The organism is Thalassospira sp. MCCC 1A03138, assembly GCF_002115785.1.
Classification (GTDB): Bacteria; Pseudomonadota; Alphaproteobacteria; order Rhodospirillales; family Thalassospiraceae; genus Thalassospira.
Genome location: NZ_JFJY01000005.1, coordinates 115,343 through 173,013, shown reverse-complemented (window position 1 = coordinate 173,013; position 57,671 = coordinate 115,343). Strand labels below are relative to the sequence as shown.

Below are 57,671 nucleotides of genomic sequence, written 5' to 3'. Positions count from 1 at the left end.
CATTTGCCGGTGGGCCAACAAAGACACAGCCTGCTTTCCCAAGGGCATCTGCAAACCCTGCATTTTCCGACAGGAAACCGTAACCCGGGTGAACCGCATCGGCCCCCGACTGCGCAATGACTTCAAGCAAACGATCAACGCGCAGATAGCTGTCTTTCGGGGCCGAACCGCCGATGCGATAGGCTTCGTCGGCACGTTTGACATGCAGGGCATTGGCATCTGCATCGGAATAAACTGCGACGGTCTGGATACCCATGCGGCGTGCGGTTTCAATCACGCGGCAGGCAATTTCACCACGGTTGGCGATCAGTATTTTGCGCGGCATGATTAATTCTCACTCCACTTCGCGGGGCGTTTTTCAAGAAATGCACTGACACCTTCACGGCCTTCGGCACTTGCGCGCTGATCGGCAATGCGTTGTGCGGTATCGTCAATGACATCATCGTCAATCGGTTTGTTGGCAACCGCATAAATCAGCGATTTTGCTGCATCCATGGCACCCGGGCCATTCGCCAGCAAAAGCTTTGCCATGGCATCACCCCGTGCGGTCAGATCGTCACCTGAAACAATTTCATGTACCAATCCGATGGCATGGGCGGTCGCTGCATCAAAGCGTTCCGCCGTCAGAAAATAGCGACGGGCCTGCGATACACCGATGGCCTCGACCACATAGGGCGAAATAACCGCCGGAATCAGGCCGAGCTTGACCTCTGACAGGCAGAAACTGGCCCGATCAGATGCAATCACGATGTCACAGCACGCGGCCAACCCAACCCCGCCGCCAAATGCGGCCCCGTTGATAAGCCCGATGGTCGGTTTTGACGCAAAGTTCAAAACCTTCATCAGTTTTGCAAGCTTGCGGGAATCTTCAAGATTTTCGTCATGGCTGTAACCGGCCATGCGCTTCATCCAATTCAGGTCGGCCCCGGCAGAAAAGCTTTTGCCAGCGCCGGACAAAATGATTACCCGCACAAGCGGATCGGCATTCAGCGATTCCAGCTTGGCCGTCAGATCGCCGATCAGGATATCGTCAAACGCGTTGTGGATTTCCGGACGGTTTAACGTAATGCGGGCAACGCCCGATGCGCTGATCTGGCATATCACGGCATCGGTAGATGGATCGGTGTTATCGGTGTTTACATTGCTCATGCCAGCCTCACATCCGGAACACGCCAAAGCGTGTTTCCGCAACCGCTTTGTTAAGTGCTGCCGAAAGACCAAGCCCAAGAACCATGCGGGTATCGGCCGGATCAATCACCCCATCGTCCCAAAGTCGCGCAGACGCGTAATAGGGATGACCCTGTTCTTCGTACTGGTCGCGGATCGGGCCTTTGAAGGCTTCCTGTTCTTCTATGGGCCATGTTTCACCGCGCTTTTCCTGTGCATCGGCGCGGATTTGGGTCAAAACGTTTGCCGCCTGTTCCCCGCCCATGACTGAAATTCTTGCATTTGGCCACATCCAAAGGAAGCGCGGGCTATAAGCACGGCCACACATGCCATAGTTGCCCGCACCAAATGATCCACCGATCAGGACGGTAAATTTGGGAACATTGGCGGTCGCAACGGCGGTCACAAGCTTCGCACCATCCTTGGCAATACCGCCGCTTTCATATTTTCGGCCAATCATGAAGCCGGTGATGTTCTGCAGGAACACCAATGGGATACCGCGCTGACAGCAAAGTTCGATGAAATGCGTGCCTTTAAGCGCACTTTCGGAAAACAGGATGCCGTTATTGGCAATAATCCCGACCGGATAGCCGAAAATGCGGGCAAAGCCGGTAACCAGTGTCGTACCATACTGGGCCTTGAACTCGTCGAAGTCTGATCCGTCTACGATGCGTGCAATGACTTCGCGCACGTCGTAGGGTTTCTTGGAATCGCTTGGAATAACGCCATAAATTTCGCGTGAGTCATAGGCGGGGTCGCGCGGCGTGGTCAGGGTCAAACCGGGATTTTTCGTCCAGTTCAGGTTCTTGACGATATTGCGCGCAATCGACAATGCGTGAGCATCGTCCTGTGCATAGTGATCGGTCACACCCGATGTTTTACAATGAACATCCGCACCGCCAAGGTCCTCGGCCGAGACAACTTCGCCGGTTGCGGCCTTCACCAAGGGCGGGCCCCCCAAAAAGATCGTGCCCTGTTTACGAACGATAATGCTTTCATCGGACATGGCCGGTACATAGGCGCCACCCGCCGTACAGGACCCCATGACAACCGCGATTTGCGGAATGCCTTTGGAAGACATGGTTGCCTGATTGAAAAAGATGCGGCCGAAATGGTCGCGATCCGGGAAAACATCATCCTGCCGTGGCAGGTTCGCCCCGCCGCTATCGACCAGATAAATACAGGGCAGATTGTTTTCGAGCGCGATTTCCTGCGCGCGAAGGTGCTTCTTCACCGTCATCGGGTAATAGGAGCCGCCTTTGACCGTAGCATCATTGGCAACGATGACGCATTCAACGCCTGAAACCCGACCAATCCCGGTGATGATGCCCGCCGCAGGAACGTCTTCATCCTCATACATGCCATAGGCGGCAAGCTGTGAAAGTTCAAGGAACGGGGACCCGATATCCAGCAATTGACGGATACGTTCACGGGGCAGAAGTTTGCCGCGCCCTGTGTGGCGGTCGCGCGCGCGTTCACCGCCGCCAAGTTTGATCTGCGTGATCTGATCACGTAGATCGGCAACCAGTTTTTCCATCTGTTCGGCATTGTTGCGGAAATCTTCCGAGCGGGGATTTATCGCAGATTTCAGAACCGTCATCGTCAATTGACACCGTTTGTTGCCGGGGCTGTTTATGCAAGGAAACGACCCCGTGGTGAATGGCGCTTATGACTGCTGTTATGGTGGAAGTTTACGTAAACGTCAAGATTAAATAGGTAATCCAGTACCGAATTTACGTATATCAAAAATGGACAGTATATTGGGATCGCGAAATGATATCTCGAGTGAGGGAAAGTGTCGTAAAATTCTTATATATTTTAATTGGTTATGGATTTTCGATGGGCACGTTTTCTGATCGGATCAGTCGTCGATCTGCTTGCGCAGTTTGATCCAGCGTTCAAGATGTTCAAGCCGGTCATTGCCAAAAAATGCTTCGTTTTCATAGAAAAAGAACGGCGACCCGAAGGCTCCGCGTGCGATGGCTTCGTCGGTAACTTCGCGGACGTGTTGTTTCCATTTCGGATTTTCGACGGCAGCGCGGATTTCTCCGGCATTGATGGAGTGCCGGGTGGCTGTAGCAAAGACAACTTCCGGGTCCGACATATCAAGTCCGTCGGCAAAATATCCGCGATAGACATCCTTGGCGAACTTGATCGCCAATGCGGGCTTGGTTGATGCAATCCAGTAATAGGCACGGGTCGGGACCAGTGCGGCATAGGGGAATTTTTCGGGGATGCAGAACGGTGTGTTCTGCATCTTTGCGCAGCGTTCCATGTCGTGCCTGAAATAGTCGCCGCGGATTGGCTGGTCCAGTAGCGGGCTTTGTCCGGTTTGCTTGAAGGCTGCCCCGATCATGAACGGATACCAATTGACCGTAACGCCTGTTCTGGCCTCAAAGGCGTCTATGCGTTCCGCCGCAAGGTAACCATAAGGTGACGAGAAATCGAAATAGAAAGTGACTTCCGACATGTTGTGGGGCCCGTAAATAATGACGCGAAACTGTGTGCCACGTGGCGATACCGGCAAAGCCATTGGCAGGATGGCTTGGTCATAGTGTGCCACTAAGCATTTGTATTGCAACAAAATTTATCGAATTTACGGGATCGTGATGCCGGGGCGTACTTTTACTTCTTCCATCACGACATATGTATGAGTCTGGCTGACACCCTGAACAGAGGACAGGCGTTCAAGGAATTCGCGATAGGCATACATATCGGCAACCCGAAGTTTCATCAGGTAATCAAAGCCGCCTGCGACCATGTGACATTCTTCGATTTCCGGCAGTTTGCGGATCGCTGTGGCAAACACGTCAAATACGTCCGGGGTCGTCCGATCCAGCGTTATTTCGACAAAAACCACCAGCGACTGATTGAGTTTGCGGGGGTCAAGTAGCGCCATATAACCGGTGATGAAGCCGTGTTGTTCAAGGCGGCGAACACGTTCGAGGCACGGTGTCGGGCTAAGATTGACGCGACGTGACAGTTCAACGTTCGACATGCGTCCGTCGTTTTGAAGTTCGCGCAGGATCTGTTTGTCAATCTTGTCTAGGCTTTTATGATTCTTCTGCATTTTAATCTAATAACCAGTGTTTATAACTGCACTAAAAGTTTTTCAATGGATGATATATCGTATTTTTGGGGAAAATGGCAGCACATTTTTTGAGTGCATATATATTGTCTGTGGCCACATGAGGAGAAAACTCTGCGTTCCCCATAAGGAACCGGAGAATTGCATTTGCAGGGAGAAGCCATCGCCATGTTCCGCATCGATATGCCCCAAGCCAACGAAGTCCGCGCAAAAATCCGCGAAACATATCGGACTGACGAAGAAGTTGTTGTTGAACGCATGATTGAGGCTGCCCGACTGGCTCCCGAACAATCTGCGCGCGTTCAGGATCGGGCTTATCAGCTTGTAGCGCGGGTTCGCAAAGCCGATAATGGCAAAAGCGGCATCGATGCGCTGCTTCATGAGTATGAGCTTTCAAGCAAGGAAGGCGTCATCCTGATGTGCCTTGCTGAGGCACTTTTGCGCGTTCCCGATGCGGTCACCGCCGACAAGCTGATCCAGGACAAGCTGTTTGACGCCAACTGGCAAAGTCACCTTGGCCATTCCGACAGCTTCTTTGTCAATGCATCGACCTGGGGACTGATGTTAACGGGGAAGGTGATCAAGTTCGGCAAGGCGGAAAAGGCCGATCCGGGCGCGTTGCTTAAACGCATGATCGCACGCTCGGGCGAGCCGGTAATCCGTAAGGCATTCAACCATGCCATGCGTATTATGGGGCGTCAGTTCGTTATGGGCCGCACGATTGCGGAGGCCGCCGAACGGGCGAAGGCGAACGAGGAAAAAGGCTATCGCTATTCCTATGACATGCTGGGCGAGGCCGCGCGTACCATGGAAGACGCGGATCGCTATTTCAAATCCTATGTCGATGCGATCAACGATATCGGCAAGGTCGCGAATAATCGCGGCCCGATCAACAGCCCTGGCATCTCGGTAAAGCTCTCGGCGATCCATCCGCGTTATGATTTCGCCAATTATGATCGCGTCATGAATGAACTTGTGCCGCGCCTCAAACAGCTTGCGCTGCTGGCCAAGAAATATGACATCGGTTTTACTGTTGATGCCGAGGAAGCCAATCGTCTGGACCTGTCGCTTGATGTGATCGGGGCAGTGTTTGCCGATCCCGATCTTGATGGATGGGAAGGATACGGTCTTGCGGTGCAGGCCTATCAGAAACGTGCCTATCACGTGCTGGAATGGCTTGCCGACCTGTCGGTCAAGGTCGGGCGCAAAATGATGGTGCGCCTTGTCAAAGGGGCCTACTGGGATACCGAGGTCAAGAACAGTCAGGAAAACGGGTTTGAAGGGTATCCGGTCTTCACCCGCAAGGCCGCAACCGATGTTTCCTATCTGGCGTGTGCACGTTTCATGCTGTCGCGTCGCGACGCATTCTATTGCCAGTTCGCCAGCCACAATGCCCACACCGTGGCATCGGTTCTGGAAATGGCTGGCAATGACCGGACGTTTGAATTCCAGCGTCTTCATGGCATGGGCGAAGCCCTGTATGAACAGATTGTCGATAAAAATGGTGAAAACGTGCCGTGCCGTGTTTATGCACCTGTTGGCACCCACGAGGATTTGCTGGCCTATCTCGTCCGACGTCTGCTTGAAAACGGTGCCAATACCAGCTTTGTAAACCGTATTCAGGACGAACAGCTACCGATCGAGGAAATGATCGCCGATCCGGTGGAAAAGATGGCTGCCCTGCCACGCAAGGCCCATCCGAAAATTCCGGCACCGGTTGATCTTTATGGTGCTGGTCGAGTCAATTCCAAGGGCATTGATCTGACCGATACGACCAAGCTTCTGCCGTTGGCCGAAAAGCTGGCCTCGATTGAGGGTAAAATCTGGCATGCTGCACCGCTGATTGATGGCAAGCTTGTCTCGGGTGAGGCGATTGATGTTCTAAACCCGTCAAACCGGAACGAAAAAGTCGGCGAACTGGTTCAGGCCGGTGAAGCCGATGTCGAGGCCGCGATTGTTGCCGCCGCCAAAGGTTATGAAATCTGGAACAAGACCGCGGCGACTGAGCGTGCCGCGTGCCTGCGCCGTCTAGGTGATCTTCTTGAAGACAACATGGACGAATTTATCGCGCTCTGTCAACGCGAAGCAGGAAAGCTCTATTCCGACGGTGTTGCCGAAGTACGCGAAGCTGTCGATTTCTGCCGTTATTATGCCAACCGGGCAGAAGAAAACTTCCGCGAGGGCTGCATCCTTGAAGGTCGCGGCATTTTCGTCTGCATCAGCCCGTGGAACTTCCCGCTTGCGATTTTCTTGGGCCAGGTCAGTGCGGCACTGGCGGCTGGTAACGCCGTTATCGCCAAACCGGCCGAACAGACGTCGCTTGTCGCGGCTAAGGCCGCCGAGCTTATCCTTGCCGCAGGTGTGCCGGGGGCTGCATTTACGCTGCTGCCGGGGCCGGGGCGCGTGATCGGCAATATCCTGATCAATGATCCGCGTATTGCGGGGGTGGCATTTACCGGTTCGACTGAAACGGCGCAGGTCATAAATCAGGCGCTGGCAAAGCGCCCGGGTGTTCCGTTGCCTTTGATCGCCGAAACCGGTGGCCAGAATGCGATGATTGTCGATTCAACCGCATTGCCGGAACAGGTTGTTCAGGATGCGATCATTTCCGGATTCCAGTCCGCCGGGCAGCGTTGTTCAGCCCTGCGTGTCCTGTTCGTTCAGGAAGACATCGTCGATAAACTTTGCCACATGCTGGTCGGGGCGATGAAGGAACTGCGCGTTGGTGACCCAAAATTCCTTGATATCGACGTCGGACCAGTGATTGACGAAAAATCGCGCAAAACCCTTGTCGCGCATGCCGAACGCATGACCAAGGAAGCCAAGCTGCTGCATGCCTGTGACATCTTGCCCGAATGCAAGGACGGCACATTCTTTGCGCCGCATTGCTTTGAAATTCCGTCGCTTGATGTTCTTGAACGTGAGGTGTTTGGCCCGGTTGTTCACGTTGTTCGCTACAAGGCGCGCGATCTGGACAAGGTTCTCGATCAGATCAATGCGTCCGGTTATGGCCTGACGATGGGCATCCATTCGCGTATCGACAGCACCGTGCGCCAGATTTCGCAAAAGCTGCGTGTTGGCAACTGCTATGTGAACCGCAACATGATTGGGGCTGTTGTTGGCGTGCAGCCGTTCGGCGGTCAGGGTAAATCTGGTACCGGCCCGAAAGCAGGCGGTCCGCACTATGTCGAACGCTTTGCCAAGCCGGTGACTGAAGCCGGTCAAAAGGCCGCTGGTAGTGCCGCCATTGCCGATGACCGCTCGCCTATCGTGATCAAGGCATCGCTGGCAGACGAGGAATACCGCTTCCTGCAGGCAGCACAGGTCAAATGGCAGGCGACGGATGGCAATGAACGTGTTCGTCTTCTGGAAAATTTCGCGACCAAACTGGCAGCCGCCCCGGTCAGTGAATTGTCGGAAAATGCCGAACTGATCGCGAATTTTGCCGCAATTTCGGAAAACGGCTTTGTTGCGCCGACCCGGATGCCCGGGCCGACCGGTGAAACCAACGACCTTTATATGCTGGGACGTGGTGTCTATCTGGTTCAGGCCGAAAAGGATGCCGAGCCATCCCGGATTATCCGTCATATTGCCGCAGCCCTTGCTGCGGGCAATGCGGTAATTGTGGCAGGCGATCAGAAATGGCTTGGTGATCTTCCGGTATTTGCGCTCGAAGCAGGCCTCCCGATAAAGCTTGTCGGCGTTGTGTCATCTAAGGTCGGCGTTGCCGTGATGTATGATGGCGATGTCGCCGGTGTATCCTGTATTGCGCCCCTTGATCGTGTAACGGCGTTCAAGCAGCTTCTGGCAAAACGTGACGGCGCGATCCTGTCGCTGATTTCCGATAGCGGTGCTGACGATGACGGTGCGTTGCCTGACGAAACATTCCTGCATCGTTTTGCGACCGAAAAAACCATTACCATCAATACGACGGCGGCGGGCGGTAACGCGTCGCTGATGTCGATGGAAGAAAACTGATCTTACGGATCGCTATATCCGTCACCAGAGACCGGGGCGATATACCCCGGTCTTTTCTTTGGGGGGGCGATATTGTGCCTTTGTGTTGTGACGAAACATGCCCAGGCAATTGTGTGCGGGCTTTTTTTCGTCATAATCGCCTGCCACAAGATGTGCCGGAACCACGGGCAGTTCAGGGCGTTAAAGCTTTATTGCGATCTGCTGTATTAGTGGTTCGAAAGAATTTGAATATGTCGATCCATCGGCATGAGAAGGAGCACAAAGATGATCACGATTTCCCGAGGCTGGCGCAACGCGATGAAGGCTGTTTCGGTATGTGCCTTGCTGGCGACGCCGCTTGCGGCCTGTGGGCCGTTACAGATGCCGCTGGAAGACCGGACCGGGAATGACCAGTGGCTTGATACCCAGATCAAGTCAGGCATCCTTGGCGAGTTCTCTAAGGTCGACCATACCTACCTTATCGACGTGAATGTCGATATCTGGAAACAGCAGGTGATGGTCACCGGCATGGTCGATTCCAAAGGCAAATATTTTGATGTGATGTCGCTGGTCAAACAGGACAGCCGCATCAAGACTGTCTATGACCATCTTGAAGTCGCCGATGCGGCAACCATCGAGGCCTATCACAAGGCAGAAGACGAATATGGCAAAAATGCCGTGCCGGCGGATTCGGCGACCCAGACAGGTTCAGACGTTTGGATCGAAAGCCAGATCAAGGCATTGTTATTGGCCGAAAAAGGTGTCAGTTCGGTGAACTACCGTTGGCAGTCCGTGAACAATATCGTCTACATCATGGGGGATGCCCAAAGCAGCGAAGAGCTCGACAAAGTGCTGTCAATCGTTCGTCGTATCAAGGGTGTCAAGCGCGTCGTCAGCCATATCGCAACTGTCTGATCACCTTGTGATTAAAAGATTTTCTCGCGATCCCCTGCAAATCTGCCAGTTTGCGGGGGATCTTTTTTTATCTGCGTGTTGCAAAAGTGTTTGAAAACTATTCGCATGTGGATTACAGGTAGGTTGCTGTCATTAATAACTGATTGCAATTACGCCGATGTATGTTTGCATTTGTAACGCCATAAAAGAACGCGATGTTCGTCGTGCCGCCGAGGAAGGTGGTGCAACGCGCCCTGCGGACGTATTCCGTTTCCATGGCTGTGCCCCGCAATGCGGGAAATGCGCCTGCCACATGCGTGCGGAATTGCTTCAGGCGAAAACATGCGGCAATTGCGATTGCGATGATGCGGCCGCTGTCACCGCAAATGTGGCTCCGATTGCCGCCGAATAAGCTCCAATATAGATCGGGAAATTTTGATGACGCCTCCGCAAGCGGGGGCTTTGCTGTTTTCAGACCCGGAAACCTGCCTGCGTTCCGGGAATGCAGGCAGGTTTGAAAATCAGCGCTTCCCGAACCGTTCCTCGGCCAGGCGGTCCGCAACAAAACCGGTCGACAGGTTTTGGCGGTCTGCACGTTCAAAGATTTCGCGCACGGTGGCGGCGATACCTTCGATATGCTTGTTGGTTTCGCTCACCGGCCTGCCTTCGCGGCAATAATAGACTTCGACAACGCCACCCGCATTGATCACATAATCCGGCGCATAAAGAATGCCCGCCTCGCGCAGCATTTCGCCGTGCCGGTCGGCTTCAAGCTGGTTGTTAGCGGCACCTGCAATGATGCGGGCGCGGATTTTATCGATGCTGCGGTCGTTAACGACGCCCCCCAACGCGCAGGGGGCCAGAATATCGGCATCAATGAACAGGATTTCGTCGGTTGAAACCGCAGTAGCGCCGAATTCTTCGACCGCCCGGTTAACGCTGTTGGCATTTAGGTCCGACACAACCAGTCGTGCACCCGCCGAATGCAGCATGCGACACAGGTGATAGCCGACATTGCCAAGCCCCTGAACGGCAACGCGTAACCCCGCAAGATCGTCATGACCGTTTTTAAAGCGAACCGCTTCTTTCAGGCCGATAAAAACGCCGTAGGCGGTGAAGGGGGACGGATCGCCGGTCCGTGCTGGATCTTTGCCGTCATTAATACCACCGACATGCTTGGTCTGGCTGGCGATCTGTTCCATATCCTCGGGGCTGGTGCCAACATCTTCGGCCACGATGTAGCGACCGCCAACCCGTTCAACAGCCCGACCTACTGCGCGAAACAGCTCGGGCGTTTTCTGACTGCGCGGATCACCGATAATAACCGATTTGCCGCCACCAAGTGGCAGATTTGCAAGCGCTGATTTATAGGTCATGCCACGGGACAGTCGCAGCACATCGTGAATGGCTTCCTGTTCCGACGCATAAGGCCACATACGGCATCCGCCCAGCGACGGGCCAAGATTGGTATTGTGCACTGCAATAATGGCCTTGAGGCCGGTGTCGGGATCACTGGCGAAAACAACCTCTTCATGGCCGTCAAATGCGGTGTCGGAAAAAACGTTCATCCTGGTGTCGCCTCCTGGCGCAAGCTCGTTATTCTGCAAGGGTCGGTCCTTGGTTATTCCTTTATGTTTGATGCTTCGTGCTTTTGATCAATTTCAAAATCACCTTTGGGTTAAAAAAAGACCGTTTCGGTAAAACGCGCGACAAAAGATGGAATTTTGTGATCGTGAGGAGGATGCTTTGAAATAATCTTTCGCGTACTGAAATGCGTATTTTGCGATTTATGGTTATCTTGTGCATTTGTCGTTGCGCGTCGCAACCCCGTTTTTGTTGTTCAAACGGCGCTTGAAAGGCCGAAATCCAAGTATAAGGATAAACTGAAATAGATAAGTTGCGCTGCGATAGGAATTCGTGCCGCACCGCAGAATTACGCCATTTTGGACCCAGCCATGCAAAACCGTCACACTTCAATCCGGATCAATTCATTTAAATATGGAATACAGCCGGATGATTTACGGCTCGTTAAGCCACTTGTTCCACACTCGTGGTTGGGCGTTTCATTTTTATGAAATTCCCGGTTCAGGACACAGGCGGCGTCGGGCGGGCGCCGCAGGCAAAAGTAAGGAGACCGGGTGGACATGTCTGCTTTCACAGACCCACGTCAAACCGTTTATCAGGTTGAACTGCACAACCAGGCCGTTCGTGAATGCGTCAAAGAGAATCGTTCCCACGAGGTTTTTGATGATCGCTGGGCCGATGTGCAGACCCACGAAGTTGCTGCCAAGGACGAATACAAGGCACTTGCCATGATCGAAAACACCTACCCGTCTTGCGACGGTTTTGTTGTCGATCACGTCAAACGCCGTGACTAACCGGCACAACGGGATTTCCGGCCAGCGGCCAAAACAACAAGGGCGGGTTTCAACCCGCCCTTGTTGTTTTCGGTGATGATCGGAATGCCTTACTTCGCAAGTGCGCGATCAAGGAAATCAAGCCGGTCCTGTCCCCAGAACATTTCGCCATTGGCAAAATATGTCGGAACGCCAAAGATATTGTCTGCTTTTGCAGCTTCGCTGTTGGCATCATAAATTTTGGCAATCGCCGGATAATCGGCATGTTCGATGTATTCGCCCGACAATCCGTTCGTCACAAGCGCCTCGCGGACGACCTGTGGCTCGGCAATATTGCGATCTCGAAGCCAGATATCTCCCATCAGCGTATGGATCAGTCCGGTCGGGTCCTTGTCTTCGTCCTGAACCGCGATAATGGTGCGCGCGGCCAATGTTTCGTCCACCGGAAACGCGGCAGGGGTCAGATTGACCGGAATGTTCAAAAAGTCTGCCCAGCGCTTCATTTCGACCATGCGATATTCTTGGCGCGGTTTGGGGCGTTGCGCCAAGGGAACACCGCCGCCATGTTGCCAGACATCCGCTGCCCGGCATGGCTTATGTATGATCGGTGTATCATGTTTGCGTGCGATTTCGACAACGCGGTTAAACCCGAAGAACGACCAGGGGGACTGAACAAAGAAATAATGGATGATGGGCGTAGACATTCGAAACCTCCGGGGACTGCCTGTCAGCGGCATATTGTTTTGGAATGATGCAAGATTGCCCGATCTGCTCTGTCACCGTCAAATGGTCTGACGGCATATCCCGGAGTTGTGATGAATTCGCAGGTGGCCATGATCAGGATCTAGTAATCCAGCCACCAGCTATATTCATTCAGCCCGCCCAGCACCACACCATCGAACCCAAGCTTCATGATACCGCCCAGATAGCTGTTTTCGCTGCCGAACAGAATATTCTGCCATGCCTGTGACCAGTAATAGACATGGTGTTCCTGCCCCCAGCGCGCATCAAGGTTGCCTTCGCCGATGAATTCAGGGCTGCCCGCACGCCAGTTATTCTGCCAGTAGTAGCGATATGTTTCAGCCGTTCCGATATTCAGATAGGCAAGGATGGTGCGCGGCGTGCCGACTTTTTTATAGCGCAGACGCTTCATGTCGTCATAGGTCAGCGGGATCGTGCCGCGATGGAACGGATCAATGATCAGGACATCGTAATTGGTGTCGATCATTGCGTCGATAAATGCGTCCTTGGTTCCATAAGGTGAACTGTCGAGCACGATCGCGTAATTTTTGGCTTCGCGAATATTATCGATGATATGCGGGTTCGCGCCAATTGGTGTGCGCGGTACTTTCGCCAATGTCGAAAGCTGCTTATCGGGCGGCGGAGCCGCGTAATAAAGTGCGTTAAGGTCCCGCAACTTCTGGCGTGCGGCCTGCTGTGCATCGCTTTTATCGGTGTAGTCCAGCGCGAAATATTCAAGCCCGGATGATTTCAGACGATCCAGATAGCCAAGGATATATTTGGTTTCCTCGCTATCTGTGGGCTCGCCATATTTATCGAAACCGTAAAACGGGGCTTCGATCATGATACCGTCAAGCGCACGCAGATAGTTGCGTGCAGGCTCTGCCGTCCCGCGCGATGCAAACAGCGTGGTTTCAAGATATTCCGTCAGTTCCAGACCATTAAGGGCAATGATCGAAAAATCGCTGCGATAGGACTTCGCCCACCGACTGAGTTGAATGACGAAATTTCGCATTTCATCGGCAAACTGAACATCCGGCTTTTCCGTTCCGGTTGCCTCGCTTCGTTTGCGCGGTGAACTAAGACTGTTGGGGGGAGGAACGAAAGGTTCCAACTGCTGGGCGTTTGCCGGAGCTGTCAACGTGACAGGCGCGCAAAGGCTGCCAACTACCAAACCAAAGGCGACAAGGGAGCGTTTCCAGCGAAATCTGCTTCGCGGATTGATGGTCAATTTGCCCGAAACTTTTCCCCGGCTCAAATCGCGTACTTTTTGCCAGCCTGCTTCTGCCATCATGACGCTGCCTTTGCCTGCGGTCGTGAAAAGACATTTTGGACATGGTCCGCTATTGCAAGGCATGCCGTCAATCCCGGTGATTCAATGCCATAGAGTATCACCAGACCATCAATGCCATGGGTTTCGCGATCCGAAATCAGAAAGTCGCGGGCGGCTTCGCCCGGTGCCTGAATTTTTGGTCGGACACCGGCATAACCGGTTTGCAGGGCATTTTCGTCCAGTGCCGGATAGTATTTGCGAATGGCAGCTGCAAATCCCGCACGTTTTTCTTCGGGCACGTCATAGTTTGGTTCTTCAACCCAGGTCACATCCGGGCCAAAACGCGCCTGTCCCCCCAGATCAAGGGTCAGATGAATGCCAAGCCCGGCCTGTTCGGGGGCCGGATAAATCAGGGTGGAGAAGGGGGCCTTGCCCGAAAGCGTGAAATAGCATCCGCGTGCATAATGCTGTGGCGGAATGCTCTGTTCTGGCAGGCCGGTAAAATTATGCGCCAATGTCTGACTATGCAGGCCCCCGGCGATCAGAAGCTCGGTACAGGTCAGGCTCATCTCCTGACCGTCGCGGTCACGCGTTTCGATGGCAAAAATGCCGTTTTCAAATTTCGCGGACACAACATCGGTATTAAGTGCCAAAGTTGCCCCGTTTGCCTCTGCCTCGCCCAATAGGGTCACCATCAGCTGATGGGAATCAATAATGCCGGTTGACGGACTTTCAAGTGCTGCCACGCAGTTCAGGGCCGGTTCGCGCGCAATCGCGTCATGTCCGTCAAGCCAGACAAGGTCATGGACCCCATTTTCCTGCGCCCGTTTTTCAATATCGCGCAGGGCGGGTATCTGATCGTCGTGGGTTGCGACAATCAGCTTGCCGGTTCGTTTATGATCAATGCCGTTTTCTGCGCAATAGCGATACAGCATATCTCGTCCTGCCACGCAGAACCTCGCCTTCAGACTGTTTTTTGGATAGTAAATACCGGCATGGATGACTTCGCTATTGCGTGCGCTGGTCTCGGTTCCGATTGCATCGTGACGTTCGATAATCAGAACTTCCCGACCGGCGTTGGCCAGGGCGCGTGCGCAGGCAAGGCCGACAACGCCGGCGCCGATGATGACGGTTTGAATATCGGTGGTCATGTTGAAAAAATTGTCCGGGGCTTAAGGGTTGATCTGACGGAAATAAACGGCCTGGCCCTGATTGTCCTGACCTTCGCCGGTCACGCTGCCGGGGTCTTCGCTTGTGTAATGGCCACGTGCAGATGCCCCGTCGTCACAGAACACATACCAGCTGCCAAACGGCAATGTGTTGCTTTGATAAGCGCCGCCATCATGCCGCCAGATGCCTTCACAATGGCGAAGGTCACTATCGATAATCATTGTGCCTTCGCCGGAGGGCTGATCAAATTTCAGCATTCCCTGTCCGCGTGATCCTTGCCAGTTGGTGGTGATCGGTAATCCTTCGGACGGTGTGTCTGTCGTATTGCTATCTGGAAGTGCCGCTGGTGACGGTGTTTCGACAATTTCCGGGGTTGCTTGCGTTGACGGGATCACGACACCATCGGGAAGCTGCACGTCAAACCGTGCAAAGAAATTAGCCCCGAACAGCTGGGCATCAACCGCATCAAGCTGTTTAGGCGGGGCTGTGAAATCTGTCATGGTCTGGCGCGCGACCGGGTCACAATAGTAACCAAGCAGGCGACTGCCACGCACGGTTGGTTTATCCGGGTTCCATTGACCGACAAACGACACGCATTGTGAACCGGCGCGAATGAAGGGGGTCATTTCAATCGGCCCGTATCGGGTATCTTGCATGAAATTCATGCCATTGGTGGCACTTCGTCCGCGTAATCCGTCAAACATCTCCAAAAGCTGTTCGGACGACATTTCATTGTTAAAGGCAAAGCCCGGGGCGGAAGTCGAAAAAACGCTTTCAACAAACAGATCATCGCTTGCGCCTTTGATACTGCCTTCCGCCGCAGGCGACAGCCAGCGACCAACAAAAACGGTGCTGTTTTCGCGATATTGGCGCAGAAAGACCATTGTAACCGGTATATCGGATTTAAATGAAAGCGGGCTCTGATCCGCTGGAATCTGCTCGAACCCGCCAACATCCTGCGCGTTCGCAGACGACATTCCGGGCATCATCAAAGTGCCGGCAATTACGCCACCCCAAAGGGCCCCCCGATTGGTCACTTTGCGTCCTTCCTTCATGTTATTGCTGGTGAAATCATTTTTCCCTACTCCTATCTTTACCTGTACGGTGATAGATTGGCTAGGGGCCAGTAGACAACTTGCCTTCAATGAAATTCTTTGTTCTTGATTTTTACGGGCAAAGACGCTCATTGGAAGCAGGGTTTCGGCCCTGGGGACAGAAAATTGCCTGAATAACGGAGCAAACTTCAATGACGGTGCACGAGACCAGCGCAACCGGGGAAAGCGCAGGCCAACAGATCGCTACCGCCAAGCAGCCAGGCGCGAAGCGCGCCCATGTGATCGTGATTGGCAACGAAAAAGGTGGATCCGGAAAGTCGACAACGGCGATGCATTTGATCGTATCGTTGATGAAAATGGGATTTTCCGTTGGTTCGCTCGATATTGACGCCCGTCAGGGGACCCTGACCCGATATGTTGAAAACCGGATTTCATTTAACGAACAGAAAAAGCTGAAACTGCCTGTTCCGGATCATCGTCCGATTTACCGCAGCGAGCTTGATGATGGCAATGCCGCCAAGCTTGACGAGCGGGAGCGTTTCACCAATGCACTTGGCGAACTGGTGATGGGCTGCAATTTTGTGGTGATGGATTGCCCGGGCAGTGACAATTACCTGTCGCGTCTTGCGCATTCCTGTGCCGATACGCTGGTGACCCCGATTAATGACAGCTATATCGATCTTGATATGCTCGCTAGGATCGATCCGGACACCCTTGATATCAAAGGACCCAGTATCTATGCCGAAATGGTCTGGGATGCACGTAAACGCCGTGCAGCGGTAGATGGCGGCACGATTGACTGGATCGTCATGCGTAATCGTCTGTCACACCTTGATGCACGCAACAAACGTGATATCGCCGAAATCGTCGAAAAGCTGGCAGCGCGTATCCGGTTCCGTGTGGCGCCCGGCTTTGGCGAACGCGTGATCTACCGGGAATTGTTCCTGAAAGGTTTGACCCTACTTGACCTTCGCGAGAAGGGGGTGGGAATCCCGCTTAGCATGTCGCACATGGCAGCCCGGCAGGAAGTTCGTGCCCTGCTGGAAATAATCGGCTTCACACCGGCAGATGGCGAAGAGTTGCCGATCTGATATAAGCGCCCCTATATCAGGGTGATCGTGCCCTGAAAAATGGTTGGTGCCCGTGCCCGGAAACAAATCGACACCCGAAACACAAGCCAAACAGCAAAGCCGTGTTGCGTCTGATGTCTCAAACCATACAGACGTGACCGCCTTTGTGAAGCAGGCGCGCACTTTGGCTGCTGTTGCACCGGCTTCTGGTCCTGCGCGCGGGCGTTTGATCTTTGCGATGGATGCAACGGCCAGCCGTCAGCCAAGCTGGGATAGTGCTGCGGTTCTGCAGGCTGAAATGTTTGATGCCGTCGCAGGCATTGGCAGCACACTGGATATTCAGCTTGTTTTCTTCCGTGGTATTTCGGAATGCAAGGCCAGTGCCTGGTATCGGGATGCGGCAAGGTTGCGTGACTCCATGACAAAAGTCACCTGTCGTGCGGGGCATACACAGCTTGCCCGGGTGCTTGGTCATGTTGAAGGGCAGGCGCGCGATAAAAAGATCAACGCCTTGATTTATGTCGGGGATTGCCTCGAGGAAGATATCGATAATCTCGCCGGGCTGGCGGGGAAACTGGCGTTAAAGGGGATCAAGGCATTCATGTTTCAGGAAGGATATGACGTGAAAGCCGAGACTGCCTTCCGCGAAATTGCCCGGATCACCGGTGGTGCTTTTGCCCGTTTTGATGCCAGTGCAGCAGACCGTTTACGCGATTTGCTTGGCGCGGTTGCAAGTTATGCGGTTGGCGGGATCAACGCGCTCGAGGAATACGGCCATAAAACATCATCGCAGGATGTCAAACTGCTGGGCTCCCAACTGCGGAAACCCCGATAATGCAATGGTTCTTGTTGGGGATAGGGCTTTTCGTTGCTGCCGGATTTATCATCAGATGGTTATCGTCAGCCGAGCCAAAGGACGTCAGAAAGATCGGGATGTGGGTCGTCGTTCTGTCGCTGGGCGTGCTGGCAGCTTGGTTGCTTCTGACCGGAAAGCTTGCGGCCATGGTTGCCGCCCTTGTTGCTGCCATACCCTTCCTCTCTAGAATCCTCAAAATTGGCTTATTGTGGCCATTATTGCGCAGGATGTTCGGTTTTGCCCGCTCTGGCGGTGGCAGGCCTTCCGGGCGTGCGTCTGCCAGTTCAGGACGGGTATCGGAGATAAAAACGGATTATCTGCACATGTATCTTGATCACGACAGCGGTCAATTGGCTGGCACAATCGTGCGCGGCTCGATGGTTGGGCGGAATCTGGATACGCTCGGGGTTGACGAGATGCGCGTGCTTTATGTCGAATGTTGCGGCGCACAAGATCAAAGCCAGACTGTTCTGGAAACCTATCTGGAACGCCGACCGGATTGTTCAGGATGGCAGAACTGGCAGGCGTCCCGGGGTGAAAATGATAATGGAAACGGCCGTGCCGGAAACGATTACGAGCAAGCTGACAGTGGATTTCGTAGCGGAGAGATGAATGCAGGTGAGGCCCGAAGAATCCTTGGTGTTTCCGAACAGGCGACGCGCGAGGAGATTAATCGGGCCTATCAGGTCTTGATCAAGGCAGTTCACCCGGATCATGGCGGATCGGATTATCTTGCATCCAAAATCAATGCGGCCCGGAGCCTCCTGTTACAGCTTTTTAAAGATTGAACTGAATAAACAGCGCACTCGCTTGATCCGCGTTCTTGAAATGTGGCAGAAGCATAAGATTGGCCGAATGCGAATGAGGCGGGTATGACGCGGTCAAAACAAAGGAAAAAAGGCATGTCGAAGCGAATCAAAAAGGCTGTATTCCCGGTTGCGGGTATGGGAACCCGTTTTTTGCCAGCAACCAAGGCAATGCCCAAGGAAATGCTGCCAGTGGTAGACAAGCCGCTTATTCAATATGCAGTTGAAGAGGCAATCGCGGCGGGCATCGAAGAATTCATCTTCGTAACCGGTCGTGGCAAAACCGCAATCGAAGACCATTTCGACCGTTCTGCCGAACTCGAAGCGATCCTGATGGAGCGCGGCAAACATGATGCGCTTGAAACCTCGCTTGCGATGATCCCGGAAAATGGTCGTGTGACCTATACCCGTCAGGGCAATCCTCTGGGGCTTGGTCACGCCGTATTGTGCGCCAAATCTCTTGTCGGTGACGAGCCCTTCGTCGTTCTTCTGGCCGATGACCTGATCCAGTCAAAAGTGCCTTGCATGAAGCAGATGGTCGAAAGCTATGGCCGGACGGGTGGCAATATGGTTGCCGTTATGGACGTCCCGCGCGAGGAAACCCAGCGTTACGGGGTGCTTGAAGTCGAAGGCACCAATGGCCGACTGGTCAGCGCCTGCGGCATGGTTGAAAAGCCCAAGCCCGAAGACGCGCCATCGACCTTGTCGGCGATTGGCCGCTACATCCTTGATCCGGGTATCTTTGAAGTCCTTGAGAATATTCCGCGTGGTGCGGGCAATGAAATCCAGCTTACGGATGCGCTGGCGGCCATGATTGGAAAAGTTCCGTTTTACGGCTATCGCTTCGAAGGTCGTCGTTTTGACTGCGGCAACAAGATCGGATTCCTGAAGGCCACCATGTCTTTCGCTCTGGCACGCGAAGACATGCGTGATGACGTTCGCAATCTTATTCACGAATTCGCCGCCGGCGAAGCCGCGGAATAATAGAATTCACTTAATATCTTTTGGCAGGAGCCGGGACAGACTCCTGCCAATGACGACTATTGGGGTAAAGCATCCATGCGCATAGCAATGATCGGGACCGGATATGTTGGGCTTGTCTCCGGCGCCTGTTTCTCGGAATTTGGCACAGACGTTATCTGTGTTGACAAGGATGAAACAAAGATTGCCCGTCTTGAAGACGGCATCATGCCGATCTACGAACCGGGCCTTGATGTTCTTGTTGAAAATAACGTCAAGGCGGGGCGTCTGACATTCACGACCGATCTTAAGGAAGGGGTGAAAGGTGCCGAGGCGGTCTTTATTGCCGTTGGCACGCCGACGCGTCGTGGTGATGGTCATGCCGATCTCAGCTACGTTTATGCCGCAGCCGAAGAAATTGCAGACGCAATGGAAGGCTTTACCGTCATCGTGACCAAATCGACCGTACCGGTCGGCACGGGGCGCGAAGTCGAACGCATTATTCGTGAACGGCGACCGGATGCGGAGTTCGCGGTGGTTTCCAACCCCGAATTTCTGCGCGAAGGGTCCGCAATTGGTGATTTCATGCGGCCTGATCGTGTTGTGATCGGAACGACCGACGAACGCGCCCGTGACGTGATGCGTGATCTTTATCGTCCGCTTTATCTGATTGAAACACCGATTGTCTTCACCTCGCGCGAAACGTCGGAAATGATCAAATATGCGGCCAATACCTTCCTTGCAGCCAAGATCACCTTCATCAACGAAATCGCCGATCTTTGTGAAAAGGTTGGTGCCGACGTTCATGATGTTGCGCGCGGTATCGGGCTTGACGGACGTATCGGAAAGAAATTCCTGCATCCCGGGCCGGGTTATGGCGGGTCATGTTTCCCGAAAGACACTTTGGCGCTGGTACGTACCGCACAGGAACATAACAGCCCCCTGCGCATTATTGAAACTGTGGTCGATGTAAATACGCAGCGCAAAAAGGCCATGGCTGATCGCATCATTTCGGCCTGTGGTGGCTCGGTCTCGGGCAAAACCATCGGTATCCTCGGGCTGGCGTTCAAGCCTAATACCGATGATATGCGCGATGCGCCAAGCCTTGACATTGTGCCGGCCCTGATTGCGGCGGGCGCAACGGTCAAGGCCTATGACCCGGAAGCCATGACAGAAGCAAAAAAGCTTCTTGAAGACATAATTTATTGCGATACCGCCTTTGACACCCTTGAAGGTGCCGATGCGATGGTGGTTCTGACCGAATGGAACGAGTTCCGCGGGATGGATCTGGATCGCATCAAATCTGCGCTGAAACACCCGATCGTGGTGGATTTGCGAAATGTATATGACCCCGGCGAGATGGCAGAACAGGGTTTCAGCTATTCCTGCATCGGGCGTGCATCAATCGGAGGCTAAGTTAGAACTATGACCATCTCTGCCGGACACAATTTTGATCCTTCCGTGCTGCGCGAATATGATGTGCGCGGTATCGTGGGCAAAACCCTGCATGCGGCCGATGCGCTTGCTCTTGGCAAGGCATTCGGAACGAAAGTGCGCCAGTCTGGCGGAAAACGGGTTGCCGTTGGCCGGGACGGACGGCTGAGTTCGCCCGAACTGGCAAGGGCGCTTGTCGAAGGGATCGTTTCGACCGGTTGTGAAGTTGTCCGGATCGGGCGTGGGCCAACTCCGATGCTCTATTTCACGGTTTATGACCAGAAAACCGATGCTGGCATCATGGTGACCGGGTCGCATAATCCATCGAATTACAATGGTTTCAAGATGCTCAATGCTGGAAAGTCGGTGTTTGGCGAAGCCATTCAGGAGTTGGGCCGTATTGCTGCATCGGGTGATTTCGAAATCGGTACTGGTTCGGTTACCGACATTGATATCGAAGACCACTATGTCGAACGGTTACTGACGGAACTTGATTGTGATGTTGCTAAGCCGATGACGATTGTCTGGGACTGTGGCAATGGTGCCGCGGGCGATGTGGTTCGCAAACTGACTGCAAAGCTTCCGGGCAACCACCATCTGCTGTTTGACGAGATCGATGGCACTTTCCCAAACCATCACCCGGACCCGACGGTCGAGGCCAATCTGGTCGATCTGAAGGCCAAGGTGGCATCGCTGAATGCCGACTGGGGTGTCGCCTTTGACGGCGATGGTGATCGTATCGGTGTTGTTGACGGGCAGGGGCGTGTGTTGTGGGGCGATCAGCTGCTGCAGATTTATGCTGCCGACGTTCTCGGGCGTCTACCGGGTGCATCGATCATTGCCGATGTCAAAGCCAGCCAGACGTTGTTTGACGAGGTTACTCGCCTTGGTGGCAACGCCATCATGTGGAAGACCGGCCATTCCCTGATCAAAACCAAAATGGTTGAGTCAAAGGCACCGATTGCCGGTGAAATGAGCGGCCATATCTTCTTTGCCGAACGCTACTATGGCTATGACGATGCAATGTATGCAGCGGTCCGGCTGTATCGCATTCTGGTTCAGAGTGGCAAAAGCCTTGATGACTGGCGTGATGCGATGCCGGTGGCCGTCAATACCCCGGAAACCCGCATCGACTGCCTGGATGACCGCAAGTTCGCCCTGATCGAAGAAGTACGTGGTCGTTTGTCCGAAGCTGGTGCTGAAGTCAGTGGAATTGATGGTGTGCGTGTAAGCACGGATGACGGCTGGTGGTTGTTGCGTGCTTCCAATACCCAGCCTGCGATCGTGGCCCGTTGCGAGGCCGCTGATGAAAGCGGTTTGCTGCGGTTGAAAGCACAGGTAACCGAACAGCTGCAAAAAAGCGGTCTGACTTCGGATGATTTCTTTGCACCCGGTGGTGGCCACTAGATCATTTTCTGGAAGGCACAAAAAAGCCCGCTGAAGAAATTCAGCGGGCTTTTTGATTTGAGGCAGGTTGTCTACCCGGCATCACCGGCATTAACCGGGATACAGGCGACCTTTTCCTTGCGTAGGGCAGCACAGGCACTGCGTGCTTCCTGTTCGCCACCAAACCCAAGCAGGCGGGCACGATAAACAACACCCGATCCGTTGCTTTGCTGCTCGACAGCGGCACGGGTCAGCCGAAGGACTTCCGGCGCTGTGCGGGCCGCAGCAAGGACGGCTTCCTGTGCGCGACGCTGATCGCTGAACGCACCAACCTGAATGCCCCATCCGCCGGTTTCCGGCGACAGGCGGGCGACAACGGTTTCGGTATCAATGCGGCCGGGCTGTTCGACTTCATTGGCGTTGTTCTGCTTGGCCATCAGAAGCTGGGTATCAGCCGGAAGAATTTTGCCATCGGGGCTGATGCGGGGACGCGGCGCGATGATTTCGCCGTCTTTTTTCAGTTCAAGATAGGCCTGATCAAGAAGCTTTTTCATCTGGTCATCGCGTGACCGCGCTGTCCGGCCACCAAAGACAACGCCGATCAAACGGCGACCATTGCGGTTGACCGATGCGACAAGGTTAAAGCCCGACGCATTGATATAGCCGGTCTTGATGCCGTCCGTACCGTAATAGGACGCCAGAAGATTGTTATGGTTGCCATAGGTGCGCTTACCATAGCTGAACTTCTGGGTGCTGAAATAATGGTAGTAGTTGCCGTAATCCTTGCGCAGCGAAACCGCAAGCCGGATCATATCGCGGGCTGTGGTCAACTGGCCACGGTTCGGAAGGCCTGATGCATTGCGAAAGGTGGTGTTCTTCATGCCGATCTGGCGCGCTTTCGCGGTCATCATCTGCGCGAATTTCACCTCGGTTCCGCCAAGATGCTCGGCGACCACAACGGCAATGTCGTTTGCCGATTTCGTAACGAGTGCCAGAATGGCATCCTCGACCGAAATCTTCTCACCAGGCTGAAGGCCTAATTTCGAAGGGGCCTGTCCCCATGCGCGTTTGGAAACTTCCATGCGTGTCGAAAGCGATACCTTACCGGAATCCAGCGCATCAAACAGCATGTAAAGCGTCATGATCTTGGTCAGTGACGCAGGGTAAACTTTGTGGTCGGCGCGATATTCATGAAGGACATCGCCGGTTTCGGCGTCGATAACCATCGCTGTATAGGTGCGTGCCATTGCTGCCGGTGTTGTGAATACAACAGCAGCGATGATCAGCAGCATCACGGACAGGACGCAGTAAATCCTGCGACCCTGCGATTGCCACATCGGTCGACTCTGATCAGTACTAACGGTGGCCATCGCTTTTGGCCCAAGACGGGTCTTAAAACGCATTTGACGGGCTCGGCTTTAACGGTGATCCCCAAGACGAAATATGGTTAGTGTCTCATCGCGGCATTAAAAAAATGCTTAACGCTTGTTCAGATAATCTGAGTAGTCGCCTTGTTGCGGTCTTATTTTTTCGTCAGACTCAATTTATATCCGCCAGAAGGTTAAAAATCGAGGATCGAATGCGTAAAAAAATAATGTCTGTTGTCAGTAACATAAGAACAAAATCATCAATTTTAAGTGGTGGCGCGCTGTGTGCAGCAGGTTTGATGGCGCTTTCTGCGTGCAGTTTTACCGGTACAAGCGATATCGAAAATCCGCTGGTGCGCAAGGGTAGCTGGTTCTCGTTTATCAATGCGGATGACATTCGAACCGCATGTTCTGCCGGGGATGCAGAAGGACGGATTCGCATCGTCTATAATGCTGATTATTATAAAGAAACGCGCAGCTACGACCTTATTCCCAGGAACGGTGCAGAGCAGTTTGAGATGGTGTCGCGGATATTCGGTCCGCTTGACGTAAGCGAGGTCAATGTCGAGGTCACAGCCCCCCTTGGTGCTTTCGGCGGGACGGAATCGCGGGAAAACCTGTCGCGCGGACAATATCTTGCACTGACCGATGCGCTTCAGGCCGATGGTTTCGGATATCAAAGCCGCGACGGATTGCGCCTGCATTCTGACGATTATTACTGGGTTGCGATTGGCTGTTCATCGCAAAGCATCACGCTCGCCGCCTGGACGTCTACCAAGGATGATCTGCGCGCTTTGACTTTCCCGAATGTGCTCGAAAACCTGTCGGGTTTGGAAAAAACACTTCCACAGCCGCCAGCTTTCGGTGCGCCAAAGCAGCCTGATCCGTTTTTCAGCAAGAATGACAAGAAAGCCGAGTCTCGCCATTTCTATCGTACCGTGCGGGGAAATCAGCTGAAATAAGCTGATCCGTTTCAGGAATCTTCGATGAAAATGGCACGGCATAACCCGTGCCATTTTTGTTTTTTTAGCGTCCTGAATATCAGGATTAACGTAATTTCCCGCCTAAGCGGTTGAACGTATGCCGGTTTTTTACAATCGGTTTCCGAGAATCAAGATAATCCGTTCTCCCGGGCGTGCTTGACCCATTCACGACTTTTAAAATGTCACCAAAGCAACCTTGACGGCGCACTGCTATTCCATCTAGGGTTATGTTGCGATGCAACATAATTTCTGAATGCCAAGCCCAATTCAAGGAGGTCGGCACATGGTGACTCCTCGCAAAAAATCTGCGCCCGCTTCAACAAATGCTAATCCGGTGAAGGTCTCTCGCCCAAAGGCAGTGCCTCAAAAAACAGCTTCTGATGGCGGTAAAAAGTCGGCTGCTTCCCCGGCAAAGGTCGAGACAGCTGAAATTTCCGAGGCTGCAACAGAGCGGCCGAAGCGTGTCGTCACAACCGCAAGCGCGCTTGAGGCAGAGGCATTGCGCCATCCTCCGGTTGCGGAGCCTTCAAAACCGGATGCTGTAGTGCCGGAGGCGAAGAAAGAACCTGTTGCCGCTAAAGGGGCTGAGGCTCCGGCCAAGGCTGATGACCCGGTAAAAGCAGAAGCAGCGGAAAGCAAATCTGCGCCCGAGCAAGCCAGAAAGAAGACAACGGCGGGCCCCAAACCGGCAAGCCGTCCGAAGGCAACAACCACATCGAAAAAGAATACGGTTATGTCTGCCCCCAAAGCGGCCAGCGAATCCAAAGTTTCGGTTTCCAGCGATAAGGTATCTGGTGCGATTTCCGAAACGCCCCCCCCAGCAAAGAAGGCCTCCATCGTGACAGAGCAAGAGAAAGAGGCTGCTCCCGCAAAAGTGACAGCGGCGGTAAAGGCAGAGACGAAAGCTAAAGACACCCAAAAAGCTGCTGTCGAGGTAAAGGTTGCAGCCCAACCGACAGCCGCCGGTGATGTGCCCGCGTTTGGTGCGATCAGCCTTGAGCCGTTCACAGAGCTTTGGAAAGCACCGGAAGTCGATACCATGGTTGCAGCAACCCAGGATGCTCTGGAAGGAAGTCTAACGGCGGTCAATGACGTTCTTGCTCAGGTGACAGAAAAGATTACCGAGCAGGCTGACATATTCTCCGATGCAGGAACGCAAATGATGGCCAGATACGAAGAACTGATCGAAACGCAGCAAAAAAGTTTCGAAGGCGTATGGCAGGTTTCATCTGAACTGATGGAAAAAAGCGGTTCCTTTGGTGCTGAGCTGGCATCCTGGGCGCAGCGGGAAGTTGATGCATCCCAAGCTGATTTCGAAGCGCTTTCAAAGGTCGAAAGCCTTTCTGAACTGCAGGAACTGAACGAGCGTATATTGAAGCGCTATGTCGAGTCCGGCATGTCCGAAGGCGAAAAGATTCAGAAAATGATGTTCGCTGCTTTCACCGACGGATTTGCTGCAATGTCCAAGGCTGCTGGTGTTCCGCTCAAGTAAGCAACCCGACGCACTTAGGATTTTGCCGTAGTTAATGTATCGGGACGGACATGGCTGGCAGCCATGTCCGTTTTTATTTTTTGTACCGATATTTACGGCAAAGATGATGAAGTTTGATCAATGATCTTGCAGCACGGAATTCTCGGCCTACATGAATTTGGGATGAGGTTAGAAACGTTTTGTCGCTGCGGACTTTGAAACAGATGTTCAATGACCTATCATGGAGACAATGCAGAACAAAAGGGTTCCGGTAAGCAGATTATGAGTGATCAGGACAATGACGGTGGTGGTCTCCCGAATACGGGGATCGTAACGAAGACACGGCCAAAGACGAAGAAGCCGTCCATGTACAAGGTGTTGTTGCTGAATGACGACTACACCCCCATGGAATTCGTTGTCCATGTGCTTGAACGGTTCTTTGAAAAGGGCCGGGAAGAGGCGACCGCGATCATGCTTCAGGTCCACCGTAAGGGGGTCGGAATTTGTGGGGTTTTCACCTACGAGATTGCGGAAACCAAGGTCAACCAGGTCATGGATCTGGCGCGGCAAAATCAGCATCCGCTGCAGTGCACGTTAGAGAAGGAGTGAAACATGCTCTCACGTAACCTTGAAGAAAGCTTACATCGTGCGCTGGCATATGCCTCTGAGCGGCGTCATGAATATGCAACGCTGGAACATCTTCTGTTGTCATTGACCGAAGATCAGGACGCGTTATCTGTTCTGAAAGCCTGCCGGGTGGACGTTGATCGTCTGCGTTCGGATCTGCTGGAGTTTGCTGATAGCGAGCTTTCCGGCCTGATCAGTGCGCGTTTGGTGGATCCCAAACCGACGGCTGGTTTCCAGCGCGTGATACAGCGCGCAGCCATTCATGTTCAGTCTTCCGGGCGAGAAGAGGTAACAGGGGCGAATGTGCTGGTTGCACTGTTCTCTGAACGTGAATCGCATGCGGTCTATTACCTGCAATTGCAGGACATGACCCGTCTGGATGCGGTCAATTACATTTCCCATGGAATTGCCAAGGCGCCAGAACTGAACGAACGCCGCATTCCGCGTGGTGCCGAGGAAGAAGTTGCACCCGGTGCGACAACCGATGCTGAAGAAGGTGCCGCCGCTGGCGAGGGCGAGGCGCTCAAGGCCTATTGCGTGAACCTTAATGTCAAGGCGCAGAATGGCAAGATTGATCCGTTGATCGGTCGCCAGAGCGAAATTGAACGCACTATTCAGGTCCTGTGCCGTCGCACCAAGAACAACCCGCTTTATGTTGGCGATCCGGGGGTCGGTAAAACCGCCATCGCCGAAGGCTTGGCGCGTCGCATTGTTGATGGTGATGTCCCCGAGGTCCTTGCGGATGCCACCATTTTCTCTCTTGATATGGGGGCGCTTCTGGCGGGGACGCGGTATCGTGGTGACTTCGAAGAGCGCCTGAAGGCGGTCGTCAAGGAACTTGAAGAGTTTGATGGTGCGGTTCTGTTCATTGATGAAATTCACACGGTGATTGGCGCGGGCGCGACATCGGGTGGGGCGATGGATGCCTCTAACCTGTTGAAACCGGCCTTGGCCAGCGGCTCGCTTCGTTGTATCGGTTCGACGACTTACAAGGAATTCCGCGGTCATTTCGAAAAGGACCGCGCCCTTGTGCGTCGTTTCCAGAAAATTGACGTCGAAGAACCGTCACCCGAAGATACCATTAAAATCCTCAAGGGGCTCAAGCCCTATTACGAGGAACATCATCACGTCAAATACACCAACGAGGCCATTCGGTCCGCGGTCGAGCTGGCATCACGCTATATCAATGACCGCAAGCGACCTGATAGCGCGATTGATGTGATTGACGAAGTCGGGGCATCCCGGATGCTGGTGGCGCCAAGCAAGCGCAAGCGCACGATTTCCAAACGCGATGTCGAGGAAATCGTCGCCAAGATTGCCCGCATACCACCAAAATCGGTGTCGACGGATGATCGCAAGGCGTTGGCCAATCTCGAACGCGATCTCAAGACCGTTGTATTTGGTCAGGATAAGGCGATTGAGGCTGTTGCCAGCGCGATCAAGCTGGCGCGTGCCGGTCTGCGCGAACCGGAAAAGCCGATTGGCAGCTATCTGTTTTCCGGCCCGACGGGAGTTGGTAAAACCGAAGTGACTAAGCAGCTGGCGCATGTCATGGGGATCGAATTCATACGGTTCGACATGTCGGAATATATGGAACGCCACAGCGTTTCTCGCCTGATTGGGGCTCCGCCCGGCTATGTCGGGTTTGATCAGGGCGGGCTTCTGACCGATTCCGTTGATCAGCACCCACATGCGGTTGTCCTGCTTGACGAAATCGAAAAAGCCCATCCGGACCTGTTCAATATTCTTTTGCAGGTGATGGATCATGGCAAGCTGACGGACAATAACGGCAAGACGGTTGATTTCCGGAATGTCGTTCTTGTGATGACAACGAATGCCGGTGCATCGGATATGGCAAAGCCGCCAATCGGCTTCAAACGCGAAATGCGTACCGGCGAGGACGAAGAAGCGATCAAGCGGACCTTCTCCCCGGAATTCCGGAACCGGCTGGATGCGGTAATTCCGTTTGCCAATCTGATGCCCGATGTCGTCAAAATGGTTGTCGACAAGTTCATCCTGCAGCTTGAGGTCCAGCTTGCGGATCGGAATGTCTCGATTGAACTGACCGAAGCTGCGCGGACATGGCTTGCCGAACGGGGCTATGATGCGGCCTTTGGGGCGCGTCCGCTGGGGCGTGTCATTCAGGAACACGTCAAAAAGCCGCTGGCCGAGGAATTGCTGTTTGGCAAACTCGAAAAGGGCGGGGCTGTTCTGGTCGATATCGAAGACGATGCCGTTATCTTCCGTTATCCAGAAGAAAATGGTGGCGGGTCGAAAAAGGAAAAAGATCCGGAAATGGCAAACTGATTGCCCTGTGATCGATTACCTTGTCATTAAGTTTTGGCGCGTTATTGTGATTGCCCGGAACAGTTGTTTCGGGCAATTGCTTTTGGTGGCATATAAAAACAATGAACCAGGCGACACAGCGAAAATATCGGGATGAAGTCGAGAAGTTTCTGTCCAAACTTGAAGCGCAGGCGCGCAGGCTTGTGGCTTTGGCAGATGTGATCGAGAAGACGGTCGATACAACGGAAGTGACAGGTTACCGGCCTTTCCGCGAGGAAGTCGATAATTTCAAAGCGCTTTCGCTGGTGATTACGGACCGCCTTGCAAAGCTTGAAAAGCATCCGAAAAAGGACGAGCTCGAAGAGCAATTCCATAAATTGCAGATTCTGATGCTACGCATCGTGATCAAAACCAGCCTGAAATTCTTCTTTGTGATGAGTGCCAAGCCGGTTCTGCCGCTTGGTGCGCGCGAGATGTTTCAAAGCGAGCTTCGCACGCTTTATGAAGCCGAGCGCATGATTTCCAATCCGCGATATATCAGCCACCTTGATGAAGGTGCCAAGGATGACCTTGAGATTGCCAAGGAAATTCTTCAGGAAATCATTGAAAACGCTCCTGCTTTGCTGAATTTCGGAAACCGGAAAAAGCGTAAGCCGGCACGCCGCAACGCCGGTTGATCTACAGATCAATCCTGCTGCCATTTGACTTAAATTGCGTTTTGCAAAATGCAAAGAATGATTGTTGCATTTTGCAAATATTGATGTCGCAAATTGCAAATTAATTTTGAAGTAGTTGTCTTATCAGATTTTTTCAATCAATAATCGGCCAAATTCTGCGATTTCAAGATGATGCCAAAAACTGGCACACCCTATGCATATATGTGATCGGACAGTTGTTCTTTGCAGGGGCGCATCTTGCGCCTGGAACAACGTAATCTTCTGCAGTTTGCTCGTGTCCCAACCAAACTCAGCGGCGGTTTTCCCGCCGCTTTTTTCTTTATTGCCCCCCCTTTATTATCTTTCAGCCCCTCCAATGGCTTAACTGGCATCCCCATATGGGGATATCGGATGGCGTATGCGTGTCTGTATATATCCCCTTGCGCCTAAAAGTAGTTGATGAACAGGTTTTTCTCTGTATAATCTATACCAAGGGATAGCTTTATTCATACATACGGAGGGGTAGGAAGCGTTATGAAAGTGACAAAACACCTTGTTATGGTGACGGGTCTGATGATTGGCACTTCGTTTGGCATTACTGCTGCGAATGCCAAGTCGGATTTGCCTGGCGCGCCTGATCAGTTGATTACGGATGACACCATCCGTGGTGTAAGGGAATGGCTTGCGAACCCTGTGGTTGAACTTTCGATCTCGTCACAGAACCGTTTGCGCAAAGGAATGACGCAGGATCAGATCGATGCTGCCGACAAACAATGGGTGGCGGAACGCGAAGCCGAGGATCAGCCGCTGGTCGCAGCCATTTTGACCAATCCTCTTTCCAGCTATCTGACACAGATCCAGGCGCGTTCCGGTGGTCTGTTTGCCGAAATATTTGTCATGGACGCTGCCGGCCTTAATGTCGGGCAAAGCTCGATCACTTCCGATTTCTGGCAGGGGGACGAGGCCAAGTTCAAAAACACCTTCCCCAACGGAGCCAACGCCGTCTTCATTGATGAAGCCGAATATGATGAAGATTCTGATACCTGGCGTTCACAGCTCAATATGACCATGAGCGATCAGCAAGGGACGCCAATCGGTGCCGTCACGATCGAGGTCAATCTTAATGAACTCGCGCGTCGTCAGAAGTTGTAAGGGAGACGGACAATGAACTTCTTTAAAAATCTTTCCATACCGGCCAAGCTGACGACCTGCTTTGCAGTGATGATAGTGGTCATTCTGATGGTTGCGGGCGCCGGGATGTTTGCGACCTTCCAGGTCAAATCCGCCAATGATCAGCGTGATTATCTGGCCGATTTCGAACGCGACTATCGCAATCTGGACCGCTCGTATCTTATGGCGCGGCAGGAACTGGTCTATTTCCTGACAACCGGTGATCGTACCGGGCTTGAAAGCTACGAAAAATCGTTGGCCGAGATCGATATACGTACCGATGTTCTGAAATCTTACGCCACCATCAACCCGACAATTGCCGATCTGATTGAACAGATGGATGGTGCAATTGATCGTTGGGAAGAAATCGCGAGCGAACAGGCGAAACTGATGCGCCATTATCTGACGGTCAACCACGCCCGCGCGATTGAGGCATCCGGCGAACCGCGCGAATTGTCCGATAGCGTATCGATGATTGCGCAGGAGCTGGCGAAAAACATCGACGAGATGAACCTTGATGTTGAGAACCGTGTCGAACGGGCAATGATACTGTTCCAATCGACGCTGGGCATTGGCGTTGTTTTGCTGATTGCCATGGCTGCTTTGTTTGGCGGTACGCTGTCGCGTCTGATTGCAACGCCGATCCGCAAGATGACCGATGCGATGGGAAGTCTGGCTTCCGGTAATCTGGATATCGAAATCCTTGATATGAAACGTGCCGACGAAGTTGGTGCAATGGCGAAATCGCTTGAAGTCTTCCGTGAGAACGCCCGTGAACGGGCCCGAATGGCCGAGCAGGAGCGGATCGAAGCCGAACGCCAGATTGAGCGCAGCAAACGCATGGGCACGCTGACCGCCGGTTTCGATCATAAGATCCAGGAAGTTCTTTCGGCTGTTAATGTCGCATTGGACGAAGTCCGCAGTGCATCGGAAACGCTTTCGTCACATTCGGTGCGCGCCAATCAGGATGCGAAAAGTGTGGCTGAGCAGGCCGAAGAATCATCGGGAGACATTGAAACCGTTGCATCGGCAACCGCGCAGCTTTCCGCGTCGATTTCTGAAATAGCATCGCAGATCGCACGTGTTACCGAAATCACCCAGCATGCCGTTGCGGAAACCGAACGCACCAATCAGCGTGTCGAAATGCTGAACGAGGCGGCGCAAAGTGTTGGTGAAGTTGTCAGTCTGATCAGCGACATTGCTGATCAGACAAACCTCCTGGCACTTAACGCGACAATTGAATCGGCACGTGCTGGCGATGCGGGCAAGGGCTTTGCGGTGGTGGCGGGGGAGGTCAAAAACCTTGCTGCCCAGACGGTGAAGGCAACCGAACAGATCACTGCAAAAATTACCGAAATGCAGGGTGAAACAGGTGCCGCCGCCGAAGCCGTTCGCGGCTTTGCCGAAACCATTCATCAAATTGATGAACTGATGTCGGTTGTTGCCAGTGCGGTGGAAGAGCAGGGCGCTGCAACCGAAGAAATTTCACGGAGTGTCGAAGGGGCTGCCAATGGCAACGTCGCCATTTCGAACGCGGTGAAAAACGTGGCCGAGGCAACAACGGAAAGCGGTGATCTTTCACATGGTCAGCTTGATTGTGTTGGCCGTCTTGCCGCCGCCAATGACGAACTGAGATCCCATGTGAACGGCTTCCTGAACGACGTCAGGGCCGTATAAAATAACCGAGTTTCGTGGGAATCGGAAGGGGCGCGGTGGTGTTGCATCGCGCCCTTTTTGTTTGGCTTGTTACCGGTTCATTCCTGTCTGAACGGGCTGTGTTCGGCCATGATGAATTCACGGTCCTGCGCGATGTGGCTGCGTTCCTGATCCAGAAAACGGGCAACGGCATTGCGAAGACCGGTGTCTGCGATCAGATGGGCGGAATGGGTCAGAACAGGTTCATAGCCGCGCTGAATTTTGTGTTCACCCTGTGCCCCGGCCTCAACCGTTTTAAGGCCGCGCTCAATCGCGATATCGATCGCCTGATAGTAACAGGTTTCGAAATGCAAAAGCGGTGTCCGGTCGATGGTGCCCCAGTTGCGCCCGTACAATGTGTCCGATCCGATCAGGTTAAGCGCCCCGGCAACCATGTCGCTATCGCGAAAGGCGGCAACCAAAACGGTCCGGTCCCGGATCCGTTCATGCAGAAGATCAAAGAACTCCCGTGTTAAATAGGCCTGCCCCCATTTGCGATCCGATGTGTCGTGATAAAAGGCATAAAACCGATCCCAATGGGCGGCTTTAAGGTCATCACCCGATAGCACCTCGAAACTGTATCCCGCATCGCGCACCTGTTTGCGTTCCTTGCGCAGATTTTTGCGTTTGCGCGAATTCAGCGCGCCAAGGAAATCGTCAAAACTGTCGTAACCACGATTGTACCAGTGATATTGAATGCCGGTTCGCGGAAGAAATCCGGCATTTTCCATCGCCCGGCTTTCATCGCCACTGCAAAACGTTACATGCAGGCTGGCAATGCCAAGCCGTTCGGGCAGGGCACAAAGCGCACCAATCAGAAGTGTGCGAACGCGGTCGGGGGCTGGATGATCGGACCGAATCAAAAGCCGCGGGCCCGGAACCGGTGAAAAGGGTACTGCGGCCTGTAATTTCGGATAATACCGTCCACCCGCTCGCTCATAGGCTTCCGCCCAGCTCCAGTCGAAGACATATTCGCCATAGGAATGCGATTTGACATAAAGCGGCACAATACCGGCAACCGTATCGTCATCATCGGTAACCACCAGATGAAACGGCTGCCAACCGGTATCGGCATTGGCCGAGCCGCTATCTTCCATTGCGGAAAGAAAGGCAAAGCTGACAAACGGGTTCGCCGTGCCTGCGCATTTGTCCCAGTCGGTTTCGCCGATTTTATGGATATCGGTAACGGTTCTTATCTCGGCAGGCAAGATGGGGTCCCCTGTGTTCAATCCTTGGTCGCCGTTCGGGCCTGCATTCTATACGCAATAGCCGGTATATGCGTTCAGAAGATAGGCGCATTGCATGTTTGCGCAAGGGAAAGCCTTTGACGGACGTTGCCTTAGGCCCTATTTCATTGGGCCAAGGGCGCGTAACGTTACGGCCCTACGGCTCGGGAAATGCCCGTGTCGCCCTCGCAAAGAAAAGGATGGTGCGCCGTGAACAGCAAGCTTTCGTTGGAGAAGGACAAGATCAAGATCGTCCTGCTCGAAGGTATCCATGAAAACGCTGTAAAGATGTTCAAAGAGGCCGGCTACTCAAATGTCGACCACTACCCTGCTGCTCTGGATGCGGATGAACTGAAATCCGTCGTCTCCGAAGCGCATTTTCTGGGCATCCGTTCCCGCACCAAACTGACCGAAGATGTTATCGACGCGGCATCCAAGCTGACCTCGATCGGCTGTTTCTGTATCGGCACCAATCAGGTTGATCTGAAAGCTGCCGCCATGCGCGGTATTCCAGTTTTCAACGCGCCTTATTCCAATACCCGTTCGGTCGCCGAACTGGTTCTGGGTCAGATCATCATGCTGATGCGCGGTATCCCGCAGCGTGACAAGGCCGCCCATGCTGGTGGCTGGCTTAAAAATGCCAAGGGCTCGTACGAGGCGCGCGGCAAAACCCTGGGCATCATCGGCTACGGCCATATCGGGTCGCAGCTGTCGGTTCTGGCGGAATCGCTTGGCATGAACGTCATTTATTATGATGTGATCAATAAGCTTGCGATGGGCAACGCAACCTCGTGCAGCTCGATGGATGAATTGCTGGCGAAATCTGATGTCGTTTCGTTGCATGTTCCGGCCAACGAGCAGACCAAAAACATGATCACCGCGACCGAAATCGCCAAGATGAAGCCGGGGGCGCACCTGATCAACGCGGCACGTGGCAATGTCATCGTGATCGAAGACCTCGCTGCGGCCCTGGAACGCGGCCATCTGGCCGGTGCAGCCCTTGACGTCTTCCCGGTCGAGCCTGCGGGCAAGGACGAGGAATTCCAGAGCCCGCTTCGCGGTATGCCGAACGTGATCCTGACCCCGCATATCGGTGGTTCCACCCAGGAAGCACAGGAAAATATTGGTGTCGAAGTTGCCGACAAGCTGATCACCTATTCCGATAACGGGTCGACGCTGGGGGCGGTCAACTTCCCGGAAGTTTCGCTGCCGGTCAAGGATCGCAAGCACACCCGCTTCATGCATATTCACCGCAACGTTCCGGGCGTTCTGTCGAAAATCAACGACGTGTTTGCAACGCGTGGCATGAATATCAGCGGTCAGTATCTGCGTTCCGAAGGCGGTGTGGGTTACGTGGTTGTCGAAGTCGACGAGGAAATCCAGCCAGGGCTTGGTATCCGCAAGGAACTCGAAGCCATCGACGGTACGCTTCGGGTTCGCTTCCTGTTCTGATCGGACCAGAAATTACTGAAAATGACGAGGGCGGCGCAAAATGCGCCGCCCTCTTTTTTTGTCGCCAAGCTGATTGGTATCTTAAAAATAATACCAATAAATACCATTTCTGTCTGAAATCCGGGTTTGCAATAAATTTGTAACATTGTGGTATTCAAAAGGTATTTTTCATGATTGGATTGTCCTGCTGCGTTTGGTTGGCTTCACAGTAGGAGAAGAAAAATGACAATAAAGAGAATGGCAGTCGGGTTTGGCATATCGCTAATGCTGGCGGGGGCTGGTTTTAGCCCGGCAATGGCGGCCGATGCCACGGATGGGGCGCGTATTCGCGAACTGGTCGACACGGGAATGCATTATTACTGGTCGGGTGGTGACATCAAAAAGGCCGAGGCCGAGGTGTTCAAGGGCATTACCCTGCACGGGCGATACGATGTCGTCGAACAGGCCTTTGCCGAGGCATCGAAACTGGCGCCGGAACGGATTGATCTGCGCTACGGAATCGCATCGGCCCGTATTCTGCAAAAGAAACTCGACGAGGCGCAAGAAACCTATATCGGGATTACCCGTGTCGATCCACATGCCTTTGATGCCTATACATGGTTGGCAGCACTGGCGCATATCCGCGGCGATGAGAATCAGTATCGCAACTATATGGATGCGATGGCCGGAATTGACCGCGACAGTGCGGATGCCTATCGCAAACGTTTCCTGCGGGCCGATGCCAATATGGCGGAGGCCCCCAATCAGGACGTCCCGGTACTGGGCGAAAAATCCACCATCGTCATTCTGGGTTATGCGCTTGCCGAAGATGGCACAATGCGCGAACCGCTGATGCAGCGTCTTGAAATCGGTCTGAAGGCGGCCAAGGCAAATCCGACCGCCCGTGTGATGGTAACCGGGGGGCAGCCGCAATCGGGTGTGACCGAAGGCGACATGATGATGCGCTGGCTGGTGGAGCAGGGCGTTGATCGCGACCGGATCATGGTCGAGGACAAATCAAAAGACACCGTCGGTAATATGCTGAATATCGCAAACCTTCTGAACCGGCATACAACCGATGACGTCATTCTGGTTACCAGTGCCAGCCATATGCGTCGCGCGAAAACCGTGCTTCAGGATGCGCTGGATCAGTATGGTCTGGATGCACCGGTTCATCCGCTGATCGCACTGGATTTCGACAGCATCGAAGAAGCATCGAAAGTCAGCGACAGCGAAAAGCTGGTCGTCTATCGCGATATGCTGCGCGTATCGGGCATCTGGGCGTTCCCGGGCCTGCAGCAGTAATCAGGCACTTGAAAATGCCAGTAAAACAAAGAACTGACGTCCATGTGGCGTCAGTTTTCTTTTGGGAAGACGGCACAAAAGATCAAAGTTTGCGATGCATGATCAGCGCGTCGGTTTCGCCATGTAAGGGGTGCATATAGGCACCGGGCAATCGCCCGGCAATTTCAAAGCCAAGCTGTGGCCAAAGATGGACGGCAGCCTTGTTGCTGGCGATGACGAAATTGAACTGCATGGCCTTAAAGCCCCGATCCCTTGCACGGATCAGCGAGTCTTCGCACATTCGCCGCGCAATTCCGCGCCCGCCTGCATCCGGGGCGGTCATATAGCCGCAATTGGCGACATGCGCGCCATTGCCGGGCTGATTGGCTTTCAGGTAATAGGTGCCGACAATCTTCCCGTCTTCCTCGGCAACAAGGGTCTCCTTGTCTGCACCCATCCAATAAGCCAGCACTTCTTCATCGGTCATGTCGGTCGGCATGACATAGGTTTCACCGGCGCGCAGGACCGGGCCAACGATTTCAAGGATCTTGGCGACGTCATTTTCGGTGGCAGGGCGTATCTGCATTATAACGATCAGTCTTTCTCGGGGATAAGGAGGCGGGCAGGGTATGATAGTAAGGGATGTTACCGGTCACCTTGCTGCAAGACCTGTTCGATAAATTCGGGGTCGGCTTCAAACGGCAGGCTTGCGCGTCCGGCCAGCGCCCGGGCAAGATCGGAACGATAGCGTTCCCGGGGAATTTCGACCACCCCGAACTGTTTTAAGTGATCATTGACGAACTGGGTATCAAGCAGGGTATAGCCGCCTTGGCGTAAAAGGGCGACGAGATGTACCAGTGCCACCTTTGATGCATTGGTCGCACGCGAAAACATGCTTTCGCCAAAAAACGCCTGCCCAAGGCTGACGCCATAAAGGCCACCAACCAGCCTGTCATCAAGCCATGCCTCGATCGAATGGGCGCACCCCATCTTGTGAAGCGCGCAATAGGCATCAAGGATATTATCATTGATCCAGGTATCATCCCGGCTGTCGGTTGGCTCCGCACAGGCACGAATGACGTCGGGAAAGGCTTTGTTCACATGGACCTTGAATGTGCCCTTGCGCACGGCCTTACGCAGGCTTCTGGGCACGTGGAAGCCGTCAAGCGGCAATACGCCACGCCATTCCGGGTCAATCCAGTAAAGGGTCGGGTCATCATGGCTTTCGGCCATGGGAAACAGGCCGACCGAATAGGCACGGATCAACAGATCAGGGGTCAGTTGGTTCGACATGATCGCGGTGATAATGGTTTCGGTCCTGTTTGCAAATCTTCTGTTTACATATGTGAACGGGCACTGTTCTGACAAGATAGCAGCTTGCAGTCCATCGACTATGTTTGGCATGATAATCGAAATGTATGATTAATTCTTTCGCGCCGGAATTGTAAAATGCTCGAAATTTCTTCGCTGATTATTTTTGCCGGGGCGTTGCTGGTGGCATCAGGATCGCCGGGACCAAGTGTTGCGGCACTGGTGGCCCGGGTTCTTGCACGCGGATACCGCGATATCCTGCCGTTTCTGGCCGCATTGTGGATTGGCGAACTGATATGGCTCAGCTTTGCCGTACTTGGCCTTTCGGCCATCGCAAACAGCTTCCATCTTCTGTTCACCATCATCAAATATGTCGGTGTGGTTTATCTTTTGTATCTGGCGTGGAAAATGTGGCACGGGCCTGTTGATGTCGATGCCGAAACCATCCCCGATACAAAATCCGGTGTCCGGATGTTCATCGCGGGCATGACGGTGACGATGGGCAATCCGAAAATCATGCTGTTCTATATGGCTCTGGTTCCGACGGTGATTGATCTTGCATCCGTGTCGCTGTTTGGCTGGTTCGAACTGTCCGTCGCCCTGATGGTGGTTCTGGTCGCGGTCGACCTGACCTGGGTTTTCATGGCGTCGCGCCTGCGTCATCTGATCCGCAGCCGACGTGCTATGAAAATTGCCAACCGGACCAGTGCAACGGTTATGGCCGGGGCTGCGGTTGCCATTGCCTCTCGCTAGGGGCGTTGCCGGGCTGACGGAAATTCCCAAACAAAAACGGGACTCCCGAAAGGAAGCCCCGTTTTTTGATCGGGATAAAGAAGGTTACTTCTTCATGCCCATGAATTTTTCCAGCCAGTGAATATCGTAATCACCTTTCTGGATATCAGGCTGCGCCAGAAGCTTCTGATGCAGCGGAATGGTGGTTTTGATCCCGCCAATCGCATATTCGGCCAAGGCACGGCGCAGGCGCATCATGCATTCTTCGCGGTCACGCCCATGCACGATCAGCTTTGCAATCATGCTGTCGTAATAGGGCGGGATCGAATAACCGGTATAGATACCGCTATCGACACGAACGCCCAAACCGCCCGGTGCATGATATTCCTTGATCTTGCCCGGTGACGGCACAAAGGTTTCCGGATCTTCGGCATTGATGCGGCATTCAATCGCATGGCCGTGAATTTCCAGATCTTCCTGCGTAAAGGATAGTTCAAGGCCCGCGGCAACGCGAATCTGTTCACGCACAAGGTCAACGCCCGAAATGGCTTCGGTCACCGGATGTTCGACCTGCAGGCGGGTGTTCATTTCGATGAAATAGAACTCGCCATTTTCATACAGGAATTCGATCGTACCGGCATTGCGATACCCCATGCCACGCATCGCGTTGGCAACGGTCGAACCGATACGTTCGCGTTCTTCCGGTGTCAGCGTCGGGGAAGGGGCTTCTTCAAGCACTTTCTGATGGCGGCGCTGCAACGAACAGTCACGTTCGAACAGATGGACGGCATTTCCGTGGGAATCACCGATAACCTGAAGTTCGATATGGCGCGGTTTGCCAAGGTATTTTTCCATATAAACCGCGGCATTGCCAAAGTTCTGCAATGCTTCCTTGCGGGTCATGGAAAAGGCTTCTGCAAGGTCTTCGTCGCGCTCGACCACTTTCATGCCGCGACCGCCGCCGCCGCCCGATGCCTTGATCAGGACCGGATAGCCGATTTCCTTGGCGCATTTCTGGGCTTCGGCAACGGTGGTGATTTCTCCGTCCGACCCCGGAACAACCGGAATGCCCAGTTTGGCTGCGGTCAGTTTGGCGGTGATCTTGTCACCCATCATACGGATATGTTCCGCCGACGGACCGACAAAGGCAAAGCCGTGTTCTTCGACCATGGCGGCAAAGTCGGCATTTTCCGACAGGAAGCCGTAACCCGGATGGATGGCTTCCGCCCCGGTGATTTCGGCCGCCGACAGGATCGCCGGAATATTCAGATAGCTGTCTTTCGATGCTGCCGGGCCGATGCAGACGGCTTCGTCTGCCAGGCGGACATGCATGGCATCTGCATCGGCGGTGGAATGCACCGCGACAGTTTTGATGCCCATTTCGCGGCAGGCGCGCTGAATACGCAGCGCGATTTCGCCACGGTTGGCAATCAGTAGTTTGTCGAACATGCGGTGTTTACCCCGGCTTATTCAATAATGACCAGCGGCTCGTCATACTCGACCGGATGGCCGTCGGTTGCGATGATCTGGCTGATTTTGCCAGATTTCGGCGCGCGGATCGGGTTGAAGGTCTTCATTGCTTCGATCAGCATCAGGGTCTGGCCTTCGGAAACGCTGGAACCGACCGAAATAAACGGTGCAGCGCCGGGTTCCGGTGCGAAATAGACCACGCCAACCATCGGCGATTTTACAGCACCCGGATGGGAACCTGCATCAGCAGGTGCCGCCGGAGCAGCCGCCGCAGCAGGAGCCGCAACCGGTGCAGCAGCCGGAGCGGCTGCAACCATGGTGCCCTGACGGGCGACGCGAATGCGATTGTCGCCTGCGGCAACTTCGATCTCGGTCAGGTTGGTCTCGTCCAGCAGCTCGGCAAGCTGGCGAATGGTGTCGTTGTCGATGTTGAACTTGCTCATTTCGATATCTTTTATGATGGTGTGTGGATCAGTGATCTGATGGCATCAAGGCCAAGAATGTAACCCTGCGCGCCAAAACCACAGATCATGCCTTTTGCAGCTTTTGAGACGTAAGAATGATGTCTGAATGCGTCCCGCTGATGAATATTTGAAAGATGCACCTCGACGACCGGCAAATCGGATGCCAGCAAGGCGTCAAGGATCGCAACCGATGTGTGCGTATATGCCCCAGCATTGATAATAATACCAGCAGCTTCTTGCCGGGCTTCCTGAATCCAGTCAACCAGCTCGCCTTCGTGATTGCTTTGGCGAAAGACGACGGGCAGGCCAATTCGCGACCCATGTGCATCACACATGTCGTCGATATCCTGCAAGGTGGTCGCACCGTAAATTTCCGGCTGACGCTGTCCCAGCAGGTTCAAATTCGGCCCATTCAGAATGTAGACGGGTTTTGTCATCCGTTCCCACATGCCCAACATATAGTGATGCGTTTATAACACGACCAAAGTCTGACGCAACGTTGCATTCGGACGAGGCTATGACTGTAACCGCAAGATGATGCTGGCATCATCGCCATCGGGACAGCTTTGTGTGCCCCGCATGGCAGAATCCGCCGATCACAGCTTGCCTCTCGCCCGGCAGCTGCGCATACTGCGCGCCAATAGGTGAATATTTTGATACCACAAGGACAAGACGAACAGATGCGCCTGACCATCAACGGTGAAGACCGCACCATCGAAACCGCAGCAACCGTTGCCGATCTTCTCGGCGAACTCGGGATCACGGCGACAAAGGTCGCGGTGGAACGCAATCTCGAAATCGTGCCAAAAACGGCCTATGGCGATACCGCCCTTGCCGATGGCGATAAACTTGAAATCGTTCATTTCATTGGTGGCGGTTCGTCGGATTCCGATCTTGCGTCGGCCGATGACGCGGGCTTTGTTGTTGCCGGTCACAAATTCAAATCGCGTCTGATCGTCGGTACCGGCAAATACAAGGATTTCGAAGAAACCCGCATCGCGATTGATGCCTCGGGTGCCGAAATGGTTACGGTTGCGGTGCGTCGTGTTAACCTGACCGACCCGTCGCAGCCAATGCTGGTCGATTATGTCGATCCGAAAAAATACGTTTATCTGCCCAATACGGCAGGTTGCTTTACGGCCGATGACTCGGTTCGCACCCTGCGTCTGGCCCGCGAAGCCGGCGGCTGGAACTTGGTGAAGCTTGAAGTCTTGGGCGATCAGAAAACGCTGTATCCCAACATGCCCGAGACCCTCAAGGCGGCCGAAGCCCTGATCAAGGACGGTTTCGACGTGATGGTTTATTGCAGCGACGATCCCATTCAGGCCAAGATGCTTGAAGATATGGGCTGTGTCGCGATCATGCCGCTGGGCTCCCTGATCGGATCGGGCATGGGGATTCTGAACCCGGTCAATATCGCACTCATCAAGGAAAACGCCAATGTGCCCGTGATCGTCGATGCCGGTGTTGGCACCGCATCCGATGCGGCATTTGCCATGGAACTGGGCTGTGACGGTGTTCTGATGAATACCGCGATTGCCGGTGCCAGGGACCCGATCCGCATGGCGCGCGCCATGAAACACGCAATCATCGCTGGTCGGGAATCTTTCCTTGCCGGTCGTATGGCCAAGAAAAAATATGCCGATCCGTCCTCGCCGCTGGCCGGTTTGATCTGATCGCGCAAACGCCCGATAAAAAGCCCCCGTTTCGATACCGAAACGGGGGCTTTTGTTTTATTAAGGCTGCGCAACGGATTGACTGCATCCGTAGTAGCGGCTTGGCGTAAAATCAGGACGCTTCTTCAAGCCCGGCTTTGACCAGTGCATTCACGCGTTCCATATCCGCACCCGACACCATATGACCGTTGATCAGGAAGGCCGGGGTGCCATTAACCCCGATGCTGCGCGCCATGGCGGAATATTGCTGCAACATGCCGTTGATTTCCGGCGATTGCATGTCCTTGCGCATCTGATCAACATCAACACCGGCATCTTCGGCCAGCTTATTGATCTGTGCTTCGTCAAGCACACCGCGGTTTTCCATGAAGGCCGCGTGGATTTCCATGTATTTTCCCTGTTTGGCCGCGGCCAGCGCCGCGCGCGCGGCATCGGCGCTTTCTTCGCGCAGGATCGGGAATTCAACAAACATGGTGCGGATTTTACCGTCGGAATTTTCCGCAAGTTCCTTCACGCCGTCAAAGGCGCGTTTGCAATAACCGCAGTGATAATCAAAAAATTCGATCACGGTCACCGGTGCGTCAAGCGGGCCAACCGATGGCACCGAGCTGTCGGCAACCAGCGCGTCCCAGACCGGCTGAATGGCTTCGGCCTGCTGACGGGCCTGTTCGGTTGTCTGCCAGACCTGAACATTCTGGATGGCGCGCAACAGAACATCCGGGTTTTCCATCAGATACCGTTCTATCACGCTTTCGATCTCGGCCTTTTGTGCGTCGCTAAGGTCTGCTGCCTGAGCGGGGATGCCCGTGGCGAACCCAAGCGAAAGCATGATGGCGGCACCGCCAAGAAGGCGTTTGATCATGTGCGAATTCATCGAAAATCCCTTGTTGTCTTTGTCCCGGATGTTTCTGACACCGCGCAGGACCTGATTTCTCTAAATCATTGATACGAGACACGCACCCTAACGGGAAAGTAAAATATGCGAGAGATATGTGACACCGGCCACATCGGGATGCTGATCGTGCGAGGATGCAAACCCGATCCATACCAGACGAACATCGACAGTATCTGTGTCGGGCCAGTATCGCCGGTGCAGGGTCGAAAGATCGAAATAGTCGCGCTGCCATCCGGCAATGTCCGAAATATCGCCGCCGATTGGCAGGCGGATTACATGATCCACCGGCGGCTTGCCAACACCCAGATCGCTTTCACTCCAATCTCCCTGTGACTGCGACCGGAAACCAAGCACAAGCTCGGCATCGCCGGGGCGGGCGGACGCGTTCATCAGCCAGTCAAACGAAAGATAAGGGGACGCAAGAACCGAAATATTGGTTCGGCGGCCAAGCTCAAATGCGGAAATTGCCGGGCGCATGGCAAGGGTGATACGCCCGTCGATGTCGTCCCAGTAAAGACTGTTGGCTTTTGACTGTTCCCCGGTATCCAGCTTTGCCGGGCGGTCGGCGTAATGCCAGTAGCGCGGCGGATTGCCAAGTGAGAAGGGGGCATAAAGAAGCTTCAGATCTCCCTCGACGCTGACCCCGGCATCGGGCAGGCTGCACCCGGCAAGGACGTAAACCGCGATAAAAGCAACGCCGAGACGGCGCGACATTCTCGAAATGACGCCCGCCCCCGGCGACAGAACCGATATCAATTGGGCTTGTCCTTGCCTTCCGGATCGGTCGCCCGAATGATGTCCTGGGCGCGCTGCCAGGTCGCGGTGCCCTTTTCAAGTTTCCGGTCGGCCTGCACCGCATGATATTTCGCGGCTTCGCGATCCCCGGTCAAAAGGCTGTATTCCGCCTGTGACAGTGATGCTTCGCCTTCATTGCCAAGACGGTTTTCAATGATTGCCCGGAATCGCCATGCCGATGCATTGCCACGTTCCACCGAAAGAACTCCCAGAAGGTTTTCCTTGGCTTCGCCCAGAACCGCGTCATCGCCGCTTTCAATCAGGGCATGCGCCAGCAGAAGGCGGATCAAAGGGGCGCCATTGGACAATTCGACCGATTTGCGCAGCGGATCGGTGGCTTCCTTGGCCTTGCCGAATTCCAGCAGGACCTGACCCTTAAGCTCCTCGAAATACGGGTTTTCGGGTTCTTCGGCGATCAGCCCGTCAATCAGTTTCATCGCCGGTTCGATCTGCGAGTCCCGGTAATAGGCGATGGCGCGCGCATAGCGCCCCGAAACGCTGGTATCGGACTCGGGATAGGTGCGCAAAGTATGCTGGATATGGTTGGTAAAGGCATACAGCTTGGCGCGCATGCGATCATGGCGTTCATAAAGCACCGGGTCGACCTTGGCGTCTTTCAGGGGCGAGGTCGCAACGTAATTTTCAAGGAAATCAACACGTTCGGTCGTCAGCGGGTGACTGCGCAAATACGGGTCCTGACGCGCGGTGCTCAGCAATTCCTGACCTTCAAGCGTTTCCATGAATTCCATCAGGCCGCGCGATGATATGCCTGCTTCGCTCAGGAATTTGACGCCGGCCTGATCGGCACTGCTTTCCTGTGTTCGCGAATAGGCCAGAAAATTACGTTCGGCAACGTTCTGACCGCCAAGCACGGCTGCCGTACCCACATCGGCACGCCCGGCGGCAACACCGGCAGCAACCCCGACGATGGTTGACAGAATCGATACCGCAGACGCATTTCGAAGCTGATCATGAACACGTGAAAGATGCCCGCCCGCAATGTGGCCGGTCTCGTGGGCCATCACGCCCATAACCTGTTCGGGAGTCTGGGCTTTCAACAAGAGGCCAGTATTGATAAAAAGCTTTTGGCCACCTGCAACGAATGCGTTCAGGCTGGGATCTGAGACGATATAGACAGTAACGCCGCGCGGATCGAGCCCGGCAGCCTTGAATATCGGGGTCGCATAGAGATGAAGGGTTTCCTCAATCTCGGTATCCCGGATAAAAGAACGACCCTGCGCAAAAACTGTGCTGGGCAGGGCAACAAGGAAAATGGCAGTGAGAGTAATAATGCGTCTGAGCAAAATGTGCGTTCCGTGTTCTCGTTCATCTTATGTCGACCCGACCCGTGCGGACAGGTTCCCGACGCGCAAGCCATCATGGCGGATCATGGCGGCAATCGCAATGACTGCCGGTCTTGCTGCCTGCAGTAGTGATAATACTGAAAATCTTGGCCAAATAGGGGCCGTCAGTGGTTTCCTTGGTGGCGTGGTCGCCGATGAACCCCGTGCGGTCCGTATCGCGCGCGATGTTCTTTCGGCTGGCGGCACGGCGGCCGACGCGGCTGTTGCGCTTTATGCCACCATGACGGTGACCAAATCATCGGTTGCCGGTATTGGTGGCGGCGGGGTTTGCGTTGTTCATGATCGGGAATCGAAAAAGGTCGAAGTCCTTGATTTCTGGCCACGTCCGGGGACTCGCACCGCAGATGGCCAAGTCGCAACGACCGTGCCTGGTGTCCCGCGCGGCCTTTACGCACTTAGTGCGCGTTATGGTCGTCTGCAATGGCCGCAGCTTCTTTCGGCAGCCGAACAGTATGCCCGTCTTGGCGTGCCGGTATCGCGTTCGATGGTTGATGATATCGAAGCCAATCGCGACCGGATCGAATCTAGCCCGATCCTGCGCGATGTTTTCATGCCAGATGGTAAAACCTTGCAGGTCGGTGACCGGATTCGTTCCGTCAATCTTGGCGCACTTCTGACCTCTCTTCGGGTCAAGGGACCGGGCGAGTTTTATAACGGTGCCCTTGGCGCCCAGATCGCAACCGCGGTTCAGAATGCAGGTGGCACGCTAACGGCCGAAGACATGCGTTCCTACAAACCGCAATGGAAAGCCGCGACCGAGGTCAAGGTTGGCAACGAAACGCTTTACCTTGTCTATCCGCCGCGTTCCGATAACGGGCGTTCTGTTATTGATGCGGAAACGGAACTTGGCGCGATCCTGAACCGCTATCTGGCTGATATCGAAGCTGCTGACAGCAACATTCAAGCCAATACCGGGCGCAGCGGCTTTGTCGTGCTCGACCGTCAGGCCAATGCGGTTGCCTGCATGACCACGATGAACAAACCGTTTGGTGCGGGGCTTGGTGCCGATGCGTTCGGCCTTAACCTTGCCGCCGGGGATGCAGGTTATGTCCAGACCCCGTTGATGGGCCCGGCACTTATGGTCAACCCGTTTGTCTGGGAATATTACTATGGGATCGCTGGCACCGGGACTCCGGCCGGTGCCACCAAACAGATTGCCACCATGGCCGAAGACCTGATCGAAAAGGGGACGGCTGCCAATGTCCCGATGAATTCGGCGGGCAAACCGGCGGTCAATATCGTGCGTTGCCTTGAAGGGGTGCCGCCGCATCCGGAAAGCTGCCAGTTCATTGCCGATCCTGCGGGCGGTGGTATGGCGGGTACCCAGTAAGCCACCCTTTACAGACATTTCATCGGGGCAGGATTTCCAGCCCCGATTTTCACGATACAAAGCAGGACCCCACAAATGGCTTTGAAACAATCGCGCCGCGGTGCCATTTCGCCGTTTATTGTCATGGATGTGATGCGTGCCGCCAATGCGCGCGAACTTGACGGCAAGGCCGTCTTTCATCTTGAAGTCGGGCAGCCGGGCACCCCGGCCCCACGCAAGGTCCGCGAGGCCGCGGCCCGCGCCCTTGATAACGATCTGATCGGTTATACCAATGCCATGGGGATTGATCCCCTGCGCGAAGCCATAGCCGGGCATTATCAGCGTAAATTCAACGCATCGGTTGATCCGTCACGCATCTGTGTCGCCAGTGGTTCTTCCTCGATCTTCGTGCTGGCGTTTTTGGCGGCCTTTGATGCCGGGGATCGGGTGGCGATGGCGGCACCTGGCTATCCGGCCTATCACAACATCCTGACCGCGCTTGGAATTGAAACCGTCAATCTTCCTACGGGACCCGAAAGCCATTATCAGCCAACCGTGGCCATGCTGCGTGACCTCGAAGCCCCGATTGACGGTCTGATTGTTGCAAGCCCGTCTAACCCGGCGGGCAGCATGATTGACGTTGAAACCTACCGTGAACTGGCGACCTATTGCCGGGAAAATGGTATTCGCCTGATCAGTGACGAGATTTATCAGGGCATTTCGTTTGGCGATGTCCGGGAATGCACCGCACTTGAATTCGGCGATGATGCGATCATCATCAACAGCTTCTCGAAATATTTCTCGATGACCGGCTGGCGTCTGGGTTGGGCGGTGGTGCCCCCCGATCTGATGCGTGCGGTCGAATGCCTGCAACAGAACCTGTTCATTTCGGCCCCGGCATTATCACAGATCGCCGCCGTTGCGGCGTTTGATTGTGAGGACGAATTGCAGGCCAATGTCGCAGCCTATGCCCGCAATCGCGAAATTCTGCGAAATGAACTGCCCGCTGCGGGCTTCACCAACTTCGCCCCGGCAGATGGTGCGTTTTATCTCTATGCAGATGTCCGCAACCTGACGGATGATAGCGAGGCATTCTGCCGTCGCATGCTCGACGAAACCGGTGTTGCCACCACGCCGGGTACCGATTTTGATCGCCTGCGCGGCAAACATTATGTCCGCTTCTCGTTCGCTCATAGCGAAGCAACAATGCTGGGCGCGGTCAAGGCATTGAAGAACTGGAAGCGATAAGCCCCTCATCTTAAAACAGGGTGCAACGAAAAAGGGCTGCCGAATGTTCGGCAGCCCTTTTGGGTTTTATCGGGTCCTGATCTTAACGACCAAGGCTCCACCAGCCGCGTTTCTTCGACTTGGGTTTTTCGTCTTTTGCCGGTTCGTCAGCCGCGGGTTCACTCGCCACCGGTTCCGATGTGTTTTCGGCTTTTGGTGCCGGTTTTTTCGGCTCTGCCTTCGGTTCGGATTTCTCCGCTGCTGGTGCTCCCGTGGGGGCAGGGGCCGAGCTTGCCGGTTTTTCCACCGCGGTTTCCGCCGGGGTTGCTACCGATTTTTCGGCTGGGCTTTGAGCGGGTGCCGAAGCCGTTTCCTTGGCGATTTCTTGCGCTGTTTCGGGGGCCGGGCCGCTCTGGATCGGGATGTTTTTCACATCACCCCGGTCATTGCGATCCCGCCTGTTGCGACGATTGTCATTGCGATCACGACGTTCGCGGCGCGGCCGTGCCGGTGCCGGTGCGGTTGTGCTGCGCTGGCGACCGGCGCGGATACCTTCCTGATCAAAGCTGTCTGCATCCTGATCTTCGCTGTCGGCATCAACAACCTGATCATCAGCATGGCCTTCCGGTGCGCTGTGATCACGATCCCGGCGAAGGGCAGTTGCCTGTGCATCATCGGCAGGCGATTTGACACGCGGTGCGTTTTCAAATTCCTGACGGCGTGAACGACGGCGTCCACCACGTTTGCCGCGACGGCGGCGTTTGCGCTGTGCTTCGTCGTCGTCATCATCTTCGTTATCGTCCTGATCACCGCGATCCGACGAACCGGCTGCATCATCTGATGCATCATCGGCTTGGTTCTGATCATCACGGTCATCACGTTCATCATTTCGGCCACGACGGCGGCGACGGCGACGGCGACGTTTATTACCCTGATCATCGTCGTCGCGCTGATCACGGGTATCACGGGCTTCGGCGACGTCTTCTTCTTCGTCGTCTTCGTCCGGTTCAACCGGGCTTTCAATCGCGGTCAAAGATACGCTGTCGGTGTTCAGAACCGGCAGGGCTTCTTCTTCGTCACCTTTTTTCGCACGTGACCGTTCAATCCGGTGATCTGGCGAAATCAGGCTGTCATCGCCAAAGATCATGACGGTGAAGCCATAACGCTGTTCGATTTCGGCCAGTGTATCGCGTTTGCGGTTCAGGATATAGAGTGCGACTTCGCTTGCAACATGCACGGTAAGTGCACCGGAACGACGACGCATGCCTTCTTCTTCAAGAACGCGCAGAAGGTGAAGGGCGGCACTTTCGATCGAACGGACAAGGCCGACACCGCGGCAATGTGCGCAAACCTCGAACGCGCTTTCAACAAGCGACGGACGCAGGCGCTGGCGCGACATTTCAAGCAAGCCGAATGGGCTGATACGACCGATCTGCAGGCGGGCACGGTCATTGCGCATGGCTTCTTTAAGCTTGCGTTCAACCGATGCCTGATTGCGGTGGTCTTCCATGTCAATGAAGTCGACAACGATCAGACCGGCAAGGTCACGCAGACGCAGCTGGCGTGCGAGTTCTTCGGCGGCTTCAAGGTTGGTTTTGTATGCGGTTTCTTCGATGTTGCGTTCACGGGTCGAACGGCCCGAGTTAACGTCAATCGCGACCAGTGCCTCGGTTGGGTTGATAACGATATACCCCCCCGATTTAAGCTGAACGACCGGATTGAGCATCGCGTCAAGCTGGCTTTCCACCTGAAAGCGGTGGAACAGCGGAACACCCTGATCCTTGTAAGGCTGCACACGCTTCGCATGTGACGGCATCAGCATCTTCATGAAGTCTTTGGCGATCCGGTAACCTTCGTCACCTTCGACCAGAACTTCATCAACATCGCGTGCATAAAGGTCACGGATGGAACGTTTGATCAGATCGGCTTCTTCATAAATCAGGCACGGTGCCTGGCTCTGAAGGGTGGTTTCGCGAATACGATCCCACAAACGCATCAGATAATCGAAGTCGCGTTTAATCTCGGCCTTGGTGCGTTCCGAACCGGCGGTACGCACGATAACGGCCATGCCATCCGGAATTTCCAGTTCGGCCAGAATGGATTTCAGGCGCTTGCGATCCTGTGCATTGGTGATCTTGCGCGAAATGCCGCCACCGCGCGGGGTATTTGGCATCAGAACGCAATAACGACCCGCCAGCGACAGGAAGGTCGAAAGCGCAGCACCCTTGTTACCGCGTTCTTCCTTGACCACCTGCACAAGCAGGATCTGGCGGCGCTTGATCACTTCCTGAATCTTGTAGCGCTTCTGCATCTGCGGACGATGACTGTCGGAGAATTCATCCCCGTCATCGCCGCCCAGATCATCAATGTCTTCTTCCTCGGCGGCACCGGCCGGCTCGGTTTCGATATCGACGGTCAGTTCGGCAATTTCTGCTGACATGGCAGCATTTCCGCCGCCCGAACCATCGGTATCATCACCATCGTTCGACGATGCGTCGGCGGTGTCATCACCAGATGCCTCGACCTCATCGGATTTCTTGCGACGGTTGCGGGGGCGACGACGGCGCGGTTTTGCGTCTTCATCGTTCGCATCATCACTTGCAGCAGCGTCATTTTCCTGCGGGGCGTCGGCCGCAACAGTTTCCGCGTTATCGGCGTTTTCGTCGGTTGCCGGTGCTTCTGCATCGGTTGCAACTGCGGTTTCGTCCGATGCTTTCGCACGCGGTTTGCGGCGATTGCGGGTGCGGGCCGGTTTCTTTTCTTTTTTCGGGGTATCGTTACCCTCGGATGCGTCGCCGATATTGTCTTCGACGATGTCGGCATCCTTGACGTCACTATGACTACGCGAAAGGGCTTCGCGATCTGCGACCGGGATCTGGTAGTAGTCTGAATGAATTTCGCTAAAGGCGAGGAAACCATGGCGGTTTCCGCCGTAATCGACGAAGGCCGCCTGCAGGGACGGTTCTACACGCGTCACTTTCGCGAGATAGATATTTCCTTTTATCTGCTTCTTGGTCGAAGTTTCGACGTCGTATTCTTCTAGGCGATTTCCATTAATAACAACGACACGGCTTTCTTCCGTGTGCGTTGCATCGATGAGCATGCGTTTGACCATTCGGAACCTGTTCCTAAAGGTCCCGCCAGTTTCCTGCGTAAAGCGATGTTGCGCTGGTATGCAAATAAACCGGCGTATCCGGAGGCGCCGTCCATAAAGGTCGCGATATGTCCTGTATATATCTGGTTCATCGCGTTTCGGCTGCTCTTCCGGTTCGGACCTGGTTTTGGTGTTGAAACAAAAATTGGTTGCGTAATCTCGAGCGCGCCAAGACAGCCTTGAATGGGAGGGCTCTATCGGGAGCGGGAATTGCCGCGTCACCGAGACACCGACCCGAGAACTGGCCTCGTCGCGTCCTCAGCCTGGCGGATTAACAAGGTTCACACCGCAAGGCATAGGAATCTCGGGTGCAACATATCCCTTTTGAAGTCCCGCGACAAACAGTTTTGTTACGTTGTCCGATGACTTTGTTGTGGTTGAATTTAAAATCGCGAAGTTTTTCGCCCGATTGCGCCAATCACGGATGCCTTATGCCAAATCCATGATACTGCAATGTTTTTACCGTTTACATTAATGTAATGGACATCGAAACGAAGAATGTTGTGCGCGTCGCGTGTTTCTCGGGCAGTCAATTGCCCGTTAACCAACGCATTGTTATAAACGCAGACAACCAGTCTAAAACTACTCCGCATTCTCAGGATAAACGCAGCAGGGCGATGGTATCAGTTCAAACGGGTTCGCAGGTGAATGCGACGGCAGAAACGCTGTTCTTGGTCGGGCAAAAACCGGCCCGAATTGTTGCTGCACTCTGTTTGTCGCTTTTTCTGGCGATGATGATCTGTGTCGGCGGTTCTGCCACGGCAAATGCGCAGGAAACAAAGGTTCTTGGCGCGCGCCTTGGCGTTTATCCCGACTATACCCGCTTTGTCATTGATCTCGATCGTAGTGTCGAGTTCAGCTATTTTCTGCTGCCCGATCCATATCGTGTCATCATCGACATGCCCGAAATCGAATGGACCGCCCCCCCGGGCAAGGTAACATCGGGCGGGGGCCTGATTTCGGGATTGCGTTACGGGCTGTTTAAGCCGGGCACCTTCCGTGTGGTTCTTGACGTTGCCGAACCGGCACTTGTTTCAAAAATCTTCACGCTGCCCGCGTCCGAAGGCAAACCGCATCGTCTGGTGGTCGATTTGTCGCCCGCCAAGCGTGACGCCTTTATGACCGCATCACGCGAAAGCATGGTCGCCTATTCCGCACGCAGCCGCAACGACACCAGTGCTACTGAACAAAGTGCCGATGTGGCGGTGGAATCCGGTCGGGGTGGTTCGGAAAAGCCGCTGATTGCGATTGATGCCGGTCACGGCGGGGTTGATCCCGGCGCAATCGGGGTTGGCGGGGTCTATGAAAAGGATCTGACACTTGCCGCCGCCCGCGAAGTTGAAAAGGTTCTGACCGATTCCGGCCGGTATCGTGTGCTTCTGACACGCGACAAGGACGTGTTCCTGAAATTGCGCCAGCGAACTGAAATCGCGCGTAAAAACGGTGCCGACTTGTTTATTTCCCTGCATGCGGACTCGATTGGCAATTCCAAACATCGCGGTGCATCGGTCTATACCCTGTCTGAAAACGCATCGGACAAAGAAGCCGCCGCCCTGGCGTCAAAGGAAAACAAGGCCGACGTGATTGCCGGTATTGACCTGTCGGAAGAAAACTCGTTGGTGCAAAGCATCCTGATCGATCTGGCACAGCGCGAAACCATGAACCTGTCGGCAACCCTTGCTGCCAATATGGTCACCGAACTTGGAAAAAGCATTGAGTTGCAACGCCGTACGCATCGCTTCGCGGGCTTTGCCGTGCTCAAGGCCCCTGATATCCCCTCAGCCCTGTTTGAAATGGGATATTTGTCCAACCCGACGGATGCCAAGCTTTTGCAAAGCCCGGCACATCGGCGCAAGGTCGCCGAAGCCGTGCTGCGTGCCATCGATATCTATTTCGAAAAACATAAGTTCTAAGCCTCGTTCTAAGGACTTGGTTCCCTGATTTCGAAAATCACATCGGCAATTTGCATAACTTTTCCGTGCAGTGGAATTTCCGACTCTCGCTTTGACGGGGCGGTAGGGCTATAATCCGTGCCCGGTCGGGACAGAAAATACGGTGGCCGTGCGCAGTGTCACAACGCCGTCACTTTTTTGCCGCTATGATAAGGCTGATTGCAATTCTCCGAAATGTGCGCTTTGGTGCGCGCCAAACCGGATCAGGCCAAAACAGCAAAATGATAAAGACCTGTTTATGCGTATTTTACTAAGTATTTTCGGTGTGCTTTTCCTGATGGCAATTGCTGGCGGGATCGGCGTTCTGGCGATCTTCTGGCATTTCGGTCAGGACTTGCCCGATTACACCCAGCTTGAAAACTACGAACCCGAAGTCATGACACGCGTCCATGCCAGTGACGGGGCATTGATCGCCGAATATGCGCGTGAAAAACGCGTTTTCGTGCCGATCACCTCGATCCCGCATGTTGTTGTCGATGCGTTTGTCGCGGCCGAGGATAAAAACTTTTTCAGCCATCCGGGCATCGATTTCGCATCCGTGCTGCGCGCAGCCGTGACCAACGTTGTCAATATGGGCACGGGTAAGCGTCCGGTCGGTGCATCGACCATCACCCAGCAGGTTGCCAAAAACTTCCTTCTGACCAGCGAAGTTTCCTATGAACGCAAGGTCAAGGAAGCGATCCTTTCATTCCGTATCGAACGCGCCTTTTCCAAGGAACATATCCTTGAACTGTATCTGAACGAGATTTACCTCGGTAATGGCAGCTATGGCGTTGCGGCGGCGGCGTTGCGGTATTTCGATAAGTCCCTTGATGAAATCAATATCGAGGAAGCGGCCTATCTTGCCGCCCTGCCAAAGGCACCGTCGAATTATCATCCGGTCCGCAATCATGACGAAGCCAAGGCGCGCCGTAACTGGGTGATTGGCCGGATGCTCGAAGAAAAATTCATCACCGAGACCGAAGCACAGAACGCGTGGGCAAGCCCGCTGATTGCCAAGGAACGCCAGTCGGTTGATACCTATCGTGCTGATTTCTTCGCCGAGGAAGTCCGTCGCCAGCTGGTCGACCGTTACGGCGAAAACATGCTTTATGATGGCGGGCTGTCGGTCCGCTCGACGGTTGATCCGCGCCTGCAGACCATTGCCGATCAGGCGCTGGTCGAAGGGCTTGTGGAATATGACCGCCGTCATGGCTGGCGCGGTCCGATCACCAATATCGATCTGGCCGATGACTGGCAGCAGAAACTGCGCGAAGTCGAAACCCCCAATGATTTGCCATGGGACAAGGCCGTTGTTCTGCGTGTCAGTGCCGAAGAAGCAACCCTGGGTCTTCTGTCGGGCAAGCAGGGCCGCATTCCGCTTCGCTTCCTGACATGGGCGCGCCCGTGGAAAGAAGGCCAGAAGCTTGGTGCTGCGGTCAACAGCCCGTCGGATGTTCTGTCGCCGGGTGATGTGATCTATGTAAGGCATTTTGCGGAACTTGACGGCGAAGAACTGCCGCCCAATACCTATGGCCTGCGCCAGATTCCTGCGGTCAATGGCGCACTTGTCGCGATGGACCCTCATACCGGGCGTGTTTTGGCAATGTCGGGCGGTTTTTCGCATGACATGTCGAAATTCAACCGCGCGACCCAGGCCCGTCGTCAGCCCGGTTCTGCCTTCAAGCCGTTTGTTTACCTGGCCGCCCTTGATCAGGGCTTTACCCCATCGACGCTGGTGCTTGATGCGCCATTCGTGATTGATCAGGGGCCGGGGCTTGGCAAATGGAAACCGGGCAACTATAGCGGCAAGTTCTATGGTCCTTCGACCATGCGTCTGGGGATCGAACTGTCGCGTAACCTGATGACGGTACGTCTGGCACAGACCATCGGCATGGACAAGGTTGCCGATTACGCGCAACGTTTCGGTGTTGTCGATGATATGCCACAGGTTCTTTCGATGGCGCTTGGTGCGGCGGAAACCACCGTCATGCGGATGACGGCTGCCTATGCGGAATTTGTCAATGGCGGCAAGAAAATCACCCCGACCCTGATTGACCGCATTCAGAACCGCCGCGGTGAAGTGATCTATCGTCGTGACGAACGTCAGTGTGGCGAATGCAAGGATGTCGATTTCCGTAATCAGATGCCCCCTGAACTGCCCGACACCCGCGAACAGCTGACCGACCCGGCAAGCGCGTTCCAGATGGTATCGATGCTTGAAGGTGTGGTTGAACGCGGAACCGGTCGTCGCATTCGCGAACTCGGTTATCCGCTGGCGGGTAAAACCGGCACCACGAACGATAGCCGCGATGCATGGTTTGTCGGCTTCTCGCCCGACTTGGCCGTCGGTGTTTATGTCGGCTTTGACGATAACCGCTCGCTTGGCGATCAGGAGCAGGGGGCCAGTGCCGCGGCCCCGATCTTCAAACAGTTCATGGGCGATGCATTAAAGGGCACAAAGGCCGTGCCATTCCGTACGCCGCCCGGCATTCGCATGGTCCGCGTCGAAGCCCGTTCCGGCCTTCCGGCACGCCCGGGGGATCAGAATGTGATCTGGGAAGCTTTCAAACCCGGCACCATTCCGTCATCGAATGACAACGTCATTGATGGCGGCGATGCCGGTTACAGCGGTGTCGGTGCCGAAAACAATACCGGCGGCGTTACCAGCCCGGGCGGTATTTACTGATCTTTGCCGCGTTTTTGCGGCGATGTTTAAAAGGCCGGATGCAATCGCATCCGGCCTTTTTTCATTTGAAAACAGGGTCGGGAGCAAACCGTAGTAATGCGCGACCCTTTGTCATCAAATGTTGATAAAACCATCAAGAGGCCGCAACGGTCCTGTCATTTGAATTTGCCATACTCTTCAAGGTGTTACTTCAAATTTTGAAGGGGTTCTTTCAATGTCTTTTCGTCTTTCCCGCCGAAAATTCCTGACCACGACCGCCACTGTAACGGCCACGGCCGGTGCGGCATCGGCGATGGGTGGATTTTTCATGCCGTCCATTTCGCGTGCGGCGGATCGTCCAATGATCACCCATGGGGTGCAAAGTGGTGACGTCACCGCCAATTCCGCCTGTATCTGGGGCCGTGCGGATCGTGCGTCACGGATGATTACCGAAATTGCCACAACGGAAAACTTTTCACGTTCGGTCAGAATTCCGCATGTCGATGTTCTGCCGGAACGTGATTTTGCCGGTAAGCTTGCCCTGAATGATCTGCCGGCCGGGCAGGACGTGTTTTATAAAATCCATTTCGAAAATCTTGATGATGGCCGGGCATCGTCCGAACCGGCGATCGGTCATTTCCGTACGGCACCGGCGGCAAAGCGCAATATCCGGTTTGGCTGGTCGGGCGATACGGCCGGGCAGGGCTGGGGCATTGACGAGGATCGCGGCGGCATGAAAACCTATGCCACGATCACCAGGCATAACCCGGACTTCTTCATCCATTCCGGCGATACCATCTATGCCGATGGCCCGTTTGCCGCAGAGGCAAAAATGCCCGATGGCGATATCTGGAAAAACATCACGACCGAGGATACCGGCAAGGTTGCCGAAACCATTGCCGAGTTTCGCGGCAATTATAAATACAACATGCTTGATAAAAACGTTCGCGAATTCAACCGCCTGATCCCGGTCTATTACCAGTGGGACGACCACGAAGTGACCAATAACTGGTATCCGGGTGAAATGCTGAGGGATGACCGTTACACCGAAAAATCGGTATCCCTTCTGGCCGCACGTGCCAACCGGGCGTTTCGCGAAATGCTGCCGATCACCGAACATGCGTCCGAACCGGGGCGGGTTTATCGCAAGGTATCCTACGGCCCGTCGCTTGATATCTTTTTCCTTGATATGCGCACCTATCGTGGTGCAAACGATGCCAATAACAGCCCGGAACCAAATGACAAGACCGTCTTCCTTGGCCGGGAACAGATCGAATGGCTTAAACGCAGCCTTCTGAATTCCAACGCCACCTGGAAGGTCATCGCATCCGATATGCCGATTGGCATGGTGGTTGGCGATGGCGACAATTTCGAAAACCTTGCCAATGGGGATGGTGCCCCGGCCGGACGCGAATTTGACATTGTAGAACTGCTGCGTTTCATCAAATCGGCCCGTATTCTCAATACCGTCTGGCTGACGGCCGATGTGCATTACACCGCGGCCCATTACTATGACCCGAACAAGGCCCAGTTCCAGGATTTCGAACCGTTCTGGGAATTTGTTTCCGGCCCGCTTCATGCCGGAACATTCGGGCCAAATGCCATGGACAATACCTTTGGCCCGCAGGTGATGTTTACCAAACATCCGACCAAGGAGCAGGGCATAAACCTGCCGCCATCCTTTGGCCTGCAATTCTTTGGCCTTGTCGATATCGATGCTGAAAACGAACAGTTCCGCGTGTCGCTTCGCGATGTTGCCGACGAAGAACTTTATACCGTGACGCTCGATCCGGTTTACAGCTAGGCCGCGCGATACCACCTTTAAACCCGGCGCATTTGATGTGCCGGGTTTTTCCATGCCTGTAGTATGTCCCCGCGGGGGTTTCAATCGGGGCAAAAACTGCTATAAGCGCCGCCGAAGTTGCTGCGATCCTTCGCGGCCTTACAGAATTTCATATGAATAACGGAGACATCAATGCGCGCCGAAGCACAGGCATTGGTCGATGAAATCAAGCAGTCGATGGCACTGCTGAGGAGGCATCTTTGACTGGGATAATGCTCTTAGACGCCTCGACGAACTGAACGCGCTGGCCGAAGATCCCACCCTGTGGGACAAGCCGGAAAACGCGCAGAAAGTCATGCAGGAACGTACCCGGCTTGATGATGCCATCAATGGCTACAAGGCGCTTGCCCAGGAACTCGAAGACAATATCGGTCTGATCGAACTTGGCGAAGCCGAAGGTGACGCGGAAACCGTTGCCGAGG

Annotated in this window: 48 protein-coding genes (2 of these 48 running past the window's edge); 27 read left to right on the top strand and 21 right to left on the bottom strand. The window is 54.3% G+C overall.

What is annotated here, in order from left to right:
• The 5 genes from TH468_RS12210 to TH468_RS12190 form a co-directional block, all read right to left on the bottom strand.
• Positions 1–325: the 5' portion of an acetyl/propionyl/methylcrotonyl-CoA carboxylase subunit alpha gene (locus TH468_RS12210; RefSeq protein WP_085644467.1), read on the bottom strand. 1,679 nt of this gene lie to the left of the window's left edge; only the first 325 of its 2,004 coding nucleotides appear in the window; the start codon lies at positions 323–325; its stop codon lies beyond the left edge, outside the window.
• Between the two features lie 2 nt (positions 326–327).
• A complete protein-coding gene (locus TH468_RS12205) occupies positions 328–1,149 on the bottom strand; it encodes an enoyl-CoA hydratase/isomerase family protein (protein WP_085644465.1) in 822 nt (273 codons plus the stop codon).
• A 7-nt stretch (positions 1,150–1,156) separates the two neighbouring features.
• Complete coding sequence (locus TH468_RS12200; protein WP_085644463.1) at positions 1,157–2,767, bottom strand: carboxyl transferase domain-containing protein; 1,611 nt, start codon at positions 2,765–2,767, stop codon at positions 1,157–1,159.
• 261 nt (positions 2,768–3,028) lie between these two features.
• Positions 3,029–3,637 (bottom strand): 2-hydroxychromene-2-carboxylate isomerase, encoded by a 609-nt coding sequence (locus tag TH468_RS12195; protein ID WP_085644462.1) that lies wholly within the window; start codon positions 3,635–3,637, stop codon positions 3,029–3,031.
• A 126-nt stretch (positions 3,638–3,763) separates the two neighbouring features.
• Positions 3,764–4,237, bottom strand: coding sequence for an Lrp/AsnC ligand binding domain-containing protein (locus tag TH468_RS12190; protein WP_007090318.1), 474 nt, complete (start codon positions 4,235–4,237; stop codon positions 3,764–3,766).
• Positions 4,238–4,396: 159 nt separating this feature from the next.
• Between TH468_RS12190 and putA the strand changes: the two genes are divergently transcribed.
• From putA to TH468_RS12175, 3 genes are all read left to right on the top strand, one after another.
• Entirely contained in the window at positions 4,397–8,233 is a 3,837-nt protein-coding gene (gene putA, locus TH468_RS12185; protein ID WP_246832311.1) for a bifunctional proline dehydrogenase/L-glutamate gamma-semialdehyde dehydrogenase PutA, read from the top strand.
• A 264-nt stretch (positions 8,234–8,497) separates the two neighbouring features.
• Positions 8,498–9,127: a BON domain-containing protein gene (locus TH468_RS12180; protein WP_085644458.1), complete on the top strand. Its 630-nt coding sequence runs from the start codon at positions 8,498–8,500 to the stop codon at positions 9,125–9,127.
• A 157-nt stretch (positions 9,128–9,284) separates the two neighbouring features.
• A complete protein-coding gene (locus TH468_RS12175; protein ID WP_037988009.1) occupies positions 9,285–9,518 on the top strand; it encodes a bacterioferritin-associated ferredoxin in 234 nt (77 codons plus the stop codon).
• Between the two features lie 109 nt (positions 9,519–9,627).
• Here TH468_RS12175 and TH468_RS12170 read toward each other — a convergent pair whose 3' ends face one another.
• On the bottom strand, positions 9,628–10,674 hold the full coding sequence (locus TH468_RS12170; RefSeq protein WP_085644456.1) for a Glu/Leu/Phe/Val dehydrogenase dimerization domain-containing protein: 1,047 nt from the start codon (positions 10,672–10,674) through the stop codon (positions 9,628–9,630).
• Positions 10,675–11,250: 576 nt separating this feature from the next.
• Here TH468_RS12170 and TH468_RS12165 point away from each other — a divergent pair.
• A complete protein-coding gene (locus tag TH468_RS12165; RefSeq protein WP_007090314.1) occupies positions 11,251–11,484 on the top strand; it encodes a hypothetical protein in 234 nt (77 codons plus the stop codon).
• An 89-nt stretch (positions 11,485–11,573) separates the two neighbouring features.
• Here TH468_RS12165 and TH468_RS12160 read toward each other — a convergent pair whose 3' ends face one another.
• From TH468_RS12160 to TH468_RS12145, 4 genes are all read right to left on the bottom strand, one after another.
• A complete protein-coding gene (locus tag TH468_RS12160) occupies positions 11,574–12,167 on the bottom strand; it encodes a 2-hydroxychromene-2-carboxylate isomerase (protein ID WP_085644454.1) in 594 nt (197 codons plus the stop codon).
• A gap of 140 nt (positions 12,168–12,307) precedes the next feature.
• The gene (locus TH468_RS12155; RefSeq protein ID WP_246832310.1) at positions 12,308–13,498 is read right to left on the bottom strand and encodes a hypothetical protein; all 1,191 of its coding nucleotides are present in this window, start codon (positions 13,496–13,498) and stop codon (positions 12,308–12,310) included.
• Positions 13,495–14,628 carry an NAD(P)/FAD-dependent oxidoreductase gene (locus tag TH468_RS12150; protein WP_085644452.1) on the bottom strand — a complete coding sequence of 378 codons (1,134 nt, stop codon included), beginning with the start codon at positions 14,626–14,628 and terminating at the stop codon, positions 13,495–13,497. The genes TH468_RS12155 and TH468_RS12150 overlap by 4 nt, the downstream gene beginning before the upstream one ends.
• A gap of 21 nt (positions 14,629–14,649) precedes the next feature.
• Positions 14,650–15,684, bottom strand: a complete 1,035-nt coding sequence (locus TH468_RS12145) for a hypothetical protein (RefSeq protein ID WP_246832309.1) — start codon at positions 15,682–15,684, stop codon at positions 14,650–14,652.
• A gap of 209 nt (positions 15,685–15,893) precedes the next feature.
• On the opposite strand from TH468_RS12145, the gene TH468_RS12140 reads away from it, so the two are divergent.
• The 6 genes from TH468_RS12140 (at position 15,894) to pgmG (ending at position 22,235) form a co-directional block, all read left to right on the top strand.
• Positions 15,894–16,793: a division plane positioning ATPase MipZ gene (locus TH468_RS12140; RefSeq protein ID WP_085644448.1), complete on the top strand. Its 900-nt coding sequence runs from the start codon at positions 15,894–15,896 to the stop codon at positions 16,791–16,793.
• Between the two features lie 52 nt (positions 16,794–16,845).
• Positions 16,846–17,607 carry a VWA domain-containing protein gene (locus tag TH468_RS12135; protein WP_246832308.1) on the top strand — a complete coding sequence of 254 codons (762 nt, stop codon included), beginning with the start codon at positions 16,846–16,848 and terminating at the stop codon, positions 17,605–17,607.
• A 98-nt stretch (positions 17,608–17,705) separates the two neighbouring features.
• The gene (locus TH468_RS12130; protein WP_085644446.1) at positions 17,706–18,416 is read left to right on the top strand and encodes a DnaJ domain-containing protein; all 711 of its coding nucleotides are present in this window, start codon (positions 17,706–17,708) and stop codon (positions 18,414–18,416) included.
• Between the two features lie 114 nt (positions 18,417–18,530).
• Complete coding sequence (gene galU, locus TH468_RS12125) at positions 18,531–19,418, top strand: UTP--glucose-1-phosphate uridylyltransferase GalU (RefSeq protein ID WP_007090306.1); 888 nt, start codon at positions 18,531–18,533, stop codon at positions 19,416–19,418.
• Between the two features lie 75 nt (positions 19,419–19,493).
• Entirely contained in the window at positions 19,494–20,810 is a 1,317-nt protein-coding gene (locus tag TH468_RS12120; protein ID WP_085644444.1) for a UDP-glucose/GDP-mannose dehydrogenase family protein, read from the top strand.
• A gap of 9 nt (positions 20,811–20,819) precedes the next feature.
• The gene (gene pgmG / locus TH468_RS12115) at positions 20,820–22,235 is read left to right on the top strand and encodes a phosphoglucomutase/phosphomannomutase PgmG (protein ID WP_085644442.1); all 1,416 of its coding nucleotides are present in this window, start codon (positions 20,820–20,822) and stop codon (positions 22,233–22,235) included.
• Between the two features lie 71 nt (positions 22,236–22,306).
• On the opposite strand, the gene TH468_RS12110 is transcribed toward pgmG, so the two are convergent.
• Positions 22,307–23,551 (bottom strand): D-alanyl-D-alanine carboxypeptidase, encoded by a 1,245-nt coding sequence (locus TH468_RS12110; RefSeq protein WP_065702020.1) that lies wholly within the window; start codon positions 23,549–23,551, stop codon positions 22,307–22,309.
• A 329-nt stretch (positions 23,552–23,880) separates the two neighbouring features.
• Between TH468_RS12110 and TH468_RS12105 the strand changes: the two genes are divergently transcribed.
• The 7 genes from TH468_RS12105 (at position 23,881) to TH468_RS12075 (ending at position 32,451) form a co-directional block, all read left to right on the top strand.
• A complete protein-coding gene (locus tag TH468_RS12105; RefSeq protein ID WP_085644440.1) occupies positions 23,881–24,543 on the top strand; it encodes a hypothetical protein in 663 nt (220 codons plus the stop codon).
• Between the two features lie 304 nt (positions 24,544–24,847).
• Positions 24,848–26,056, top strand: coding sequence for a phasin family protein (locus tag TH468_RS12100; protein WP_168177132.1), 1,209 nt, complete (start codon positions 24,848–24,850; stop codon positions 26,054–26,056).
• 261 nt (positions 26,057–26,317) lie between these two features.
• On the top strand, positions 26,318–26,644 hold the full coding sequence (gene clpS / locus TH468_RS12095) for an ATP-dependent Clp protease adapter ClpS (protein WP_037988091.1): 327 nt from the start codon (positions 26,318–26,320) through the stop codon (positions 26,642–26,644).
• 3 nt (positions 26,645–26,647) lie between these two features.
• Complete coding sequence (gene clpA / locus TH468_RS12090; protein ID WP_085644436.1) at positions 26,648–28,969, top strand: ATP-dependent Clp protease ATP-binding subunit ClpA; 2,322 nt, start codon at positions 26,648–26,650, stop codon at positions 28,967–28,969.
• Positions 28,970–29,070: 101 nt separating this feature from the next.
• Positions 29,071–29,625, top strand: a complete 555-nt coding sequence (locus TH468_RS12085; protein WP_085644434.1) for a hypothetical protein — start codon at positions 29,071–29,073, stop codon at positions 29,623–29,625.
• A gap of 513 nt (positions 29,626–30,138) precedes the next feature.
• Positions 30,139–30,756 carry a hypothetical protein gene (locus TH468_RS12080; RefSeq protein ID WP_085644433.1) on the top strand — a complete coding sequence of 206 codons (618 nt, stop codon included), beginning with the start codon at positions 30,139–30,141 and terminating at the stop codon, positions 30,754–30,756.
• A 12-nt stretch (positions 30,757–30,768) separates the two neighbouring features.
• Complete coding sequence (locus TH468_RS12075) at positions 30,769–32,451, top strand: methyl-accepting chemotaxis protein (protein WP_085644431.1); 1,683 nt, start codon at positions 30,769–30,771, stop codon at positions 32,449–32,451.
• Between the two features lie 77 nt (positions 32,452–32,528).
• On the opposite strand, the gene TH468_RS12070 is transcribed toward TH468_RS12075, so the two are convergent.
• The gene (locus TH468_RS12070; RefSeq protein WP_085644429.1) at positions 32,529–33,677 is read right to left on the bottom strand and encodes a GNAT family N-acetyltransferase; all 1,149 of its coding nucleotides are present in this window, start codon (positions 33,675–33,677) and stop codon (positions 32,529–32,531) included.
• 228 nt (positions 33,678–33,905) lie between these two features.
• Here TH468_RS12070 and serA point away from each other — a divergent pair, with 228 nt between their 5' ends.
• Complete coding sequence (gene serA / locus TH468_RS12065; protein ID WP_085644427.1) at positions 33,906–35,147, top strand: phosphoglycerate dehydrogenase; 1,242 nt, start codon at positions 33,906–33,908, stop codon at positions 35,145–35,147.
• 222 nt (positions 35,148–35,369) lie between these two features.
• Entirely contained in the window at positions 35,370–36,431 is a 1,062-nt protein-coding gene (locus TH468_RS12060) for an ElyC/SanA/YdcF family protein (RefSeq protein ID WP_210402247.1), read from the top strand.
• An 82-nt stretch (positions 36,432–36,513) separates the two neighbouring features.
• Here TH468_RS12060 and TH468_RS12055 read toward each other — a convergent pair whose 3' ends face one another.
• Together TH468_RS12055 and aat are read right to left on the bottom strand one after the other, a co-directional pair.
• Positions 36,514–36,996: a GNAT family N-acetyltransferase gene (locus TH468_RS12055; RefSeq protein ID WP_085644424.1), complete on the bottom strand. Its 483-nt coding sequence runs from the start codon at positions 36,994–36,996 to the stop codon at positions 36,514–36,516.
• Positions 36,997–37,055: 59 nt separating this feature from the next.
• Complete coding sequence (gene aat, locus TH468_RS12050) at positions 37,056–37,703, bottom strand: leucyl/phenylalanyl-tRNA--protein transferase (RefSeq protein WP_085644422.1); 648 nt, start codon at positions 37,701–37,703, stop codon at positions 37,056–37,058.
• A 156-nt stretch (positions 37,704–37,859) separates the two neighbouring features.
• Between aat and TH468_RS12045 the strand changes: the two genes are divergently transcribed.
• Entirely contained in the window at positions 37,860–38,474 is a 615-nt protein-coding gene (locus TH468_RS12045) for a LysE family translocator (protein WP_085644420.1), read from the top strand.
• Between the two features lie 84 nt (positions 38,475–38,558).
• Here TH468_RS12045 and accC read toward each other — a convergent pair whose 3' ends face one another.
• From accC to aroQ, 3 genes are read right to left on the bottom strand one after another with little or no spacing between them, the layout of a single operon-like run.
• Entirely contained in the window at positions 38,559–39,902 is a 1,344-nt protein-coding gene (gene accC / locus TH468_RS12040) for an acetyl-CoA carboxylase biotin carboxylase subunit (protein ID WP_007090290.1), read from the bottom strand.
• 17 nt (positions 39,903–39,919) lie between these two features.
• Entirely contained in the window at positions 39,920–40,366 is a 447-nt protein-coding gene (accB, locus tag TH468_RS12035) for an acetyl-CoA carboxylase biotin carboxyl carrier protein (protein ID WP_007090289.1), read from the bottom strand.
• A gap of 11 nt (positions 40,367–40,377) precedes the next feature.
• Positions 40,378–40,824 (bottom strand): type II 3-dehydroquinate dehydratase, encoded by a 447-nt coding sequence (gene aroQ / locus TH468_RS12030; RefSeq protein WP_085644745.1) that lies wholly within the window; start codon positions 40,822–40,824, stop codon positions 40,378–40,380.
• A 243-nt stretch (positions 40,825–41,067) separates the two neighbouring features.
• Here aroQ and thiS point away from each other — a divergent pair, with 243 nt between their 5' ends.
• Entirely contained in the window at positions 41,068–42,063 is a 996-nt protein-coding gene (gene thiS, locus TH468_RS12025) for a sulfur carrier protein ThiS (protein WP_085644419.1), read from the top strand.
• 112 nt (positions 42,064–42,175) lie between these two features.
• On the opposite strand, the gene TH468_RS12020 is transcribed toward thiS, so the two are convergent.
• The 3 genes from TH468_RS12020 to TH468_RS12010 all read right to left on the bottom strand — a co-directional run bounded on the left by TH468_RS12020 (position 42,176) and on the right by TH468_RS12010 (position 45,057).
• A complete protein-coding gene (locus TH468_RS12020) occupies positions 42,176–42,937 on the bottom strand; it encodes a DsbA family protein (RefSeq protein WP_085644417.1) in 762 nt (253 codons plus the stop codon).
• Between the two features lie 87 nt (positions 42,938–43,024).
• Entirely contained in the window at positions 43,025–43,672 is a 648-nt protein-coding gene (locus TH468_RS12015) for a hypothetical protein (RefSeq protein WP_246832307.1), read from the bottom strand.
• Between the two features lie 38 nt (positions 43,673–43,710).
• Positions 43,711–45,057, bottom strand: a complete 1,347-nt coding sequence (locus tag TH468_RS12010; protein WP_085644413.1) for a M48 family metalloprotease — start codon at positions 45,055–45,057, stop codon at positions 43,711–43,713.
• On the opposite strand from TH468_RS12010, the gene TH468_RS12005 reads away from it, so the two are divergent.
• Both TH468_RS12005 and TH468_RS12000 read left to right on the top strand, forming a co-directional pair.
• On the top strand, positions 45,044–46,447 hold the full coding sequence (locus TH468_RS12005) for a gamma-glutamyltransferase (RefSeq protein WP_085644411.1): 1,404 nt from the start codon (positions 45,044–45,046) through the stop codon (positions 46,445–46,447). The genes TH468_RS12010 and TH468_RS12005 overlap by 14 nt on opposite strands.
• Before the next feature lie 75 nt (positions 46,448–46,522).
• Positions 46,523–47,674, top strand: a complete 1,152-nt coding sequence (locus tag TH468_RS12000; RefSeq protein WP_085644409.1) for a pyridoxal phosphate-dependent aminotransferase — start codon at positions 46,523–46,525, stop codon at positions 47,672–47,674.
• A gap of 82 nt (positions 47,675–47,756) precedes the next feature.
• Here the strand turns inward: TH468_RS12000 and TH468_RS11995 are convergent, their stop codons facing one another.
• A complete protein-coding gene (locus tag TH468_RS11995) occupies positions 47,757–50,768 on the bottom strand; it encodes a ribonuclease E/G (protein WP_085644407.1) in 3,012 nt (1,003 codons plus the stop codon).
• 656 nt (positions 50,769–51,424) lie between these two features.
• Between TH468_RS11995 and TH468_RS11990 the strand changes: the two genes are divergently transcribed.
• From TH468_RS11990 to prfB, 4 genes are all read left to right on the top strand, one after another.
• Positions 51,425–52,720: an N-acetylmuramoyl-L-alanine amidase gene (locus TH468_RS11990; protein WP_085644405.1), complete on the top strand. Its 1,296-nt coding sequence runs from the start codon at positions 51,425–51,427 to the stop codon at positions 52,718–52,720.
• Positions 52,721–52,997: 277 nt separating this feature from the next.
• The gene (locus TH468_RS11985; protein ID WP_085644403.1) at positions 52,998–55,427 is read left to right on the top strand and encodes a penicillin-binding protein 1A; all 2,430 of its coding nucleotides are present in this window, start codon (positions 52,998–53,000) and stop codon (positions 55,425–55,427) included.
• A 214-nt stretch (positions 55,428–55,641) separates the two neighbouring features.
• Positions 55,642–57,210: an alkaline phosphatase gene (locus tag TH468_RS11980; protein ID WP_085644401.1), complete on the top strand. Its 1,569-nt coding sequence runs from the start codon at positions 55,642–55,644 to the stop codon at positions 57,208–57,210.
• A 171-nt stretch (positions 57,211–57,381) separates the two neighbouring features.
• A protein-coding gene (prfB, locus tag TH468_RS11975; RefSeq protein ID WP_139834704.1) for a peptide chain release factor 2 occupies positions 57,382–57,671 on the top strand; the annotation gives its coding sequence in 2 pieces (ribosomal slippage) (positions 57,382–57,450 and positions 57,452–57,671; 1,128 coding nt in all); it runs 839 nt beyond the window's last position.

What these genes read in the sequence shown, in the direction of transcription:
- TH468_RS12205 (WP_085644465.1), bottom strand. Translation starts at nt 1,149, where the DNA reads ATGAGCAATGTAAACACCGATAACACCGATCCATCTACCGATGCCGTG.
- TH468_RS12200 (WP_085644463.1), bottom strand. Translation starts at nt 2,767, where the DNA reads ATGACGGTTCTGAAATCTGCGATAAATCCCCGCTCGGAAGATTTCCGC.
- TH468_RS12195 (WP_085644462.1), bottom strand. Translation starts at nt 3,637, where the DNA reads ATGTCGGAAGTCACTTTCTATTTCGATTTCTCGTCACCTTATGGTTAC.
- TH468_RS12190 (WP_007090318.1), bottom strand. Translation starts at nt 4,237, where the DNA reads ATGCAGAAGAATCATAAAAGCCTAGACAAGATTGACAAACAGATCCTG.
- TH468_RS12180 (WP_085644458.1), top strand. Translation starts at nt 8,498, where the DNA reads ATGATCACGATTTCCCGAGGCTGGCGCAACGCGATGAAGGCTGTTTCG.
- TH468_RS12175 (WP_037988009.1), top strand. Translation starts at nt 9,285, where the DNA reads ATGTATGTTTGCATTTGTAACGCCATAAAAGAACGCGATGTTCGTCGT.
- TH468_RS12170 (WP_085644456.1), bottom strand. Translation starts at nt 10,674, where the DNA reads ATGAACGTTTTTTCCGACACCGCATTTGACGGCCATGAAGAGGTTGTT.
- TH468_RS12165 (WP_007090314.1), top strand. Translation starts at nt 11,251, where the DNA reads ATGTCTGCTTTCACAGACCCACGTCAAACCGTTTATCAGGTTGAACTG.
- TH468_RS12160 (WP_085644454.1), bottom strand. Translation starts at nt 12,167, where the DNA reads ATGTCTACGCCCATCATCCATTATTTCTTTGTTCAGTCCCCCTGGTCG.
- TH468_RS12155 (WP_246832310.1), bottom strand. Translation starts at nt 13,498, where the DNA reads ATGATGGCAGAAGCAGGCTGGCAAAAAGTACGCGATTTGAGCCGGGGA.
- TH468_RS12150 (WP_085644452.1), bottom strand. Translation starts at nt 14,628, where the DNA reads ATGACCACCGATATTCAAACCGTCATCATCGGCGCCGGCGTTGTCGGC.
- TH468_RS12140 (WP_085644448.1), top strand. Translation starts at nt 15,894, where the DNA reads ATGACGGTGCACGAGACCAGCGCAACCGGGGAAAGCGCAGGCCAACAG.
- TH468_RS12130 (WP_085644446.1), top strand. Translation starts at nt 17,706, where the DNA reads ATGTGGGTCGTCGTTCTGTCGCTGGGCGTGCTGGCAGCTTGGTTGCTT.
- galU (WP_007090306.1), top strand. Translation starts at nt 18,531, where the DNA reads ATGTCGAAGCGAATCAAAAAGGCTGTATTCCCGGTTGCGGGTATGGGA.
- TH468_RS12120 (WP_085644444.1), top strand. Translation starts at nt 19,494, where the DNA reads ATGCGCATAGCAATGATCGGGACCGGATATGTTGGGCTTGTCTCCGGC.
- pgmG (WP_085644442.1), top strand. Translation starts at nt 20,820, where the DNA reads ATGACCATCTCTGCCGGACACAATTTTGATCCTTCCGTGCTGCGCGAA.
- TH468_RS12110 (WP_065702020.1), bottom strand. Translation starts at nt 23,551, where the DNA reads ATGTGGCAATCGCAGGGTCGCAGGATTTACTGCGTCCTGTCCGTGATG.
- TH468_RS12105 (WP_085644440.1), top strand. Translation starts at nt 23,881, where the DNA reads ATGGCGCTTTCTGCGTGCAGTTTTACCGGTACAAGCGATATCGAAAAT.
- TH468_RS12100 (WP_168177132.1), top strand. Translation starts at nt 24,848, where the DNA reads ATGGTGACTCCTCGCAAAAAATCTGCGCCCGCTTCAACAAATGCTAAT.
- clpS (WP_037988091.1), top strand. Translation starts at nt 26,318, where the DNA reads ATGAGTGATCAGGACAATGACGGTGGTGGTCTCCCGAATACGGGGATC.
- clpA (WP_085644436.1), top strand. Translation starts at nt 26,648, where the DNA reads ATGCTCTCACGTAACCTTGAAGAAAGCTTACATCGTGCGCTGGCATAT.
- TH468_RS12085 (WP_085644434.1), top strand. Translation starts at nt 29,071, where the DNA reads ATGAACCAGGCGACACAGCGAAAATATCGGGATGAAGTCGAGAAGTTT.
- TH468_RS12080 (WP_085644433.1), top strand. Translation starts at nt 30,139, where the DNA reads ATGAAAGTGACAAAACACCTTGTTATGGTGACGGGTCTGATGATTGGC.
- TH468_RS12075 (WP_085644431.1), top strand. Translation starts at nt 30,769, where the DNA reads ATGAACTTCTTTAAAAATCTTTCCATACCGGCCAAGCTGACGACCTGC.
- TH468_RS12060 (WP_210402247.1), top strand. Translation starts at nt 35,370, where the DNA reads ATGACAATAAAGAGAATGGCAGTCGGGTTTGGCATATCGCTAATGCTG.
- TH468_RS12055 (WP_085644424.1), bottom strand. Translation starts at nt 36,996, where the DNA reads ATGCAGATACGCCCTGCCACCGAAAATGACGTCGCCAAGATCCTTGAA.
- aat (WP_085644422.1), bottom strand. Translation starts at nt 37,703, where the DNA reads ATGTCGAACCAACTGACCCCTGATCTGTTGATCCGTGCCTATTCGGTC.
- TH468_RS12045 (WP_085644420.1), top strand. Translation starts at nt 37,860, where the DNA reads ATGCTCGAAATTTCTTCGCTGATTATTTTTGCCGGGGCGTTGCTGGTG.
- accC (WP_007090290.1), bottom strand. Translation starts at nt 39,902, where the DNA reads ATGTTCGACAAACTACTGATTGCCAACCGTGGCGAAATCGCGCTGCGT.
- accB (WP_007090289.1), bottom strand. Translation starts at nt 40,366, where the DNA reads ATGAGCAAGTTCAACATCGACAACGACACCATTCGCCAGCTTGCCGAG.
- aroQ (WP_085644745.1), bottom strand. Translation starts at nt 40,824, where the DNA reads ATGACAAAACCCGTCTACATTCTGAATGGGCCGAATTTGAACCTGCTG.
- thiS (WP_085644419.1), top strand. Translation starts at nt 41,068, where the DNA reads ATGCGCCTGACCATCAACGGTGAAGACCGCACCATCGAAACCGCAGCA.
- TH468_RS12020 (WP_085644417.1), bottom strand. Translation starts at nt 42,937, where the DNA reads ATGAATTCGCACATGATCAAACGCCTTCTTGGCGGTGCCGCCATCATG.
- TH468_RS12015 (WP_246832307.1), bottom strand. Translation starts at nt 43,672, where the DNA reads ATGTCGCGCCGTCTCGGCGTTGCTTTTATCGCGGTTTACGTCCTTGCC.
- TH468_RS12005 (WP_085644411.1), top strand. Translation starts at nt 45,044, where the DNA reads ATGCGTCTGAGCAAAATGTGCGTTCCGTGTTCTCGTTCATCTTATGTC.
- TH468_RS12000 (WP_085644409.1), top strand. Translation starts at nt 46,523, where the DNA reads ATGGCTTTGAAACAATCGCGCCGCGGTGCCATTTCGCCGTTTATTGTC.
- TH468_RS11995 (WP_085644407.1), bottom strand. Translation starts at nt 50,768, where the DNA reads ATGGTCAAACGCATGCTCATCGATGCAACGCACACGGAAGAAAGCCGT.
- TH468_RS11990 (WP_085644405.1), top strand. Translation starts at nt 51,425, where the DNA reads ATGGTATCAGTTCAAACGGGTTCGCAGGTGAATGCGACGGCAGAAACG.
- TH468_RS11985 (WP_085644403.1), top strand. Translation starts at nt 52,998, where the DNA reads ATGCGTATTTTACTAAGTATTTTCGGTGTGCTTTTCCTGATGGCAATT.
- TH468_RS11980 (WP_085644401.1), top strand. Translation starts at nt 55,642, where the DNA reads ATGTCTTTTCGTCTTTCCCGCCGAAAATTCCTGACCACGACCGCCACT.